The following is a 43,124-nucleotide window of genomic DNA, read 5'->3' as shown; positions in this document are numbered from 1 at the left end:
GCCGGGGGCGGCGCGCGGGGGGCGGGGGCCCGGGCCGGGGGGGGGGGGGGGGGCCAGGGCGCCCCCCCCCCCCCGGGCCCCCGCCCGGCGGCCCCCCCCCCCCCCCCCCCCCCCCCCCCCCCCCGGCCCGGTGACCGGTGGGCGGATCAGCCCGCGACGCCCCGGCGGCGGGCGGCCTGCTGGTGGACCAGTGGCGGAGCCGGGCGGGGGCGTTCCACCGGGGGGCGGCGGCTGCCCGCGGGAGTGCTGGGGGTGCGCTCGTGGCGGCCGGTCGGCGGCCGGATCGGCGGGTGCGGGGTGTTCGCACCCGGTGCGGTCGCCGTGCCGGCAGGAGTCGTGGCGCTGCTCGCGGCGACCGAGGGGCGGGCCGCCTGCGTCCCGTCGGCGGAGTCCTCCTGCTGCCGGGCGAGCGCGGCGGCAGGCATGGTCTGCCGGGCCAGGCTGCGCGAGCGGTCGCGCCGCCGTGCCCAGGAGCCGGTCAGGAAGTCCTCGGCCCAGGCCATCGCGGGTTCGAACCACGGCAGCGCCAGCAGGATCAGCAGGCCGGCCGCCCAGCCGAGCAGGACGTCGCTCACCCAGTGCGTGCCGAGGTAGACCGTCGTGGCGCCCACGCCGAGCGCCAGCAGCGCGCTGCCCACCGAGCCCCAGCGCCTGGCCCGCGGGGTCGTGGCCAGATATGCCAGGACGCCCCAGGTCACCACCGCGTTGGCGGTGTGACCCGAGGGAAATATGTCGCCGCCGGCGAACATCTCGGCCGATCCGACGGTCGTCGCGTAATGCGGGCCGAGCCGTCCGAGGCCGTATTTCACGGCCCCGACGGTGATGTTCAGCAGAAGCAGGGAGGTGCCCAGCACCAGCAGCGGGTGAAGGGTGCGGCGTCGCCACGCCCGCCAGCCCAGCCAGGCGAGCACCATCACGGCAGTGGGTCCGCGCTGGCCGAGGACCACGAAGTAGTCCAGGAACGCATGGATCTGCGGCCATTGCTTGTAGGGACGCCAGAGCATGACCTGCCAGTCGAGCGTCACCAGCTTGGATGTGGTGAGGACGCCCACGACGATGGCCACGTAGACCGCCAGCGTCGCACCGAACAGCCATACGCGTGTTCGACTCATCCGCGGCAGAGCGCGGTGGGCCGGGCGCTCCGCGGCGCGGTGGAGCCTGTCATCGGTACGCACTCAATCGACGTTACAGCGTGTGACGGCTTGGGTCGGCCGAACGGCCTGCTTTGTAATGACGATGTGATGTGGACTGCGTCTCACCACCCCTTTGGCTGACGGGGTTTCGGCGGAATACGGGAAGGTCTGAAGTTTATGTTCGGGTGTTGATACTCACACTGCCGTGTTCTTATTTATCGCTTATTTCCCTGCCCTTTCTCCGGAGTTTCCCGTCCGCTGGCCGGTACAGCGTGTCCGCGAACGCCCTCGGAGCCCGCCGGAGCCCCGCCTGGTCTCGCGTACGCTGGCGGCTCACTCGTTCGTGGAGGTAGGCCCATGACGCGGCCGGTCAGCCGGTGGACCATCCTGGTGGTGCTCTGCGTCAGCCTGCTGATCGTGGCCCTGGATGCGACCGTGCTGCACGTCGCGGTGCCGGCGCTCACCGAGGACCTGCACCCCGGCGCCCAGGACCTGCTGTGGATCGTCGACGCCTACCCGCTGATCGCCGCCTCGCTGCTGATCCTGTTCGGGACGCTGGGGGACCGGATCGGCCGCCGCCGGGTGCTGCTCACCGGCTACGCGCTCTTCGGCGCCGCCTCCGCGCTCGCCGCCTTCGCGCCGACCCCGCACGTACTGATCGCCGCCCGCGCGCTGCTCGGCGCCGGCGGCGCCATGATCATGCCCGCCACCCTGTCGATCCTGCGGCAGGTCTTCCCCGACCGGCGCGAGCGGGCGCTCGCGATCGGGATGTGGAGCGCGGTCGCCGCGGTGGGCGCCGCGGTCGGGCCGGTGCTCGGCGGCCTGATGATCGAGCACTTCTGGTGGGGTTCCGTCTTCCTGATCAACATCCCGCTGATGGCGGTGATGCTGCCGGTCGGCCGGCTGCTGCTGCCCGAGTCGCGCGGCGGCTGCGACGGGCCATGGGACGTGCTCGGCGCGGTCACCGCGGCCCTCGGCGTGCTGGGCGCGGTCTTCGGCGTCAAACGGCTGGGCGCGGGCGCGTCCCCGCTGGACACCTCGGTGTGGCTGCCGCTGGTCGCGGGCGCCGCCCTGCTGGTGCTCTTCGTGCGCCGCCAGCGCCGCCGCGAGCACCCGCTGATCGACGTGCGGATGTTCGCGCAGGCGGCCTTCACCACCTCGGTCGGCTGCATCGTGCTGGCGATGCTCGCCCTGGTGGGCCTCGAACTGGTCGCCGTCCAGTACCTCCAGCTGGTCCTCGGCCTCAGCCCCCTCGACACCGGCCTGCGGCTGCTGCCGCTGACCTTCGCCGCGATGGCGGCCGGCCTGGCCGGCTCCCGGCTCCTCCAGCGCTTCGGGCCGCGGCGGATGGTGGCGGGCGGCTTCCTGCTCACCGCGCTGGCCGTACTGTCACTGACCGCGATGGGCCAGCACGACCGCCCGCTGCTGCTCACGGCCGCCTTCGTGATGCTCGGGGCCGGCCTGGAAGCGACGCTCTTCGGCGCCTACGAGTCGATGCTCAGTGAGGCGCCTGCCCGCCAGGCGGGCGGCGCGGCAGCGATAGGCGAGACGTCCTACCAGCTCGGCGCGGGGATGGGCATCGCGCTGCTCGGCAGCGTGATGAACGCCGCGTACGACCCGCACGTCCCCGGCGTCGACTCCGCCGACAGCGCGGCCGCCGGCCAGTCGCTGGGCGGCGCCTACGACGTCGCGGACCGGCTCGGCGGCGGCAGCGGGGCAGCGCTGCGGCACGCCGCGCGGCACTCGTTCGTCTTCGGCATGCATATGACGCTGCTGGTCAGCGCGGTCCTGCTGCTCCTCGGCGCCTGTGCGGCGCTGCGGCTGCCGCGCGCGATGGAATGCGCCCCCCGCGATCCGCGGCCCGCGGTGAGCAGGGACGCCCAGCTCGCGGCGCGCTCCGAGGCGCCGGCGGCCGTACGCTCTGGACGCGCGGCAGACTGATCCGTAACGTCAGCCGGGAACCGTTGTCACCACTGCTGGTTTTTGGGCCGGAGGTCCCCTGCCATGCCGCCCGCAGCGAAAGCGTCCACGTCCGGCCTGCCGCCGTTCGACCCGTACGACCCGCTGGGTCTCGACGACCTGCTCAGCGACGAGGACCGCGCGGTGCGCGACACCGTGAGGGCCTGGGCCGCCGACCGGGTGCTGCCGCACGTGGCCGGCTGGTACGAGCGCGGCGAGCTGCCCGTCATCCGGGAGCTCGCCCGGGAACTCGGCGCGATCGGGGCCCTCGGCATGCCGCTGACCGGCTACGGCTGCGCCGGTGCCAGCGCGGTGCAGTACGGCCTGGCCTGCCTGGAGCTGGAGGCCGCCGACTCCGGCATCCGCTCGCTGGTGTCGGTGCAGGGCTCGCTCGCGATGTACGCGATCCACCGCTTCGGCTCCGATGAGCACAAGGAGCGGTGGCTGCCGCGGATGGCCGCGGGCGAGGTCATCGGCTGCTTCGGGCTCACCGAACCCGACCACGGCTCCGACCCGGCCGGGATGCGCACCCGCGCCCGCAGGGACGGCTCCGACTGGGTTCTCGACGGCCGCAAGACCTGGATCACCAACGGGTCGGTCGCCGGTGTCGCCGTGGTGTGGGCGCAGACCGAGGACGGCATCCGCGGCTTCGCCGTCCCCACCGACACGGCCGGCTTCAGCGCCCCCGAGATCCACCACAAGTGGAGCCTGCGCGCCTCGGTCACCAGCGAACTCGTCCTCGACGGCGTACGCCTGCCCGCAGACGCGGTGCTGCCCGGCGCGACCGGGCTGCGCGGGCCGCTGAGCTGCCTGAGCCACGCCCGCTACGGCATCGTGTGGGGCGCCATGGGCGCGGCCCGCGCCAGTTTCGAGGCCGCGCTCGACTACGCGGGCACCCGCGAGCAGTTCGGCCGGCCGATCGGCGGCTTCCAGCTCACCCAGGCCAAGCTCGCCGACATGGCCGTCGAACTGCACAAGGGCATCCTGCTCGCGCACCACCTCGGCCGGCGGATGGACGCCGGGCGGCTGCGCCCCGAGCAGATCAGCTTCGGCAAGCTCAACAACGTCCGCGAGGCCATCGACATCTGCCGCACCGCCAGGACCGTGCTCGGCGCCAACGGCATCTCGCTCGAATACCCCGTCATGCGGCACGCCACCAACCTCGAATCGGTGCTCACCTACGAGGGCACCGTCGAGATGCACCAGCTGGTCCTGGGCAAGGCGCTCACCGGGTTCGACGCCTTCCGCGGCTGAGGGACGCTTCCGCGGCTGGGGAACGCCTCCGGCACAAGCCGGGGCGGCGCCGGCTACATGTGCACCCGCGGCAGGATCCGGTCCAGGCGGCGCGGGAACCACCAGTTGGCCCGGCCCACCAGGAACATCGTGGACGGCACCAGGATCAGCCGCACGACCGTCGCGTCGAGCACCACGCTGACCGCGAGGCCCAGCGCCAGCATCTTGACCACGACCGTGGGCGACACGGTGAACGACAGGAAGACCGCGGTCATGATGAAGGCGGCGCTGGAGATCACCCGGCCGGTCGCGGAGAGCCCCGCACCGACCGACCTGGTGTTGTCCGCGGTGCGGTGCCAGGCCTCGGAGATCCGCGACAGCAGGAAGATCTCGTAGTCCATCGAGAGCCCGAAGACGATCGCGAACATCATCATCGGCACGTACGACTCGATCGGCACCGCCTCCGGCAGCCCGAGCGCCCCCGTCCCCCAGCCCCACTGGAAGACCGCGACCAGCACCCCGTAGGAGGCGCCGGTGGTCAGCAGGTTGAGGATCACCGCCTTGAGCGGGATGACCAGGCTGCGGAAGACCGTCATCAGCAGCACGAAGGCGGCGACCAGCACGATGCCGATGATGATCGGCAGCCGGTCCTTGACCGTGTCGCGGAAGTCGAACTGGCCGGCGGCGGTGCCGGTGAGATAGCCCTGCGCGCCGGTGCCGCGCAGCGCGTCGGGCAGCACATGGTCGGTCAGCGCGTTGAACAGCCCCCCGGTGGCGGCCGACTGCGGATCGTCGGCCGGTGTGACCGTGCCGACGAGCAGCTTGCCGTCCGGGGTCGGCTGGAGCTCGGTGGCCTGCGCGATGTCGGGGGTGTCCTGGAGCGCCTTGTCGACGTCGTCACCGACCTGGTCGGCGGGCACGGTCGCGTGTGAGACGTCGACCACCACCGTGAAGGGCGCGTTGGCACCCGGCCCGAAGCCGGGGCCCTGCCCGGCCGAGATCAGGTCGAAGGCGACCCTGCTGGTGCTGCCGGACTTCGCGGCGCCGTCGTCGACATGGCCGAGCCGCATCGAGAACAGCGGCACGGCGAGCACCACGAGCAGTGCGACCCCGCAGGACAGGAAGGCCGCCGGGTGCCGGGAGACCAGTCGTGCGTAGCGGTGCCAGCTGTCGTCCTCACCCGCGGTCTCGGCGACCGGACGGTGGCGTACTTTCACGCGGTCGATGGCGCGGCCGGTCAGCGCCAGCGCGGCGGGCACCAGGGTCAGCGACGCGCTCGCGGTGACCACCACGGCGATGGTCGCGGCCAGGCCGAGCTTGCCGATGAAGCTGAGGCCGCAGGCGTACAGGCTCAGCAGCGCCACCGCCACCGTCGTCGCGGCCACCAGCACCGCATGGCCGCTGGACGCGCAGGTGCGCGTGACGGCGTCGGCGGGGGAGCGGCCGTCGATCAGGTCCTGCCGGAAACGGGTGGTCAGGAAGAGCGCGTAGTCGATGCCCACGCCGAGCCCGATCATGGTGGCCAGCGTCGGGGCCGACGTGGAGAAGGTGACCACGCCTGCCACGATGCCGACCACCCCGATGCCCACCAGCACCCCGACCAGCGCGCACAGCAGCGGCAGCACGGCGCCCAGCACGCTGCCGAAGACCAGCAGCAGGATCACCAGGGCGGCGCCGATGCCGACGAGTTCGCTGGTCAGGTCGTTGGCCGGGGCGTTGGTGACCTGGTCGAGGCCGCCGCCGTACTCCACCTGGACGCCGTCGGACCTGGCGGGCGCGGTCGCCTTGTCGAGCTGGTCGACGTAGCCGTGGCCGAGGGACTTCAGCTGCTCGTCGAAGGAGACCGTGGTGTACGCGGTCGCGCCGTCCTTGCTGGTGACCAGGGCCGAGGCGGCGGTGGCGTGCGGCATCGCGGCAAGGCCGGAGACCGCCGAGTCCACGGACTGCTGGTGGTCGGCCACCGTACCGCTGCCGGTGTGGAAGACGACGAGGCCGTTGGGAGCGGCCGCCGCCGGGTCCGAGGCCTTGAGCAGGTCGCCACCGGTGTCCGACCGGCTGCCCGGCAGGCTGAGCTGGTCGCTGAAGGTCGCACCGACGATGTGCCGGCCGCCGAGCGCGGCCACCAGGAGCACCAGCCACAGGGCGATCACCCACGGCGAGTGCCGGGCGCAGAAGCCGCCGATGCGGGCCAGCCTGCCGGCGGGGGTCTCGGGCACGCGGGAGGCGCCGGAGGGCGGCTCCGGCACGGGCGGGACGGACGTCACGGCGCCTCCAGAAGACTGTCGGAAGTGTCCCGATTGTTCCGGAGGTGTTGGGGTGTGCCCGGTCGACAGGCCGTAAGGATGCACCGCGGCGCGCGGGCGCGGACGCGCGCACGGCAGGACTCCCACCTGACGCAGGGGGTGGTGCCATCGGCACGGGCGGGTGGCGGCAGAAGGACGTCCGCAGGTGTCGCGGTCCTTCCTGCCATTTGCCGGTCAGGGTGGGCCCTGCCGGTCGGTGCCGCCGTTCTGCGCCAGGCGTGCCGCATGCGTGAGCGCACGCCGGACCAGCTGTGACAGCAGGCGCTTGGATGCCGCCAGGCCCAGTTCTCTTTGCCAGGGGGAGACCGTGTACCAGCCCCGGCCGGGATCGGTCAGGGGCGGGTAGGGCGCTGCGCGCTCAAGGATCTCGGGTGGCGCTTCGGGAAGGCGTACCAGGAGCGCGCTCGTGCCCCGGGCGACCACCGCAGCGATGCCGTCGGCAGCCAGCACAGGCAAGCCGTAGACCGCGAGGATCGGGCAGTGGGGGGCGAGGTCCGCGAGTCTTTCGGCGAGTTCGGGGTGTGCGTGCAGCTCCCACCCCTCGTAGGCGTAGTCACCGTGCCTCTGCGGAACGCCTTGTGCCCGTAGCTGTTCGAGCAGCGCCGCGTTCTGAGGCAGGTCGGGCAACAACGTCATGCCCGGAAAGGCTACGCACCGTTCGGCAGCAGGGGCACCCAGCCCCTGGGAAGGCCCTCGGGGCCGGCCATCGGCTCCCGTGCAGGCCGACCGCCCTCATGTACGCGGCCAGGCAGGCCGCGCACATGAGGGGCTAGTTCTGGTTGAAGAAGCCGTCGCCGCCGCGGCGGCTGTCGGCGTTGAGCACCGAGTAGTCGGCCGGGGTCAGCAGGAAGACCCTGGTGGCGACCCGCTCGATGGAACCGCGCAGGCCGAAGGTGAGGCCGGCGGCGAAGTCGACCACGCGCTTGGCGTCCGCGGACTCCATGCCCGTGAGGTTGACGATCACCGGCACACCCTCACGGAAGAGCTCGCCGATGCCGCGTGCGTCCCGGAAGCCGTCCGGGGTGACGGTGGCGATCCGCCGGCCCTGCTCGTGCGCGGCTTCGGTGGCGACCCGCACCCGCGGATCCGTCACCCAGGTGTCGGCGCGCTCGGAGCCCTCGCCGTAGTCGGCGTACTCCTCGTCGTAGTAACCCTCGCCACCGTTGTCGTCGACGAGGCCCAGCCAGGCACTCGCCCGTCGAACCGATCCCATGGACGCCTCCTCTCTCACACGCGGTCAGTACCGTCCGTCCGCAAGTCCTATCGTCGTCCATGAAGTGGATGATGCGCCAAGCGGATAGCCGCCACTCAGGCGAGTTGTGACGGTACTGGCACACACGATAGTGGCGTACCGTCAGCCCGCCCGAGGTGTAGGGAAGGTGACGATCCGATGGGAACGCATTTCACGTCCGGGTGACGGGCAGGGCCGTACGGCCCTGCGCAGGCCGTCTGCCCGGTTCTGCAGGTACCCATCATGCATTCCCTGACGATGATCCGACAGGCGATAACATGACCCGTGGCCGTTTGAAGGAGTTTCGGCGTGGCCCGCGGGAATTGCGGGACGCGCGGGGTCACCGGGGGGAATGAATGTTCGGCATCATCAGGCCGTGCCGCCACCGAATGTCGGAGGGAATGGCCGCATCCTGGCTCGCCCATCTGTGCGGGCTGTGCCTCGCGCTGCGGGACGGGCACGGGCAGGTCGCGAGAATCGCCACCAATTACGACGGCCTGATCATCTCCGTCCTCGTCGAGGCCCAGACGGCCGCGACCGCGGACCGGCGCAGGACCGCGGGGCCGTGCCCGCTGCGCGGCATGCGGACCGCGCCGGTCGCCACCGGCGAGGGCGCGCGGCTGGCCGCGGCCGTGTCGCTGGTCCTCGCGTCGGCCAAGATGCGCGACCACGTCGAGGACCGGGACGGCCTCTACCGGCGGCGCCCGGTCGCCGCCACGGCCCGCGGTGTGGCCCGCCGCTGGGACCGGGCGGGCGCCAGGACCGGCGGGGACCTCGGCTTCGACACCGCGGTACTGGTCGACGCGGCCGGCAGGCAGGCCGCGATCGAGGCGGCGGCCGGCCCCGGCACCCCGCTGCTTGCCGTCACCGAGCCGACCGAGACCGCCACCGCCGCCGCCTTCGCGCACACCGCGGTCCTCGCGGGATGTCCCGCCAACAAGCCGCCGCTGGAGGAGGCGGGCAGGCTGTTCGGACGGCTCGCCCATCTGCTCGACGCGGTCGAGGACCTGGCCGCCGACACCCGCTCGGGTGCCTGGAACCCGCTCACCGCGACCGGCACCGACCTCGCGGAGGCGCGCCGGCTGTGCGACGACGCCCTGCACGGCATACGGCTGGCCCTGCGCGACACCGACTTCGCGGGCTCGGCCGCCGGACGGCTGGCCCATGTGCTGCTGGTGCACGAGCTGGGCCGGTCGGTGGAGCGGGCCTTCGGCGCCGGAGGCTGCGCGCACGGGATACAGCCGCCTGCGGCTCCGCAGGCCGCGGGGGCCCCGGTGCAGGACAGCGGCAATCCCTTCGGCGGCAATCCCTACGCGCCTGGAGCGCCGGGCCAGAGCCCTTACGCGCCGGGCGGCCCCGGATTCCCCGGCGGCTTCCCGCCCCCGGAGCCGCCGCGGCGGCGGCGCGGGCTGCTGGCCGGATGCCTGGTCTACACGGGCCTGTGCTGCACCTGCCAGTTGTGCTGCGCCGAGCACGAGGACCCGTGGAACGGGCGGCGCAGGGATCCGTGGTGCGACGGCTGTGACGGTTGCGATGGCTGCTGTGACTGCTGCAACTGCTGTGATGGATGCGACGGTTGCGATTGCTGCGACTGCGGTTGCGACTGCTGAGCCGGCTCGTCGAGCCGGCGGCGCCGCGGCGGAGTCACACCGTGCGGGGAGCCCGAGGGAGGGGCGGAAGAGCGCGAAGCGAGCGTGTGTGAAGGCCGGACGATCCGTCGAGGCGGGTCAGTGGCCGCAACACGAGGCCGACCACACCCGACCGAAGTCGATGTGGTCGCGGGTGACGAGCCGGCAGCTGCGCATGGGGACAGTGCAGCAGCCGCTCCCGTGATCCGTCAACCACGGCGAGACGCGCTGTCCACGGACTGGACACGCTTGACAGCGGTCGACAACGGCGGCTTAGCCTTCGATGAAGCCCCTTGTGGCTCAGCCGCGTTGAGGGACGCGGCGGCTGTGTGTGAAGGCACCACCCGTGCCTCTTCCGCGTGTCGACGGAGCCTTCGCATGCCTGCCCACTCGTATCCCTCCGCACCCCCGCCGCCCGCTTCCGCCGTGCCGCACCGCCCCGGCCGCACCCTGCACCTGGCCGCGGCCATCGGCGGCGGCCGCGCGGGGCACGAGGGCGCGCACCATCGGGAGCTGGCCCGGCTCGCCGAGAGCGGCGGCCTCGACTTCGTCACGCTGGAATTCGGCGCCGCGGACGGTTGCGGGCCGCTGGAGGCGGTCGCCCAGCTGGCGGCGGTGGCGCCCGCGACGGCCAGGATCGGCGTGGTGCCCGCCGTGCCCTCAGGCGGCGCGGAGCCCGCGGACGTGGCCGCGGCCGTTGCCACCCTCGACTGGGTCAGCCGCGGCCGGGCCGGCTGGACGCTCGCGGTCCCGCCCGCACCACCGGCCACGAGAGGGCGCGGGCGGCAGCCCGAGCGGCCGGCGGCCGTGTGGCGGGCCGCCGCCGACACCGCCGACGCGGTCACCCGGATGTGGCGCGGCGGGCGCGGGCCGTGGTCGGCGCGGGCCGCACCGGTCACCGCGCTCGATGCCACCGAGTCCGGTGCCAGGGCCGTCGCCGCCAGGCATGCCGACATCGCCTTCGTCCGGGCGGCCCGGCCGGAGGGCGCCGGCCGGATCAGGGCCGACCTCCACCGGCTCGCCGCAGAGGCGGGCCGCGATCCCGACCGGCTGCTGGTGCTCGCCGACCTGTCGGTCGACCTCTGCGGCGGCGAGGCCGCCAGGGAACCGGGCGCCGAGACCGCGCTGCTGCCCGACGCGTCAGGCGGGGTGCTCTTCAGGGGCGGCCCCGTCGACCTGGCCGCCCTCATAGCGGACTGGCGGCGCCAGGGCGCGGTCGACGGCTTCCACGTCCGACCGGTGGAGGCGGGGCGCGACCTGGAGCGCTTCGTGAACGGCACGGCCGCCCTGCTCCAGCACCGGGGGCTCTTCCGCTCCTTCCACCCGGGTGCGACCCTGCGCGAACACCTCGGCCTCCACCGCCCGCCGCGCCCGGCCGCCCGGGTGCTCACATGACCGCGCGCCGTCCGCCCGCGGCGGGAGTGCCCCGGGGTGCGGGTGCGGGTGCCGGTGCGGCTGTCGGTGCGGCCGTCGGGGGCATGGTCCTGGCCGGCGGACGGGCCGCCGAGGTCGGGGTGCGCTGGTGACCGGCGGCCGGGCGGCCGCCCCGGGTGCACGGCAGGTGCATCTCGCAGTCGAGCTGCCGAGGGGCGGGCCAGGGGCGCCGGCGCCGGAGTTCGAGACGTGGGCCGCGCTCGCCAGGGCCGCGGAGCGCGGCCTGTTCGACTTCGTGCTGCTCACCGCCGGGGAAGGCGGAGCCACCGCCGACCGGGGCGGGCGCTGCGGGCCTGACCCGGTCACCGTGCTGCACGCGCTGGCCGCGGTCACCACCAGGATCGGCCTCGCCGTGGCTGTCCCGCCGCCGGATGCCGGGCGCGGATCGTACGAGCTGGCCCGCGGGATCGCCGCGCTCGACCGGCTCAGCGGCGGGCGCGCGGGCGGGCCGCCCTGGCGGTTCGGCGATCCGGCGGGCCCGCAGGGGCGGCCGGTGGCCATGGGGTTCGGCGGTACGGCCGAGGTGCTGCTCGCCGGGCGGCCGCCTGCGGGGCGGCGGGCGCGGGTGCTGTCCCGTGTCGACCTGGCCGCGGACGCCGCCGCGACTCCCGCGGCCGCGCGGGAATTCGCCGACCGCCTGCACGCGGGGGTGCAGAGCGCCGCGGCCGACGGCTTCGTGCTGCGCCCCGATCCGGCGGCCGCGGGCCGCGGCCTCGACGCGTTCGTCGACCGGGTGGTGCCGCTGCTCCAGGAGCGCGGGTCGCTGCGCACCGCCTACACGGGGGAGACGCTGCGCGACCACCTGGGCCTGCCGCGGCCGGTGCGGTAGCGGTGGAGCCCGGGTCATATGCCGTTGCGCCCGGCGCACTTGAGCCCGCCGGGTCGCGTGTGTTTCCAGCTGGTTTCCGGTACTCAGGCCCTCTTGTGTGTTCCCTGTGAGGCCTGAATACTCCCATGAGTGCCCGTCAGGCTGACAGCGCGTTCGTTTATCGGTGCGCCTGACAGTACATCGACAAAATTCCCCCTCCACCCCCACAGGAGGAACGAGTGAAGTCCACCCGACGCATACAACTCCTCGCCGTCACCACCGGCATGCTCGCCGCGAGCGCGTTCGCCCTTCCGTCCGCCGGCGCCGCGTCCTCCGGCGCCGCGAAGGCGACCCCGGAAGCCGCGGTGTCGCTCGCCGCCCACCTCGGTGCCGACCGCACCGCGGGCACGTACTACGACAGCTCGACCAAGACCACCGTCGTCAACGTCACCAGCCAGGCCGCGGCCGACACCGTCCGTGCCGCGGGCGCCACACCCCGCCTGGTCACCCACAGCGCCGCCCAGCTCGCCAAGGCGGGCGACACCACCAAGGCCGCCGACATCGCCGGCACCGCCTGGTCGGTCGACCCCCGCTCCAACACCCTGGAGATCAACGCCGACAGCCGGGTGACCCCCGCCCAGCTGGCCGCGCTCACCAAGGCCACCGCGTCGTACGGCGACGCCGTCCGCATCACCCGGGTGTCCGGCACCTTCAGCAAGCTGCTGTCCGGCGGCGACCCGGTCCTCACCAACAGCTGGCGCTGCTCGGTGGGCTTCAACGTCCGCAGCGGCAGCACGTACTACTTCCTGACCGCGGGCCACTGCACCAAGGGGCTGCCCGCCTACTACACGAGCTCAGGTACGTACATCGGCCCGACGGTGGGCAGCAGCTTCCCCGGCAACGACTACGGCATCGTCCGCTACGACAGCTCCGTCGCCCATGACGGCACCGTCGGCAGCCAGGACATCACCAGCGCCGCGAACGCCTTCGTCGGCGAGTCCGTCAAGCGCCGCGGCTCCACCACGGGCATCCACAGCGGCACGGTCCAGGGCCTCAACGCCACCGTCAACTACGGTGCCGACGGGATCGTCTCCGGCCTGATCAAGACCAACGTCTGCGCCGAACCCGGCGACAGCGGCGGCTCACTCTACGACGGCGCCAAGGCCATCGGCCTGACCTCGGGCGGCAGCGGCAACTGCAGCTCCGGCGGTACGACCTACTTCCAGCCGGTCACCGAGGCGCTCAGCGCGTACGGGGTCAGCGTCTTCTGACGCACCCGCTCTCCCGTCCGCTCGCGCCCCCGCCGTGCCCCTGCGCGGCGGGGGCGTACGCGTCCGCCGTCCAGCGGCCTTCCTCGCGGTCAGTGGCTGTCCGCGACCGCTGGCACACTGGCGGAATGCTGGAAACCTCCGCACGGCTGCTGCGCCTGCTGTCGCTGCTCCAGTCCCGCCGCGACTGGACGGGCCCGGAACTGGCGGACCGGCTCGACGTCACCGCGCGCACGGTCCGCCGCGACGTCGAGCGCCTGCGGGCGCTCGGCTACCCGGTGCACGCGGCCCCCGGCACCGCGGGCGGCTACCGGCTGGGCGCAGGCGCCGCACTCCCGCCGCTGCTGCTCGACGACGAGGAGGCGGTGGCCGTCGCGCTGTGCCTGCGCACCGGGGCCGGCGGCACCGTCGAGGGCATCGAGGAGACCTCGGTCCGCGCGCTGACCAAGCTCGAACAGGTGCTGCCGTCCCGGCTGCGGCACCGCGTCCAGTCGATGCAGGCCGTCACCGTGCAGTCCCGCCGCCCCGGCCCGACCGTCAACCAGCAGGTGCTGACCGTGCTCGGCGCCGCCTGCCGGGACCGCGAGAAACTGCGCTTCGACTACCTCGACCACGGCGGTGCCGCCAGCCACCGCACGGTCGAGCCGTACCGCCTGGTGCACCACGGCCGCCGCTGGTATCTGCTCGCCCACGACACCGACCGCGACGACTGGCGCACCTTCCGGGTCGACAGGATCGAGCCCAAGTCCCCCACGGGGCCCCGCTTCACCCCGCGCGAACTGCCCGAGGACGCGGCCGCCTACGTCGCCAAGGGCGTCACCTCGCGGGCCTACCGCTACCAGGCGGTGATCGTCCTGCACACCTCCGCGGAATCGCTCGCACAGTACGACTGGTCGGGCTTCGGCACCGTCACCCCGGTCGACGGCCTCAGCTGCGAACTGCGCACCGGCTTCGAGTCGCTGGACGCGCTTGCGATGTACGTCGGCATGCTCGGCGTGGACTTCGAGATCAGGGAGCCGCCCGAACTCGCCGACCACCTGCGGACGGTGGCCGCCCGGCTGACCCGGGCGGCGGGAACCGCCGGCTGACCCGCCGGCCGGTCAGTCCAGCGGACCGCTGAACGGCCCGGCCGCGCCCGCCCCGTACACCCGGTCCGCGCGCAGGCTGATCACCAGCCGCCGGTCGGCGACCATCGCGGCACGGTATTCGTCCCAGTCCGGGTGCTCGCCCGCGATCGCCCGGTAGACGTCGATCAGCTCCTCGACCGTCGCGTCCCGCGGCTCCGCGGCCACCGGGGTCAGCTCGGCGTCGCCCTCGGCGACCAGATACGCCCGCATGTCGGGCGTGCCGACGTAGAAGCCGGCCCGCGGGTCCCGGCGCAGGTTGCGGGTCTTGGCGCGGTCGTCGGTCGCCGAGATGCGGATCGTCCGCGTGGCGTCCTCGTAGGTGAAGGCCACGTTGGACAGCTGGGGCCTGCCGTCCTTCTTCAGGGTGACGAGCACCCCGGTGCGCTGCGTGCGCAGCAGCTGGAGCAGGTTGTCGGTGGCGGAGTCCTGGCTCATGGTCGCTCCTCGGGGTCGTCCGGCCCACGGGTGTCGGCCGGCTCGCGAGTGTCCGGTTCCTGGTCGTACGGGATCGGGGCGTGCGGCTCCGCGCCCTCGGGTTCCGCGAGGGGGAACACCATCACCGTCGCGCCGATTCCGACCGTGCCGGGGGCGTGCGGGGCCCGGGCGGCGTCGTGCAACTCGCCGAAGAGCGCGGCCAGCCGGTGCCTGAAATCCGTCCACACCTCGGGCGCCACCCACAACTCCGCGTCCGAGGTCACCCCTTCGGCGCCGGGCTCCCGGCGGCCCGCGCGATCCCGCAGGTTGTGGGCCATCGCCTCGGCGATCAGCCGGACCCCCTCGTGGCGCTGGTCCGACAGCGGGGACCCGTGCACCGCCCGGTAGCGGCGCTCCCGCCCGCCGCGGTTGGCCCGCACCTCGGCCAGCTCCACCAGGCCGACCGCGTCGAGGCGGCGCAGGTGCTGGCTGGCGAGCGCGTGCGAGATGCCCAGCTCGCGGGACAGCTCGGCGGCCGACAGCGGCACGTTCCAGACCAGGGACACGATACGCAGCCGCACCGGATGGGCGAGGGCGCGCAGGAGAGGATCGGTGGCGGTCATACGCCCATTACACCGCTGCCGGCGATCCGGTGCGGAGATTGTCCAGCAGACTCCCAAGCAATAGGTTGGGAGTCATGACGGTGCGGAAGGTACTGCGGGACCGGGACGCGGCGACGTATCTGGGCGGGGTCCTGGTCTCCGGGTTCGGGGACTCGGCGATGCTGCTGGTCGCCGGTGTGTGGGTGAAGACGCTGACCGGATCGAGCAGCCTGGCCGCCGCGGTGACCTGCTGCGTCTGGGTGCCCGCCCTGGCGGGACCGCTGCTGGGCACCGTCGCCGACCGGTTCCGCCGCCGGCGGCTGCTGATCGCCGTCAACGCCGCTCTCGCCGCGCTGCTCCCGGTGCTGCTCGCGGTCCGCTCGGGACGGGACGTCTGGCTGCTCCTGCTGGTGCTCACCGCGGTCGGCGCCGCTTCCGTGCTCTGCGACGCCGCCGAGGCGGGGCTGGTCGCCAGCGCCGTGCCGGCCGGGCTGCGCGGCGACTTCAACGGCCTGCGGATGACCGTCAACGAGGCCATGAAGCTGCTCGCCCCGCTGGCCGGCGCGGGCCTCTTCCTGCGCTGGGGCGGCGGCGCCGTCGCCCTGCTCGACGCCGCCACCTTCGTGCTGGCCGCACTGGCCTTCCGCGCGCTGCGGATCCGCGAGGAGCCGCCCGCCCCTGCGGCCGGCGGCTGGCGCGAGCAGACCGCCCAGGGGGTGCGCGCCCTGCGCGGCAACCCGCCGCTGCTGCGCCTGGTGGGCGCGGGGTCCGCCGCCATGCTGCTGTCCGGGATCAGCAGCGCCGCGATCTACGAGCTGGCCGACGCCGGCCTGCACCGCCCGCCCGCCTTCGTCGGCGTGCTCTACGCGGTCCAGGGCGCGGGCTCGATCATGGCGGGAACCGTGGCCGGCGCCGTCATGCGCCGGCTCCCGGAGCACGCCTTCGCCGCCGTGGGCCTGCTGCTCTTCACCGCGGGCGCCGCCGTACGGGCCGTGCCGTCGCTGCCGGTGGTGCTCGCCGGGACCCTGGCGATCGGCGTCGGGCTGCCCTGGGTGATCGTCGCGGCCTTCACCGCCGTGCAGCAGCACACCGAGCCCGCCCTGGTCGGCCGGGTGGCCGCCGCCGCGGGCACGCTGGTCTTCGCGCCCACCGCGGTGGCCGCGGCGCTCGGCGCGGTCCTGGTCGCGCTGGTCGACTACCGGGTGCAGCTGGGCGCGGTCGCGGTGGCCGGTGCGGCGGCGGCCTGGCTCCTGCTGCTGCGCCGCCCGCGGACCCCCGGGGTGAGGCCCGCACCCGAGGCGCCCCCCGTGGCGGGGACCGTACCCGGGCCCAGGCGCGGGGCCGGCGCGGACGGCGACCGGGGCCGTACCGGCTGAAGGCCCGGGGCCGTCAGCCGTACCGGGCGGCCCGGCGACCCTGAAGGACCCGGGGCCGTCCGGGTCGCCGGGCTGCCCGGTACGTGGGTGCCGCCGCGCCCTGCCCGCCGCCTGTCGCCCGCGGGTCGCCCCCGGCTTCGAACGGGCGGCGGGCCCTGGCCGGTCGTGCCCCGGGGCGGCGGTGCCGCCGCGCGGGTCGTGATGAACCTCATCGGTCGCGGCGGGCCTCGCGCTGCCCGGCGCCAAGTCGGCTGCCGGGCCGGGGAGATGAAGCAGAACCACTGGATCCGGCCAGCGTTTTCGACGGTCCGATCGTCCGGTGCCGGCGCGTTCGACTCGCTGACCTGGGATGACCGCGCTAAGCTAATCGAACGAACGTACGAGGAACGTATCGGGCGGATGGCTGAAAAGGGGTGGAGTGGTGGAGGTGCGGCATGGCGGGCTTCGCCCATCTGCACGTCGCGTCCGGTTACTCCGAGCGGTACGGCGCCGCCCACCCCGAACAGCTCGCCCGGCGGGCGGCGGAACGCGGCATGACGGCACTGGCGCTGACCGACCGGGACACCGTCACCGGGGCGGTGCGGTTCGCGCAGGCGTGCGCGGAAGCGGAGGTGCGGCCGGTCTTCGGGATCGACCTCGCCGTGGCGCCACTCGCTCCGCCGCCCCCCGCCCAGCGGCGCAGGACCCCGGTACGCGGCGGCGCCCACGTGGTCGAGCCGCCGCTGCGGTTCGTGCTGCTCGCCCAGGACGGCCAGGGCTGGGCCCGGCTGTGCCGGATCACCAGCGCCGCCCACGCCGGCACGGCGAGCGGGGCCGCCCCCGTGCAGGTGCCGTGGGAGGCGCTGCGCGAGCACGGCGGCGCCGGCCTGACCGTGCTGCTCGGCCCGCTCTCGGAGCCGGCGCGGGCGCTGGCCGCCGGGCGGGAGGATCTCGCGGTGCGACTGCTGCGGCCGTGGTGGGAGGTCTTCGGTGACGGCTTGCGCCTCGAAGCGGTCGTCCACGGCCGGTCAGGGACCGGCCCCGGGTCGCTGCGGCTGGCCGCCCGCACCCTCGCGCTCGCCGACAGGACCCGCACCACCGCCGTCCTGACCAACGCCGTCCGCTACGCCGACCCCGACCAGCACCGCCTCGCCGACGTCCTGGACGCGGCGCGGCTGCTGCGGCCCATCGACCGGCGCCGGCTGGACGGCGGGCAGCGCTGGCTCAGGGGCGAGGCGGAGATGGCCCGGGTCGCGCAGGAGATCGCCGAATGCGCCGGCGCGGGCCCGCACAGGGCCGGCCGCCTGCTCGCCGACACCGCCGCGGCCGCGGCGGCCTGCACCCTCGACCCGGGAGCGGACCTCGGGCTCGGGGCCCGGCACTTCCCGGAACCCGAGGTCGTCGGAGCCGGCCCGCGCGGCGCCGCCGAAGTCCTGCGGGAGAAGTCCATGGCGGGTCTGGCCCGGCGCGGCCTGGACCGCGACCGGGCCGCACGCGAGCGGATGGCGGATGAGCTGGACATCATCACCCGGCTGGGTTTCGACGCGTACTTCCTCGCCGTCGGCCAGGTGGTCGCCGACATCCGCGAGCTGGGCATCCGGGTCGCGGCCCGCGGCTCGGGCGCGGGGTCGATGGTCTGCCATGCGCTGGGCATCGCCACGGCCAACCCGCTCGACCACCGGCTGCTGTTCGAACGCTTCCTGAGCGTCCGGCGCGACTCGCTGCCCGACATCGACATCGACGTGGAGTCGGCGCGCCGGCTGGAGTGCTACGACGCGATCTTCCGCCGCTTCGGCCATGAGCGGGTCGCGGTCACCGCGATGCCCGAGACGTACCGGGCCCGCAGGGCGCTGCGCGACACGGGCCTCGCCCTGGGGATCGCCCCCGACGAGGTGGACCGGATCGCCAAGAGCTTCCCGCACCTGAGGGCGTCCGACATCACCGGTGCCCTGGCCGAGCTGCCGGAACTGCGCGGGCTCGCCGCCGAGGCGTCCAGGTACGGGCCGCTGTGGGAGCTGGCGCAAGGGCTCGACTCGCTCGTCAACGGCATGGCCATGCACCCCTGCGGTGTGATCATCAGCGACGCCACCCTCCTGGACCGCCTCCCGGTGCAGCCCACCCCGCAGGGCGACTACCCGATGGCGATGGCGGCGAAGGAGGAGGTCGAGGCGCTGGGCAACATCAAGCTCGATGTGCTGGCCGTGCGGATGCAGTCCGCGATGGCGCACGCCGTCGCCGAGATCGAGCGGGCCACCGGCGACCACGTCGACCTGGACGACCCGCGGCAGGTGCCGCTGGACGACGTCTTCGCCTTCAAGCTGATCCAGGAGAGCCGGACGATCGGCATGTTCCAGCTGGAGTCACCCGGCCAGCAGGACCTGCTGTCCAGGATGCAGCCCAGGGACGTGCAGGACGTCATCGCCGACATCAGCCTCTTCCGCCCGGGACCGGTGGCCGGCGGCATGCCCGAGCGGTACATCGCCGCCCGGCACGGCGGCACACCGCACTACGCCCACCGCGATCTGGAGCCGGTGCTCTCCGACACCTACGGCGTGACGATCTGGCACGAGCAGGTCATCGAGACGCTGGACGTGATGACCGGGTGCGGGAGGGCCAGGGCGGAGGTCGGCAGGCGGCTGCTCGGCGACCGGGAGAAGCTGCCGCAGATCAGGGACTGGTTCCACCGCGCCGCCGCCGCCCGCGGCTATGACGCGCAGGTCCGCGACGAGGTGTGGGCGACGGTCGAGTCGTTCGGCGCGTACGGCTTCTGCCGGGCGCACGCGGTCGCCTTCGCCGTCCCGGCCCTCCAGTCGGCCTGGCTGAAGGCGCACCACCCGGCGTTCCTGCTGGCGGGACTGCTGGAGCACGACCCCGGCATGTGGCCCAAGCGGGTGATCGTCTCCGACGCCCGCCGGCACGGGGTGCCGGTGCTGCCGGTGGACGTCAACCTCTCCCGCACGGAGCACATCGTCGAGCGCGCGGAGAACGGCCGGTGGGGGGTGCGGCTCGCGCTGTCAGGAGTGCGCGGGATCAGCGAGGAGGAGTGCGCGCGGATCGCCGCCGGCAGCCCGTACGGATCGCTGTCCGACTTCTGGCAGCGGGCAAGGCCCAGCCGCCCGGTGGCCGAACAGCTCGCAGGAATCGGGGCGTTGGACACCCTGCACGACGGGCGGCTGACCCGGCGCGACCTGCTGCTGCAGATCGCCGAACTGCACCGGCAGTCCCGCACCAGGACCGCGGCCGCGGGGCAGCTGCCGCTCACCGCCGACGCGATCGGGGCCGCGGAGCCCGGCGGGCTGCCCGAGATGACGGGGCGGGAGGCGCTCGGCGCGGAGCTGCACACGCTCGGCATCGACGTCTCCCGGCACCTGATGGAATACCACCACCGGCTGCTGCGGGAGGTCGGCGCGACGGACGCCGCCCACCTGGCCGACCTGCGGGCAGGGCAGCAGGTCCTGGTCGCCGGGGTGCGCGCCTCCACCCAGACCCCGCCGATCGCCAGCGGCAAGCGCGTCATCTTCGTCACGCTCGAGGACGGCTCGGGGCTGGTCGACCTGGCGTTCTTCGAGGACTCCCACGAGCGTTGCGCGCACACGGTCTTCCACTCCGGGCTGCTGCTGGTCCGCGGGACGGTGCAGGTCCGCGGGACCCGGCGGACCGTCGTCGGCAGCATGGCCTGGGACCTGGAGGAGGTCGCCGCCGCGCGCCGCGACGACGGCCCGGAGGCGGCCCTGGCACTGCTCGGGGCGAACCGTCCGCAGCCCACTCCCGCCCAGCCGCGCCGCACCCTCGCCGACGGGACGGCGGGCGCCCGGCTGCATCCCTACGCCGATCTGCAGCCCGCCGGCAGCCGCTCGGCCGACCTGCGGAAACTGGGGCACCGCAGCCCGGGGAGCGCGGGATGAGCGCGCGCCACATCGCCCATCTGCACCTGCACGGCGACCTCGGCGAGGAAGCGTACGCGCAGGTGCTGGAGCTGCTGAGCGGGATCACCCCGCATGTCCAGGCCTTCCCGCCCGACGCGGTGCAGCTCGACCTGACCTCGGCGCTGCGCTACTTCGACCGGGGCCCCTACGAGGTGGTGCAGATGGCGAGGATGCGGGTCGCGGCCCACCACGGCATCGAGACCAGCGCGGGGCTGGCGGGGAACCCGATGCTGGCCGCCATGGCCGCGGCGGCCTCGCCGCCCGGGCACACCACACGCATCCCGGGCGACCGGGCGGCGGTGGCGGCCTGGCTGGGACCGCGGCCGGTGGCCGCGCTGCCCGGCGTCGGCCGGGCCACCGCCGCCGCACTCGGCACCTACGGGCTGCGCACCATCGGCCAGGTGGCGGACACTCCGGCCGTCACCCTCCAGCGGATCCTGGGTGCCGCTCCCGCGCGGCTGCTCGCCGAACGGGTCCTGGGCCACGACCCCCGCCCGGTCACCCCGCAGGCCCCCGCGGCCCGCGTGACCGCCGACCTCGTACTCGACCGCGACTGCCTCGACCCCGTACGGCACCACCGCGCCGTGCTCGGCCTTGCCGAGGAGCTCGGCCGCAGGCTGCGGAACGAGGCGCAGGTCACCGGCCGGCTCACGCTCACCCTCAGGTACGCCGACCGGAGCGCCACCACCCGGACGCGTGCGGTGCCGGAGCCCACCGCCCACTCGCCCCTGCTGACCGCCACCGCCGTGGGCATCCTGACCTCGTTCGGCCTGCAACGCGCGCGGGTGCGCGGCTACGTCCTCACTGCGGACCGCCTGCGGCCGGTCGCCGAGGCCACCCGCCAACTCAGCCTGGACTCCGCCGACACCCGCGCCCGCGCCGTCGAGGCCGCGGCCGACCGGGCCCGCCGCCGCTTCGGCCCCCATGCCGTCCACCCGGCCACGCTGGCCGTGCCCCTGCCAGGCGAGGCGGTGTCCGAGGCCGGGCCGACGAGTGAACCGTCCGTGCCCGGCCGCCTCAAGGGCGGAGCCGATCCGTCCCGGCGGCCTGGCGCAGGCCGCCGCTGAGGAGGGCGGCCAGGCCCCTGCCGCCGGGGGCTCCCTCGTCCGCCGCGGGCATGCACAGGCCGGCAGCGGCACAGTGCAGGTCTCCGGCACCGGCGCCCGGCCGGATCTCACCTGAGGCCGTCCCGGCTCGGGGCAGCGATCCGGGAGCGGGCCCGATGCCACGTCAGGAACCAGCGGGGCAGGGCTTGGAGTCCGCCCGGCGAACGCATGGGCCGCCCGCCGCGCCCCGCCCGACCGTGCACAGCTGACGCAGCGTGGGATCCAGGCCATGGATTTTTTACCCGCGCGTAACTAGCCCTCTCCTTCCTACTCGTGCGTAACTTGTCATGAGCCCGGCAAGTCAGTGATCCGGATCACAGGGCGAGCGTGCATCCCCCCATGTCCCTGACCTGCGAGGAGATCCTATGAAGCTGCCCTGGCGCCGGCTCCTGGCCGCGCTCTCACTCACCGCGGCGGCGGTGATGGTCCCGACCGCTGCCGCGTCCGCCGGCTCTGCGCCCTCCAGCGGCTGGAACGACTTCTCCTGCCGCCCCTCGGCGCAGCACCCCCGCCCGGTCGTCCTGGTGCACGGCACCCTCGCCAACGGCACCGACAACTGGCTGGTCCTCGCCCCCTATCTGGTCGATCGCGGCTACTGCGTCTACTCCTTCGACTACGGCATGCTGCCCGGTGAGAACCTGATCGGCGGCCTCGGCCCGATCGCCGACTCGGCCCAGCAGCTCTCCGACTTCACCGACCGGGTGCTCACCGCGACGCACGCCGCCAAGGCCGACCTCGTCGGCCACTCGCAGGGCGGCATGATGCCGAACTACTACCTGAAATTCCTCGGCGGCGCCGCCAAGGTGAACGCCCTGGTCGCGCTGGCGCCCGACAACCACGGGACCACCCTGGACGGCCTGACGAAGCTCCTCCCGTACTTCCCCGGAGCGGCGGACCTCCTCCAGGGCACCCTCCCGGGCCTGGCCGACCAGGTGGCCGGATCACCCTTCATCCGCACGCTCAACGCCGTCGGCGACACGGTGCCGGGAGTGCACTACACCGTGATCTCGACCATCTACGACGAGGTCGTCACCCCGTACACCACCCAGGCGCTGTCCGGGCCCGACGTGCACAACGTCCTGCTCCAGCACCTGTGCGCGGTCGACGTCTCCGAGCATGTCGCGATCGGCCTGACCGACCGCATCGCCTTCCACGAGGTGGCCAACGCGCTGGATCCGGCGCACGCCACCCCCACGAACTGCCTGTCGGCCCTCAGCTAGCCCACGGCGGGGATATCCGCGAACCGTCGGGCAGTGTGGCTGTCAGCCCGACGCTCGTGGTGACCCACATCCCGGCCGGCTCCTCCGTCGGATTGGCGACGCCGAGGGTGGAGCCGGCCGGTGCGATCGCCACGTCCCCGACGCCCAGCAGCCGTGTGCTGCCGTCGATCGTGAGCTCCACGGAACCGGACAGCACGAGGAAGACCTCCTCGCGGCTGATCGTGTGGACCTGCCCGCCGCTCCCGGCCGGCACCTCCCCGCGCCAGGCGCACAACTCCTTGCTGCCCAGCGCCGATGCGGCATAGGACACGAAGCGCACCCCGTGCAGCTCGTGGGCGACGGCCTCGTCCGCGGTGATGAATGGCATGACAACCCCCAGGAAAACGGATCCGGTCAGCTCGAAAGGCAAGAAATTTGCGCAAGAAACTTACTCAAGGAACTTGCTCAAGCTTCTTTCCTACATACTCAAGCAGCTTGCCCACTGTGTCAAGCTGCTCCCATGAAGTACTCCGATGCGATGAGCCTGACCGCCGCACTCCTCAGCGCGACGGGATCACTCGTCCAGGACATCCACACCGGCGTGGCGGCCCACGGCTTCGACGACATCCGGCCCACGCACGGATTCGTCTTCACCCGGCTCGCCCCCGACGGCGCGACGGTCACCCAGATCGCCACGCACCTCGGCTTCACCCGGCAGGCGGCCAGCCAGATCGTCGACGAACTGGAGCTCAAGGGCTACGTGGAGCGCCGCCCGCACCCCGACGACGCGCGGGCCCGCCTCGTGCTGCTCACCGAACGCGGCTGGCGCTGCACCCGCGCGGCCGAGGCCTCGGCCGCGGAGGCGGTCAGGCCGTGGGTCGAGATGCTGGGCGAGCGACGGCTGCTCGCGCTGCGCGACGAGCTGGTCAGGCTCGCCCCGGCCGGCCCGATCCGCCCCAGCTGGTGAGCGGGGCCGGCCCGCGCCGGGAGCCGGCCCCGGCCGTTGTCGGTGCCGGGTGACACGCTGGCCCCCATGACCACCGACACCGCGGGGCGGCGGTTCTGGGACGCCGCGGCCGACCGATTCGACGAGGAGCCCGACCACGGCCTGCGCGACCCGCGGGTCAGGGAGGCCTGGGCGATACGGCTGCGGTCCTGGCTGCCCGGTGCGCCCGCCGACGTACTCGACCTCGGCTGCGGCACCGGCAGCCTCGCGCTGCTCGCGGCGCTCGACGGCCACCGGGTCACCGCGGTCGACCTGTCGGAGCGGATGGTCGCGCGGGCCCGCGAGAAGCTGGCCGGCACCGGAGCGCAGGCGCTCGTCGGCGACGCCGTCCGGCCGCCGGTGCGCGACCGGCGCTTCGACGCGGTGCTGGTCCGCCACGTGCTGTGGACGCTGCCCGACCCGGCCGCGGTGCTCCGCCACTGGGCGCGGCTGCTGCGTCCAGGCGGCAGGCTCGTGCTGGTCGAGGGCCGCTGGGGCACCGTCAGCCCGGCCGGCATCCGCGCGGAGACCCTCGCCGGCCTGACCGCCGGCCTCGGCGGGTCCACCACCATCGAGCAGCTGGGATCCGACCCCGCGCTGTGGGGCCGCGAGGTCGCGGACGAGCGGTATGCCGCCGTGGTCAGGCCGGCCCCGCCGCAGCGGCACACCGAGGTCGTCGACGTCCACCTGATCCTGCTGCGCGGCCGGGACGTCCTGCTCGCCCGCCGGGCGGGCACCGGATACGCCGACGGGCTGCTGCACGCGCCGTCAGGGCACCTGGAGGACGGCGAGGACGTCAGGGCCGGGATGATCCGGGAGGCGGCCGAGGAGATCGGCGTCGACCTGGCACCGCACGAGGTGGAGGCGGCGGTGGTGATGCAGCACCGCGGCCCCGGCGGCATGCCCAGGATCGGCTGGTTCTTCACCGCCAGGCTCGCGGCGGGCGCGGAGCCGGTCAACCGCGAGCCGGACAAGTGCTCGGGCCTGGGCTGGTATCCGCTGGACGACCTGCCCGACGACATGGTCGCCTACTGCCGCGCGGGCCTGGACGCCTACCGCGCGGGAGTGCCCTTCCTGACCCACCTGCACGAGAGCGGCGACCCGATCGTCCACGACCCGGCCGGGGAGGACCGGTCCGTCCCGCTGGCAGCGCCCGTTGTGCCAGGATCCCCGCTATGACGCTGGAGATCACCATCGACGCGGAGTCGGCCGTCGCACCGTACGAGCAGTTGCGCGCCCGGATCGCGGAGGAGGCGCGCACCGGCCGGCTCCCGGTCGGCTACAAGCTGCCCACCGTGCGGGGCCTGGCCGAGCAGTCGGGGCTCGCGGCCAACACCGTGGCCAAGGCCTACCGGGCGCTCGAGGCGGACGGCGTGATCGAGACCCGCGGCCGGCACGGCACCTACGTGGCGGCGGCCGACGCCGCTGCCCGGGAGGCGGCAGCGGCCGCGGCGGCGTACGTGGAGCGCAGCCGACGGCTCGGCCTGGACCGCGGGGCCGCCCTCGCCGCCGTGCAGGAGGCGCTGCGCGCCGCGTACGGGGATTAGCCCAGGCCTCCAGGGGTGGTTACGGGACCCCTTCGGGCCGGCGCGGCACCATGGGCCTGGTCGAGCGGCCCCGGACGAGCCGCGAGCCGGCCCGCCCGCACACCGGCCCGCCCGTACACCGGCTGCCCGTTTATCGGCGTGCCCGACGCACCCGCCCCGCACGGCACCACCCGGTGCCCGGACCGGGCCCGGCGCCCCGTCAGGGACGGGCAGGACCGGGGCCTCTCACCAGCGGGGCGGGTCGGCGGCCGGCCGGCTCGGCGGCCGGGACCAGGTGGCTGGCGCACCGTCGTAGTCGATCGGCGGAAGGGCGTGACGGATGGTCCCCATCGGCGAGCCGGTCACGGTGAGCCGGTGACCGATGTCCGGGATGCGGCCGACCGGTGGGGGAGTGCCGGCCGGGAGGCCTTCGAGCAGCAGGCAGGCCGTTCGGGCGAGGCCGGCCCCGAGCTGCCGCCCGCCGCCCGAGTGGTGGCGTTCGGTCAGCGCCCGCAGGACGGCCGCCGCGAGCAGGTAGCCGGTGCCGTGGTCCAGGTACTGGCCGGGCAGCGCACCGGGCCTGCCGGCCTCGTCCGCCTGGAGCAGGGCGATACCGCTCGCGGCCTGGACCAGGCTGTCGAAGCCCCTGCGGTCCGCCCAGGGCCCGTCGAACCCCCAGGCCGACAACCGCGCCACCACCAGCCCGGGGTGACGCTCCAGCAGAGCCTGCGCCGACAGCCCGTACCGGTCGAGCGAGCCCGGCCGGTATCCGGTCACCAGCACATCGGCGCCGGCCAGAAGCTCCTCGAAGGTCCGCAAGGAGGCCCGGTCCGCGAGGTCCAGAGCGGCAGAACGCTTGCCGAAGCCGGTGTCGGCCTGCGCGTCCCACAGTTCCGGCAGCCGGGGGGAGTCGATCCGCAGCACCCGGGCGCCGAGCAGGCCGAGGGTACGGGTGGCGACAGGACCCGCGATGACCCGTGTCAGGTCGAGCACCCGCACTCCCTCGGCCGGAAGGGCGGCGGGCGGCAGCACGCGGGCCGGGCCGCCGCCCGCCGTCCGGCGCTCGATCAGCGGCCGGCCGGCGACCCACCGGCCGGCGTCGCTCGCCGCCCACTGGGCCGCGGTGCGCACCTCGACGGCGAGACCGCCTCCGGCCCGCACGGCCTGCTCCGTCTCCGCGCCCGTCCGCGCCGCCAGCGCGGCGGCCACCCGGGCCGCCGACCCGTCATCGTCCCCGCGGTCGGTGACGCCCAGCGCGGCCAGCAGCCGGGCCCGGTGGTGCGGGTAGTTGGCGTGGGTGCGCAGCCAGCCGTCGGCGGTACGCCAGAATCGCGACAGCGGGGTGAAGGTCGCGCCCGGCCGTCCGTCGACCAGCAGGTGGCGCTCGCTGGTGAAGGCGGCCGCGACCGCGTCGTCGTCCACCCGGACGGCCGGCACGGTCCGCAGGCCGTTGCGGGTGGCGAGCAGTTCTGCCGCGGCCAGCGAGCACACCGCGGTGGCCGTACGGGCCAGGGCCGTCACCGGCACGGCGGCCGGCAGCCCGCCCGGCGGACCGTAGGCCACCCGTTCCGGCAGCGCGGGCGGCCCGCCGAGCACCGCCCACACCTGCCGCGTCGCCCGGTCGCACTCCGCCGCGTGTGTCGCCTCGGCCGTCATGCCCGCATTACAGCAGGTCCGCCGCACAGGAGGCCGCACCGGGAGGCCACCCGGCCGCGACCGCCGCGACGCGGTGGCGCCCCCACCCGCCCTCGCGGCGACCGCGTGACGGCACCAGCGGCACAGCGCACGGCACCAGCGGCACAGCGCCCCGCGTCACGGCAGCCGGCGTCACAGATACAGGCCGTCGGCGGCCTGCGCCGGGACCGGCAGCGCCGAGGTCGTACCGCGGCGCAGGGCGTACAGTTCGGCGAGGGTGGCGCCGTCACGGCCGATGCCCTCCGGGGTGCCCAGCCAGTTCACGGCCTCGTCCCGGTTGAGCGGGCCGACCTCGATCCTGGCCAGGCAGCGGCCGGGGCGGACCACCGCGGGGTGCAGGCGCTCCAGGTCCTCGTTGGTGGTGATGCCCACCAGCACATTGCGGCCCTGGCCGAGCAGGCCGTCGGTGAGGTTCAGCAGCCGGGACAGCGCCTGGCCGGTCTGGTGCTTGGCCTGACCGCGGATCAGCTCGTCGCAGTCCTCGAGCAGCAGCAGCCGCCAGCGGCCGCCGGCGGTGCCGTCGTCCTCGCCGATCGCGATGTCCATCAGGTAGCCCACGTCGTTGAACAGCCGCTCAGGGTCCAGGACGCAGTCGACCTGGCACCATTCCCGCCACGAGCGTGCCAGCGTGCGCAGCGCCGAGGTCTTGCCGGTGCCGGGCGGGCCGTGCAGCAGCAGCAGTCTTCCGGTGATGTCGTCGACGCTGAGCTTCATCAGGCCGTCCATCGCCTCGGCGACCTGCGCGGTGTAATTGCCGCGCAGCTCCTCCCAGGTGGCCGCGGAGATCTGCCGGGTGGTGCGGTGCGGCCCGCGGCGCGGCGAGACGTACCAGAAACCCATGGTGACGCTCTCCGGCTCCGGCTCCGGCTCGTCCTCCGCGTCGTCCACGGCGGACTTGAGCACCTGCTCGGCGAGTTCGTCGGTGAGAGCCGCCACGGTGACGTCCGCGCCGCGATTCCAGCGCGAGACCAGGATCGTCCAGCCGTCGCCCTCGGCGAGGGTGGCGCTGCGGTCCTTGTCGCGGGCCTGGCGCAGGACGGTGGCGTCCGGCGGCAGCAGGGTGAGTCCCGACTTGACGGTGTCGAGCGAGGCGCCCCTTGCGTACGGGTGCTCACCCGAGGTGAAGCGGCCGAGGAAGAGCGCGTCCACCACGTCGGACGGCGAGTCGCTGTCGTCCAGCCGCAGATGGACGGGAAGGGCGCGGTGCGGCTCGGTCGGTCCGACGGCCGGGGCCTTTCCTGGTCCTGGGGTGGACGGCACTTGCCTCCTCGGTTCACGGGGTGTGGCGGGCATGTGTCCATGATCCGGCACGCATGCCCTTTTGGCCCAGCCTTTTTCCTCCCGTTCGTGGCGCGCCCTGCCGCGGGCCGTGCGTGTCACCGACAGGGGCAGAACAGGTGTACGGTTCCTGCCACCGTCCGGACAAGGAAGGCCTGATCACCCCAACACCCTTGGGATGAAGGTGAATCGGGCATTCGAGCCGGACGGGGGATGCGCACGTGACGCGGCGGGGCGATAGGGTTAGCCTGCCCGGGCCGGGTGCCCTCGTCAGGGTGGGGAGAGTCATGGAACAGATAGCGATGCACGGCAGGCCGAGAGTGCCTGCCATCAGTGCGGGAACGGGTGCGTCCAGTGCGCGTCTCGACCGGCACCTGGCGATACTGGCCGGGCCGGCCCTGCCGCAGCGCGAGACCGAGGAGGCGACCGTGCTGATGCGGGAGCTCACCTCGCGCAACACCGCCCACACCACGGCGAACCGCGGTGCCAGGGTCTCGCTCTTCGCCCCGCTGCGCCGGCTGCGCAGGTCGCTCTTCGGCAATCGCCGCTGAACGGTTTCCGCAACCAGCGCCGCTCTCCCGTTGGTGCTCCGGTGCGCCCGCGCCCACACTGCCGCCCCCGCCGTGCCCGCCTCTCCCCGCCGGCCGGCCCCGCGGCCGTGAGGGCCCGCGCCCCGCAGCCCTCACACCAGCGCGAACTGCCCGTCAGGTCCCTCTTCACGATGGTCGAGTACGGACGCCGGCCTGCGCCTGGCCGCAGGCACCGGCAGGACCCCGGCGTTCCGCAGCGCCGTCGCGGTGAGCGTACGGCCCGGCCGCTCGGACAACGCGCCGGCCAGGGACGCCCGTTCGGCGTCCAGTTCTGCATGCAGCGTCAGAACGCTGATCAGTTCCAGCAGATCCGAGGTGCAGGCGCGGGTCCAGCGCGGCGGGCGCATCGCCTCGAGTGAAGCCGGTGCCCCCGGTGCCGTACGCCGCCCCCACCACGCTTCCAGCACCCGCGTCCCGCCGGATGTCCGGTCCCATGCGGCCGGGGAGACCGGGGAGATCCGGCCGGTGCCGATCCGCAACTCGCGCTCGTCCCGGTCGTACTCCAGATCGGCCGGGCCCGGTGCGGCGGGCAGCGGGGCCCTGACGTACGGCCGGCTGCCGCCGGGCAGCCGCGGCGCCCCGGGCTCGCGTCCCGCCGCCGGGTCGGCGAGCCTCTCACCGCGGGTGTGCAGCCACAGCAGCCTGCCGCCCAGCGCGAGCCCCGCCCGCCAGTCGCCCGGGTGCGTGGGGAAGGGCACCTCGCAGCCGGCGGGTGTGGCCCGCGCCGCGGCGGCCGTCCAGGCCAGCACGTCCCGCGCCGTGACCTCCACGGCCAGCAGCCCCGACAGCAGTCCGACGAGACCTGGCGCGAGGTTGGGATCCCTGCCACCGGGCTGCCGGAAGAGCGGGCGGATCAGGCCCGCGCGGCCGGCGGGCGGCCGGCCGTCGGGCAGCAGCGCGCAGAAGGACACGGGGGGTTCGGCCGCCTCCGGGGACAACGCATGCTGCACCGCGAAGATCTGCCGGTCGTCGAGCACCCGCCACAACTCGGGCCGCGCGGCGTCGATCAGCCGGTGGTCCGGTATCAGCCACTGCCGGTCATGGACTGCGTGCTGGATCATGACCGGTTCCGGGCAGGGGCCGTCCTCACCCGCGAGCGCGGTGGTCGGTGTGCGGTGGCCCGGCAGCTGGGCCACCCTGCTGTGCAGACCGCGGGCCCGGGTGGGTTGCAGCAGCGCCGCGCGCTCCGCCTCGCCGCGCGCTGCCGTGAAAAGCGCCCAGCGGTCCCGCAGCGTGGCGGCATCAGGCGCCATGGGCCAGCCGCGGCCGATCCGCAGCGGGCGCACGGACCACGGCATCACATCGTGCAGCAGGGGCGCGTCGTCGCTCACCGCAGGCATGCTACCGACGGGCTTCAGCGCGCCTCCATCGTCACGGTGAACGAGAACCGGTCACCCCGGTAGTGGATCCGCACCACGTCCACCACCCGCCCCGACTCGTCGTACGTGACGCCGGTGTAGTGCAGGATCGGGCTGAGCAGCGGCACCCGGAGCAGCCGGGCGGTCTCCGGGGCGGCCAGCCGCGCCTCCACGGTGTCGGTGATGCGGCTGATCCGCACCCCCAGCACGTCCCGCAGCACCTTGGTCATCGGCCAGCGCTCCAGGTCGGCCAGGTCGATCGCGGCGGCGATCTCCGGGCGGACGAAATTCTCCGCCCAGTTGGTGGGCTCGCCGTCGTCGTCGCAGCGCAGCCGCTGGTAGGCGGCCGCCTCGTCCAGGCCGGGGAAGTGCTCCGCCACCTCAGGGGGCAGCGGCGCGGGGCCGTGCCGGAGAACCGCCGTACGGCCGCCGGACTGCTGGGCCACGATCGCGTCGACCGAGCCGAGCAGCTTGACCGGGGCCCCGCGCAGCGCCGCCCGCTCTATGAAGGTGCCGCGCCTGCGGTGCCGGGATATCAGGCCCTCCTCCTCGAGCTCCTTCAGCGCCTGGCGCATGGTAAGGACGCTCACGCCGTAGTGCCCGGCGAGGTCGTCCTCGGTCGGCAGCCGCAGCGGGTCGTCGGGACGGCGGCCGAGTATCGAGGCGCGCAGCGACTGGGACACCTGATACCACAGCGGCAGCTTGCGGTTCAGGACCAGCGAGTCGGGAGCGAAGGAGGTCACGGTCGGAAGTTTCTCGCGAGCCCCTCCCACACCGCGTCGTAGCCCTGCTGCCGGTGGCCGGCCGCCAGGGCGAACCCGGTGGGCACGACCGGCCAGCGGGTCTCGAACATGAACGCCAGCCCGTCGTCGACCCGCTGAGGCGCCAGCTCGGCGGTGCTGGCCCGGTCGAACGTGGTCCGGTCCGGGCCGTGCGCCGACATCATGTTGTGCAGCGAGGCGCCGCCGGGCACGAAGCCCTCGGCCTTGGCGTCGTAGGCGCCCTCGATCAGGCCCATGAACTCCGACATGACATTGCGGTGGAAGTACGGCGGCCGGAAGGTGTCCTCGCCGACCAGCCAGCGCGGCGCGAAGACCACGAAGTCCGCGCCTGCGAGTCCCGGGGTGTCGGAGGGCGAGGTCAGCACGGTGAAGATCGACGGGTCGGGATGGTCGTAGCTGATCGAGCCCAGCACGTTGAAGCGGCGCAGGTCGTACAGATACGGCACATGGCTGCCGTGCCAGGCGACCACGTCGAGCGGCGAGTGGTCGTAGCGCGCCGACCACAGATTGCCGCCGAACTTGTTGACGACGTCGGTCTCCTCGTCCCCGTCCTCGTAGGCGGCGACCGGGGCGAGGAAATCCCGCGCGTTCGCCAGGCCGTTGGCGCCGATCGGCCCCAGCTCCGGCAGCTGGAAGGGCCGGCCGTAGTTCTCGCAGACGTAGCCGCGGGCGGTGCCGTCGGGCACGTCCACCCGGAAGCGGACGCCGCGCGGGATCAGCGCGACCTGGCCGGGCTCCGCACGCAGCAGCCCCAACTCGGTGCGCAGCAGCAGCACGCCCTGCTGCGGCACGATCAGGAACTCCCCGTCGGAGGAGGAGAACACCTTCCGCTCCATGGGGCGGTTGGCGGCATACCAGTGGATGCCGATGCCCTCGCGGCGCAGCACGTCGCCATTGCCGCCAGCGGTGACCAGGCCCTGCACGAAGTCGGTCGGCTCCTCCGGCATGGGCAGCGGGCCCCAGCGCAGCCGGTTGGGATCGGGCTCCATGTCCTGGAAGGGACCGCTGCGCAGCGATCCGTTGGGCACCCGGTGGAAGGGGGGGTGCGCGGCGGAGGGCCGGATCCGGTAGAGCCAGCTGCGCCGGTTGTGCGCGCGGGGCTCGGTGAAGGCGGTGCCGCTCAGCTGCTCGGAGTACAGCCCGAACGGGGCGCGCTGCGGCGCATTCCGCCCGACCGGGAGCGCGCCCGGCACGGCCTCGCTGCTGTGCTCGTTCCCGAAGCCCGGCGAGTAGTCGAGGTCCTTGCCGTCCTGGCCGATGTCCATGCCGCGCTCCCCACGTCGTCGTCCTGATTCCTATGCTGAACCATAGGAATCAGGACGGCAACCCCCTCCTCAGGCCTGTGGACAACTCTCGGCCGCGGTGGCGATCCGCCTGCTCAGCGCCCGTTTCGGCGCCGCGGCGACCACCGCGGGCCGGCGGTCGGAGGCGGCCCGTGGACGAATCTCAGGACTCCCGCACGGGATTGCGGGCCATGGCCGTGCCCACCAGGGCGGCGACCGCGGCCAGCACACCGCAGACCAGGAAGACGTCCCGGTAGGCCTGCGCGCCGCCGATCCCGTGCGCGGCGATCACCGACGCGGTGGCCGCGACGCCCAGGGCGCCGCCCAACTGCCTCGCGGTGGTGGTCATCCCGACCCCCGAGGCGAACTGCTGCGGCGGCAGCGACCTGGCGGCGGCGGTGGCCAGCGCGGTCAGCGCGGCGCCGAAGGCGGCGCCGCCGACCAGGCCCATCGGCAGCCACAGCGTCAGGAAGGCGGTGTCCGTGCCCAGCGCGAGATACGACCACACGCTCACCGCGGCGAAGGCGGCCATGGACACCCCGACCACGGCGGGCAACTGCTCGGGCCTGGCCCGCTTGCCCACCGCGACGGCGGCGATCGCCGAGGTCAGGGCGCCTGGGGTGACGGCGAAACCGGCCTTCAGCACCGAGTAGTGCCAGACGGTGGTCAGGAAGAGGGGGCTGCCCAGCAGCCAGCCGAAGAGGGACGCGCCGGTGAAGGCGGCCGCGGCCGAGGCGGTCGCGAAGGTGCGGTTGCGGAAGAGGCCGGTCTCGACGGCGGGCGCCGCATGGTGCGCGGAGCGGACCAGCGCGAGCGCGACCAGGGCCGCACCGCCCAGCACGCCTGCCATCGTGGCCGGGTCGGTCCAGCCCCAGTCGCTGCCCTTGGTGAGCCCGAGCACCAGCACGGCGATGCCCGCGGTGACGGCGAGCGTGCCCAGCGGGTCGGGCAGGCGCCGTGCGGCGCCGGTGCGCTCGGGCAGTCCGCGTATCCCGGCGAGCACCAGGGCGGCGCCGACCGGCACGTTGATGAGGAAGACGGCCCGCCAGCCGAAGGCGTCGACCAGCACTCCGCCGAGTGCGGGACCCGCCGCGGTCGCCAGCGAGCCGGCCGCTCCCCAGGCGCCTATCGCCGCGGGCAGCCGCTGCGGCGGGGTGGTGGCGAGCAGCAGGCCGAGCGCGGCCGGGATCATGCCGGCCGCCGTCGCGCCCTGGAGGGCGCGGGCCGCGATCAGCCACGGCAGGCCGGGCGCGCACGCGCACAGGGCGGAGGCGACGGTGAAGCCGGCGAGCGAGGACAGGAAGAGCCGCTTGCGGCCGAAGGCGTCGGCGATCCGCCCCGCGGAGGTCAGCAGTGCGGCGAAGAGCACCGCGTAGCTGCTGACCACCCAGGACAGGTCGGAGACCCGGTCGGCGGGGAAGCTCCTCGCCAGGTCGGGGAAGGCGACGTTGACGACGGTGGTGTCGAGGAACGCGATGAAGGTCGCGCCCGCGCTGAGCAGCAGGACCACGCCGGGGCGCGGGTCGTCGCGGTGCGGGGACGCCGGTCCTGCCGCGGGTGGCGCGGCGGAGGCGGAGGTGGGTGAGGACATGGGCCGTCCTTGCCTTGGCAGCAGGAGCATACTGACGGTATGGAACATACATACCGAAGGTATGTGAGTGTCAAGCGTCACTGTTGGCTAGGGTGGGCAGCGGATCGACGGGAACGGGGGCAGGACGGCGCCGACGCGAAAAGCGGGTGCCGGTGGGACAGGAGGGTGGCCGTGGCGACAGCCGGTACCGCGACGGACAGCGGAGCGAGCGGGCCGCGCGCACGCCCGACACAGCGCGAGCGGTCCGACGCGACCGTCGAGGACCTGCTGACCGCCGCGCGGGCGCTCTTCGCGAACGCCGGCTACGCCGCCACCTCGCTCGACGCCGTCTGCGAGCGGGCAGGTGTCACCAAGGGCGCGCTCTACCACCACTTCACCGGCAAGAAGCAGCTCTTCCGCGCCGTCTACACCCGGGAACAGGAACGCCTCTCCGCCCGGATCTCGGCCGCCTACGCGGCAGGCCCCGCCGACGCGTGGGAAGCGGTCTTCGAGGGAGCCAGGGCCTACCTGGAGGCCTCGCTCGACCCCGAGGTGCAGCGGATCACGCTCTTCGACGCGCCCGGTGCGCTCGGCTGGGAGGCGATGCGGGACCTGGGCGTCAACTGCCGCGAGCTGACCCGGAAGGGCGTCACGCGGGCGATCAGGGAGGGCGCCGTCTCCGAACGCCCCGCGGACCCGCTGACCTCGATGCTCTACGGCGGTCTGAGCGAGAGCGCCATGGCGATCGTGCGAACCGCGGACCCGCAGGCGGCGCTGCGGGAGGCGCTCACCGACCTGCGCAGGCTCTTCGACGCGCTGGCCGCGGGGAGCTGACCGCTGATGGCGGGCGCCGGGAGCGCGCCGGGCACCGACGGCGGGCTGCTGCGCCGCGCGCCCGTACAGCAGCGCAGCACCGAGCGGCTCGAACGGATCCTCGACGCCTGCGCGCGACTGCTGGACGAGGCCGGCTACGAACGGCTCAGCACCAGGGCGGTCGCCGCCCGCGCCGGGGTGCCGATCGGCTCGGTCTACCGCTTCTTCGCCGACAAGCGCGCGATGGCCGACGCCCTCGCCCACCGGAATCTGGACGACTTCCTCGGCAGGACCGCCGCACGGCTGGCCGAGCCGGACACCGGCGGCGGCTGGCGCGCGGCCGTCGAGGTGCTGGTCGACGAGTACACCGCGATGAAGCGCACCGCGCCCGGTTTCGCCCTGCTGGACTTCGGCGTGCCGGGCGAGACCAACCACGACCTCGCCGAGCGGCTGCCCGCGCTGCTCGGCGACCGGCTCACCACCGACCCCGCCGACCCGCGGCTGCGGCTGGCCCTGCTGGTCGCGGTCGAGGCCGCGGACGCCGCGCTCCGGCTGGCCTTCCGCAGCGACCCGGCGGGCGACCCCCGCGTCATCGCCGAGACCAAGCAACTGGTCCTTGCCTATCTGGCGACCGTCCTCGACTGAGGCGGGGGGCCTCTGCGGTCCTGAGCCGCCGCCGCTCCCACCGGCCGTGGCGGGCCGTACCCGGGCCGCGCGGCCGACGCCGGTCCCGGCCGGAACCGCGGGGCCGGCCATCGTCGGCGGCGCAGACCGGTGCCGTTGTCAGTACCGGTCGGTAGTGTCGGGGGCGAACGTGCGCCAGTGCCGCCGCCGTCCATGGGAGCCACCGATGACCCGTACCGCCCTGCGCATCTGCCCGCTGTGCGAGGCCACCTGCGGCCTCGTCCTGACCATCGACGAGGGACGCGTCACGCACGCCAGGGGCGACAGCGACGACGTCTTCAGCGCCGGCTTCGTCTGCCCCAAGGGCGCCTCCTTCGGCGCGCTCGACACCGACCCCGACCGGCTCACCCGGCCGCTGGTGCGCAGGGACGGGCGGCTCGCCGAGGCGAGTTGGGCCGAGGCGTTCGAGGCCGTCGCGGCGGGCATCGGCGCGGTCGGCGGCAAGGCGGGCGGCGAGGCGGTCGGCCTGGTCCTCGGCAATCCCAACGTCCACACGATGGCAGGGGCGCTGTATCCGGCGCAGCTGGCCAGGGCGCTGCGCACCCGGAGCGTCTTCACCGCGAGCACCCTCGACCAGATGCCCAAGCACGTCAGCTGCGGCCATCTCTTCGGCGACCCCGACGCCATCGCGGTGCCCGACCTGGACCGCACCGAGCACCTGCTGCTGATCGGCGCCAACCCGCTGGTCTCCAACGGCAGTCTGGCCACGGCGGCCGACTTCCCCGGCAAGCTCAAGGAACTGCGGCGGCGCGGCGGGCGGCTCGTGGTCATCGACCCCAACAGGACCAGGACGGCCGCGGCCGCGGACCGCCATGTGGCGCCCCGGCCGGGCACGGACGCAGCGCTGCTTTTCGCCATGGTCCAGGTGCTGTTCGCCGAAGGGCTCGCCGACCCGGGCGCCCTGGCCCCGCACCTCAGCGGCGTGGAGGAGGTCCGATCCCTCGCCGCGGACTTCACCCCCGAGTCCGTCGCCGGGTACTGCGATGTGCCCGCCGAGGACATCCGCACCTTGGCCAGGGAGCTGGCCGCAGCCCAGCGGGCCGTGGTGTACGGGCGGCTGGGCAGCACCGCCGTCGAGTTCGGCACCCTGGCGAGCTGGCTGGTGGACGTGCTCAACGCGCTGACCGGGAATCTGGACCGGCCGGGCGGCGCGATGTTCCCGCTCTCGGCCACCGCGAGGGCGCCCCGGCCGCCACGCGCGGGCAAGGGCTTCGGCACCGGGCGCTGGCACAGCAGGGTGTCGGGCCACCCCGAGGTGAAGGGCGAACTGCCCATGGCCGCCCTTGCCGAGGAGATCGACACGCCGGGGGAGGGCCGGCTGCGCGCGCTGGTCGTGGTGGCTGCCAATCCGGTGCTGTCCGCGCCCGACGGCCTGCGCATGGACCGCGCTCTGGCCGGTCTCGACTTCATGGTCAGCGTCGACCCGTATCTCAACGAGACGTCACGGCACGCCCACGTCGTCCTCCCGCCGCCCCCGCCGGCGCGCAGCGCGCACTACGACTTCGCCTTCAGCACCCTCGCGGTGCGCAACACCGTCCGCTACAGCCCGCCCGCGGTGCCGCTCGCCGCAGGCGACCTCGCCGAGCCGGAGATCCTGGCCCGGCTGATCCTCGCCGTCCTCGGCCAGGGCGGACCCGGCGCTGACCCCGAAGCGGTCGACGGCCAGGCGGTGATGCGCAGGCTGGGCGCGGAGACCGCCGACCCCGACTCGCCTGTGTACGGCAGGGACGCCGCGGAGGTGGCGGCGCTGCTCGGCGGGCGCACCGGCTACGAGCGGCGCCTCGACCTGATGCTGCGGCTCGGTCCTTACGGCGACGGCTTCGGCGCGGATCCGGAAGGGCTCAGCCTGGCCCGGCTGCTCGACCACCCGCACGGCATCGACCTCGGGCCGCTGCGCCCCCGGCTGCCCTCGGTGCTGCGCACCCCCTCCGGCACCGTGGAGCTGGCGGCGGCGCCGATCGCCGCGGACGTGCCCCGGCTGCGGGCGGCGGTGGAAGGCGGCGGCGAGGGCGGCCCGCTGGTGCTCATCGGGCGCCGTCACCTGCGCTCCAACAACAGCTGGATGCACAACGTGCCGGCCCTGACCGGCGGCAGCAACCGCTGCACGGCGCAACTGCACCCGCAGGACGCGGCCCGGCTCGGTCTCGGCGACGGCGAGCTGGCCCGGATCAAGGGCGACGGCGGTGAGATCATCGTCCCGGTGGAGATCACCGACACCTTGCGGCGCGGCGTGGTGTGCCTGCCGCACGGCTGGGGCCACGACCGCGACGGGACCCGGCTGACCGCAGCCGCGCGCGAGCCCGGTGCCAATGTCAACCAGTTGCTCGACGGCAGCCGGCTCGACCCGCTGTCCGGCACCGCGGTGCTCAACGGCTTCCCGATACAGGTGGAGGCGGCCGGCTGACCGGCCCGCCGCCCGAGCCCGGCGCCACGGGTGACCGAGGGCACGCGACGGGCCCTGGCCACGTAAAACTATCGGCGCTAGTTTGAGGTCGGACGCAGTGGCGACTCGGAGGGCGGCAGGTGGACGGCATGGCTGACGGCGGCGGCACGGACAGGGCGGGCGGGACGGGCGCGGCGGGCGGCTCGCAGGAGCAGGGCCGGGCGGGCGGCGCCTCGCGGGTTCACCCGGGACGGGACGCGGTCTTCATCGGCGGCGCCTGGCGGCCCGCCGCGGGCGACGGCACGATCGACGTGGTCGACCCGGCCACCGAGCAGGTCATCGGTCGGGTCCCGGCCGGAACCGCCGCCGATGTGGACGAGGCGGTGCGCGCCGCCCGCACCGCGCTGCCCGGCTGGGCGGCCACCCCGCCCGCGCAGCGGGCCGCGGTGATCGGCGCTGCCCGCGACCTGCTCGCCGCCCGCCGGGAGGAGATCGCCGCCACCGTCTCGGCCGAACTGGGCGCGCCGATGGCTTTCGCCACCGCCGTGCACGCCGACCTGCCCACCGCCGTGATGGCCTCCTACGCCGAACTGGCCGCGGCGCACCCCTTCGAGGAGCGGGTCGGCAATTCCCGGGTGCTCCAGGAGCCGGTCGGCGTGGTGGGCGCGATCACGCCGTGGAACTACCCGCTGCACCAGATCGTCGCCAAGGTCGCCCCCGCGCTCGCCGCCGGCTGCACCGTGGTGCTCAAGCCCGCGGAGGACACCCCGCTGGTGGCGCAGCTCTTCGCCGACATCCTTGCCGCGGCGGGACTGCCCGCGGGGGCCTTCAACCTGGTCACCGGGCTCGGCCCGGTCGCGGGCCAGGCGCTCGCCGAGCACCCGGGCGTGGACCTGGTGTCCTTCACCGGCTCCACCGCGGTCGGGCGCGGGATCGGCGCGACGGCCGGCGCCGCGGTCAAGCGCGTCGCCCTCGAACTCGGCGGAAAGTCGGCGAACGTCATCCTCCCGGGCGCCGACCTGGCCCGCGCCGTCAACGTCGGCCTGGCCAACGTCTTCGCCAACTCGGGCCAGACGTGCAGCGCCTGGACCCGGATGCTGGTCGACTCGGCGCGCTACGACGAGGCCGTCGAACTCGCCGCATCCGCCGCCGCGAAGTACGTGCCGGGCGACCGGCTCGGCCCCGTCGTCAACGCCAGGCAGCGCGACCGGGTGCGCGGCTACATCAGGAGCGGGGTCGACGAGGGCGCCAGGATCGTGGCCGGCGGCCCCGACGCCCCCGACGGACTGGAGACCGGCTACTACGTCAGGCCCACCGTCTTCGCCGACGTCGAGCCCGGTATGGCGATCGCCCAGGAGGAGATCTTCGGCCCCGTCGTCGTGATGATCCGCTATCAGGACGAGGAGGACGCGCTGCGTATCGCCAACGGCACGGTCTACGGGCTCGCCGGTGCGGTCTGGGGCGCCGACGAGGAGGCGGCCGTGGCCTTCGCCCGCCGGATGGACACCGGCCAGGTGGACATCAACGGCGGCCGGTTCAACCCGCGGGCGCCCTTCGGCGGCTACAAGCAGTCAGGGGTCGGCCGCGAGCTGGGCACCCACGGGCTGGCCGAATACCTCCAGACCAAGTCGCTGCAGTTCTGACCCGTGGCGGGGCGGGCGCGGTGCCGCACCCGTCACCGGCCGGCCCCGCGCAGGGGACGACATACCGACAAGACGCCACACCGACACATCGCCGAACCGATCAGGGAGACCCCGTGGTCCGCGCAGCCGTCCTGCCAGCCGTCAACGCCCCGCTGGTCGTCACCGAGATCGACCTGCCGGAACCGGGCCCAGGCCAGGTGCGGGTGAAGCTGGCCGCCGCGGGCGTCTGCCACTCCGACCTCTCGCTGTCGAACGGCACGCTGCGCCAGCAGGTCCCGGCCGTGCTCGGCCACGAGGGCGCGGGCACCGTCGTCTCGGTCGGCGAAGGCGTCGACCATGTGGCGCCGGGCGACAAGGTGGTGCTCAACTGGGCGCCCGCCTGCGGCACCTGCCACTTCTGCGGGCTCGGCGAGGTGTGGCTGTGCGCCGGCTCCGGTGCAGCCGCCGCCTCGCCCTATGCCGCACTCGCCGCCGACGGGAGCGCGCTGTACCCGGGGCTCGGCACCGCCGTCTTCGCTGAGGAGACCGTCGTCTCCGCCCGTGCCGCCCTCCCGCTGCCCGAGGGCATTCCGCTCGACGCCGCCGCCCTGCTGGGCTGCGCGGTGCTCACCGGCTACGGAGCGGTGCACCACGCCGCGGCCGTACGCCCGGGGGAGTCGGTGGCCGTCCACGGCATCGGCGGGGTCGGCCTCGCGGTGCTCCAGTCCGCGCGGATCGCGGGCGCGGAGCGGATCGTCGCCGTCGACGTGGCGCCGGGCAAGGAGGATCTGGCCAGGGCCGCGGGGGCCACCGACTTCGTCGTCGCGGGCGAGCACACGGCCAGGCAGATCCGCGGCCTGACCGGCGGGCACGGTGCCGACGTCGCCATCGAGTGCGTGGGCCGGGCCGACACCATACGCACCGCCTGGTCCTCCACCCGGCGCGGCGGCCGTACGACGGTCGTCGGCATCGGCGGCCAGGACCAGAAAGTCACCTTCACCGCGCTGGAACTCTTCTACTTCGGCCGGACGTTGTCAGGGTGTGTGTACGGCAACTGCGACCCGGCGAAGGATCTCCCCGTCCTCGCCGGGCACGTACGGGAGGGCCGTCTCGACCTGTCCGGCATGGTCACCGACCACATCGGGCTGGACGGCATCCCGGCCGCGTTCGAGGCAATGACCGCGGGCCGCGGCGGAAGGGCGCTCGTCATCTTCTGAGCGCCCGCCCGCCGCCCGCCGCGGCAGCCCACCCCACCCGGGGTGCGCGCTGTCGCCGCCGGCCACCGTGCGCCCGCGCGCGGCCCGGTCCGCACCGGCCGTCGGCAGCCAGGGCGTTCCGGTCGCCGCGAGCCGCCCTACGCCGCCCCGCCCACCATCGACAGCCAGGCCTCGTGCGCTCCCCCGAAGGGCCCGCGGGCCCCGGCGACCGCGTCCATCAGCCAGCCGGCCGACTCCTCGGCGGCGGTGACGACGTCGGCCGGGTAGCCGTAACGCACCTGGTGCTCGGCGAATTCGTCCTCGTCCACCAGGATCGGCGCCGGGTCGTCGCGCTTGAGCAGCACATCGAGGTCGAGGTCGACCATGGTGACCTCGTCGGGGGACGGCCAGCGCGGCGGGGTGGTGATGTCGCAGTAGATCCGGGTGCTGCGCGGCGCCGCGTTGAAGGCCGCGGTCCACCACGCCACGCGCGGGAAGAGCAGCACGTGCGCCTCCGCGATGGCCACCTCGGGGTCGTTGCCCTTGCGCATCACGCCGCCCGCTGGGAGCCCGAGCCAGGTCCCGTGTTCGTCCTCGCCGAGGCGGTGCATGCGCAGATTCCAGTGCAGGCTGCCGTCGTATTTGCGGTAGTTGACCTGGACGAGCCGCTGCGCGCCCGCCAGAGCTGAATCCGGAGTCGACATGGCGCCATCCTCCCAGGTGCGGCCGACCGCCCGTCAGCCTTCGCCGGGCAGCCTTCCCGTGCTGTCCGCGGCCGGCTTCCCGGCGCCGGCGGACCCGTCGGGGTACTGGAGCGCGAGCCCGTCGAGCAGCGCTTGCAGGCCGGTCTCGAAGGCGCCCTCGTCGACCCGCTCGCGGTGGCCGGCCAGCAGGTGGGCCTGGCCGAGGTGGGGGTAGTCGGCGGGGTCGTAGGCGTCCGCGTCCCCGACGAAGCCGCCCGCGAAGGAGCCGAGCGCGGAGCCGGTGACGAAGTACCGCATCAGGGCGCCGATCCGGGTGGCCTGGGCCGGCGGCCAGCCCGCGTCCACCATGCCGCCGAAGACGGCGTCGGCCATCCGCAGGCCCGCGGGGCGCAAGCCGGGTCCCGTGGCGAGGAAGGGCACGATGTTGGGGTGCTCGGTCAGGGCGGCGCGGTAGGAGCGGCCCCAGTCGAGCAGGGCCTGACGCCAGTCGGCGCCGTCGCGGAACATCGACAGGTCGACCTGGTCGATCACGGTGTCGGCGACCGCGTCGAGGATCGCCTCCTTGGTGGCGAAGTGGTTGTAGAGCGAGGGTCCGCTGACTCCGAGCTCAGCTGCCAGCCGCCGGGTGGACAGCGCCGCGAGCCCCTCGGTGTCGACGAGCGCGAGGGCCGCCGTCACGATGCGGTCTCGGCTGAGCAGGGGCTTGCTGGGGCGGGCCATGCGGCACATAGTAGGGGCTGCGGGGAGAAAACTAGCGGTGGTAGTTTCGATGCGGTACGAGCTGGTGGCGCGTCGGGAGCGGGCCGCACGCAGCGGACGGCGCCGGGACCGAGGCGCACGGAACGGATGAGGGTGCGGATATGGCAGTGACTTTCGGGCTGTCCGCGGAGCAGTCCGACATCAAGGCCCTGGCCAGGGACTTCACCGACCGCGAGGTCGCCCCGCACGTGGCCGATTGGGATCGCGCCGAGGCCGTGGACCGCGCGATCGTGAAGAAGCTCGGCGCGGTCGGCTTCCTCGGTCTGACCATCGACGAGGACTACGGCGGCTCGGGCGGCGACCACCTGGCCTACTGCCTGGTCACCGAGGAGCTGGGCCGCGCCGACTCGTCGGTGCGCGGGATCGTGTCGGTCTCGCTCGGCCTGGTCGCCAAGTCGGTCGCCCACTGGGGCACCGAGCGGCAGAAGCGGGCCTGGCTGCCCCGGCTGACCTCGGGCGAGGCGATCGGCTGCTTCGGCCTGACCGAGCCGGGTACGGGCTCCGACGCGGGAAGCCTGACCACCCGTGCGGTGCGGGAGGGGGACTCGTACGTCATCACCGGCGGCAAGACCTTCATCACCAACGGGACCTGGGCCGACGTCGTACTGCTCTTCGCCCGCACCGGCGCCGCCGAGGACGGGCACCGGGGCGTCAGCGCCTTCCTGGTGCCGGCCGACACGCCGGGCATCACCCGCCGCGCCATCCACGGCAAGCTCGGCCTGCGCGGCCAGCCGACGGCCGAGATCGCGCTGGACGGGGCAAGGGTGCCCGCCGACGCCATGCTCGGGCCGGAGGGCAAGGGCTTCTCGGTGGCGATGTCGGCGCTGGCCAAGGGGCGGATGTCGGTCGCCGCGGGCTGTGTCGGCATCGCGCAGGCCTGCCTGGACGCGGCGGTCGGCTACGCCGGGCAGCGCGAGCAGTTCGGGGTGCCGATCGCCCGGCACCAGCTGGTGCAGGAGATGCTCGCCGACATCGCGGTGGACGTGGCCGCGGCCCGCCTGCTGACCTGGCAGGTCGCCGACCTGATCGACCGCGGGCTGCCCTTCGCGAGCGAGTCGTCGGTCGCCAAGCTGCACGCCAGCGAGGCCGCAGTGCGCTGCGCCAACAACGCGCTCCAGGTCTTCGGCGGCTACGGCTACATCGACGAGTACCCGGTCGGCAAGCTGCTGC

At 74.2% G+C, this 43,124-nt stretch carries 36 protein-coding genes (1 of these 36 only partly in view); 21 read left to right on the top strand and 15 right to left on the bottom strand.

The genetic code is table 11. From position 1 onward, the window contains the following. Positions 1 to 146: 146 nt before the first annotated feature. Positions 147 to 1,112, bottom strand: a complete 966-nt coding sequence (locus tag ACGFMP_RS12455; RefSeq protein ID WP_393672081.1) for a phosphatase PAP2 family protein — start codon at positions 1,110 to 1,112, stop codon at positions 147 to 149. Between the two features lie 378 nt (positions 1,113 to 1,490). Between ACGFMP_RS12455 and ACGFMP_RS12450 the strand changes: the two genes are divergently transcribed. Together ACGFMP_RS12450 and ACGFMP_RS12445 are read left to right on the top strand one after the other, a co-directional pair. Next, on the top strand, positions 1,491 to 3,074 hold the full coding sequence (locus ACGFMP_RS12450; RefSeq protein WP_393672080.1) for an MFS transporter: 1,584 nt from the start codon (positions 1,491 to 1,493) through the stop codon (positions 3,072 to 3,074). 63 nt (positions 3,075 to 3,137) lie between these two features. Next, complete coding sequence (locus ACGFMP_RS12445; RefSeq protein ID WP_393672079.1) at positions 3,138 to 4,346, top strand: acyl-CoA dehydrogenase family protein; 1,209 nt, start codon at positions 3,138 to 3,140, stop codon at positions 4,344 to 4,346. A gap of 53 nt (positions 4,347 to 4,399) precedes the next feature. On the opposite strand, the gene ACGFMP_RS12440 is transcribed toward ACGFMP_RS12445, so the two are convergent. The 3 genes from ACGFMP_RS12440 to ACGFMP_RS12430 form a co-directional block, all read right to left on the bottom strand. Further along, the gene (locus ACGFMP_RS12440) at positions 4,400 to 6,589 is read right to left on the bottom strand and encodes an MMPL family transporter (RefSeq protein WP_393672078.1); all 2,190 of its coding nucleotides are present in this window, start codon (positions 6,587 to 6,589) and stop codon (positions 4,400 to 4,402) included. A gap of 213 nt (positions 6,590 to 6,802) precedes the next feature. Then, complete coding sequence (locus tag ACGFMP_RS12435) at positions 6,803 to 7,264, bottom strand: hypothetical protein (protein WP_393672077.1); 462 nt, start codon at positions 7,262 to 7,264, stop codon at positions 6,803 to 6,805. Between the two features lie 133 nt (positions 7,265 to 7,397). Then, positions 7,398 to 7,841, bottom strand: coding sequence for a cell division protein SepF (locus tag ACGFMP_RS12430; RefSeq protein WP_393672076.1), 444 nt, complete (start codon positions 7,839 to 7,841; stop codon positions 7,398 to 7,400). Between the two features lie 374 nt (positions 7,842 to 8,215). On the opposite strand from ACGFMP_RS12430, the gene ACGFMP_RS12425 reads away from it, so the two are divergent. The 5 genes from ACGFMP_RS12425 (at position 8,216) to ACGFMP_RS12405 (ending at position 14,085) form a co-directional block, all read left to right on the top strand. Beyond that, positions 8,216 to 9,469, top strand: a complete 1,254-nt coding sequence (locus ACGFMP_RS12425) for a DUF5685 family protein (protein ID WP_393672075.1) — start codon at positions 8,216 to 8,218, stop codon at positions 9,467 to 9,469. 396 nt (positions 9,470 to 9,865) lie between these two features. After that, positions 9,866 to 10,882 carry an LLM class flavin-dependent oxidoreductase gene (locus ACGFMP_RS12420; RefSeq protein WP_393672074.1) on the top strand — a complete coding sequence of 339 codons (1,017 nt, stop codon included), beginning with the start codon at positions 9,866 to 9,868 and terminating at the stop codon, positions 10,880 to 10,882. 166 nt (positions 10,883 to 11,048) lie between these two features. Continuing rightward, positions 11,049 to 11,750, top strand: coding sequence for an LLM class flavin-dependent oxidoreductase (locus ACGFMP_RS12415; RefSeq protein ID WP_393672073.1), 702 nt, complete (start codon positions 11,049 to 11,051; stop codon positions 11,748 to 11,750). Between the two features lie 218 nt (positions 11,751 to 11,968). Next, positions 11,969 to 13,000: a S1 family peptidase gene (locus ACGFMP_RS12410; protein ID WP_393672072.1), complete on the top strand. Its 1,032-nt coding sequence runs from the start codon at positions 11,969 to 11,971 to the stop codon at positions 12,998 to 13,000. Positions 13,001 to 13,125: 125 nt separating this feature from the next. After that, complete coding sequence (locus ACGFMP_RS12405) at positions 13,126 to 14,085, top strand: helix-turn-helix transcriptional regulator (RefSeq protein WP_393672071.1); 960 nt, start codon at positions 13,126 to 13,128, stop codon at positions 14,083 to 14,085. Between the two features lie 12 nt (positions 14,086 to 14,097). Here ACGFMP_RS12405 and ACGFMP_RS12400 read toward each other — a convergent pair whose 3' ends face one another. Both ACGFMP_RS12400 and ACGFMP_RS12395 read right to left on the bottom strand, forming a co-directional pair. Continuing rightward, on the bottom strand, positions 14,098 to 14,559 hold the full coding sequence (locus tag ACGFMP_RS12400; RefSeq protein WP_393672070.1) for a PPOX class F420-dependent oxidoreductase: 462 nt from the start codon (positions 14,557 to 14,559) through the stop codon (positions 14,098 to 14,100). Beyond that, positions 14,556 to 15,161 (bottom strand): ArsR/SmtB family transcription factor, encoded by a 606-nt coding sequence (locus ACGFMP_RS12395; protein ID WP_393672069.1) that lies wholly within the window; start codon positions 15,159 to 15,161, stop codon positions 14,556 to 14,558. The genes ACGFMP_RS12400 and ACGFMP_RS12395 overlap by 4 nt, the downstream gene beginning before the upstream one ends. A 74-nt stretch (positions 15,162 to 15,235) precedes the next feature. Here ACGFMP_RS12395 and ACGFMP_RS12390 point away from each other — a divergent pair, with 74 nt between their 5' ends. The 4 genes from ACGFMP_RS12390 (at position 15,236) to ACGFMP_RS12375 (ending at position 22,747) form a co-directional block, all read left to right on the top strand. Beyond that, positions 15,236 to 16,516 (top strand): MFS transporter, encoded by a 1,281-nt coding sequence (locus ACGFMP_RS12390; RefSeq protein ID WP_393672067.1) that lies wholly within the window; start codon positions 15,236 to 15,238, stop codon positions 16,514 to 16,516. A 434-nt stretch (positions 16,517 to 16,950) separates the two neighbouring features. Further along, positions 16,951 to 20,400, top strand: coding sequence for a DNA polymerase III subunit alpha (locus tag ACGFMP_RS12385; RefSeq protein ID WP_393672066.1), 3,450 nt, complete (start codon positions 16,951 to 16,953; stop codon positions 20,398 to 20,400). After that, entirely contained in the window at positions 20,397 to 21,488 is a 1,092-nt protein-coding gene (locus ACGFMP_RS12380; protein WP_393672064.1) for an ImpB/MucB/SamB family protein, read from the top strand. Before ACGFMP_RS12385 ends, ACGFMP_RS12380 begins: the two co-directional genes overlap by 4 nt. A gap of 404 nt (positions 21,489 to 21,892) precedes the next feature. Next, entirely contained in the window at positions 21,893 to 22,747 is an 855-nt protein-coding gene (locus tag ACGFMP_RS12375; protein ID WP_393672062.1) for an esterase/lipase family protein, read from the top strand. Here the strand turns inward: ACGFMP_RS12375 and ACGFMP_RS12370 are convergent. Further along, positions 22,740 to 23,114 (bottom strand): cupin domain-containing protein, encoded by a 375-nt coding sequence (locus ACGFMP_RS12370; protein WP_393672060.1) that lies wholly within the window; start codon positions 23,112 to 23,114, stop codon positions 22,740 to 22,742. The genes ACGFMP_RS12375 and ACGFMP_RS12370 overlap by 8 nt on opposite strands. Positions 23,115 to 23,246: 132 nt before the next feature. Here ACGFMP_RS12370 and ACGFMP_RS12365 point away from each other — a divergent pair, with 132 nt between their 5' ends. The 3 genes from ACGFMP_RS12365 to ACGFMP_RS12355 all read left to right on the top strand — a co-directional run bounded on the left by ACGFMP_RS12365 (position 23,247) and on the right by ACGFMP_RS12355 (position 25,258). Continuing rightward, a complete protein-coding gene (locus tag ACGFMP_RS12365) occupies positions 23,247 to 23,693 on the top strand; it encodes a MarR family winged helix-turn-helix transcriptional regulator (protein WP_393672058.1) in 447 nt (148 codons plus the stop codon). 66 nt (positions 23,694 to 23,759) lie between these two features. After that, a complete protein-coding gene (locus tag ACGFMP_RS12360; RefSeq protein ID WP_393672057.1) occupies positions 23,760 to 24,890 on the top strand; it encodes a methyltransferase domain-containing protein in 1,131 nt (376 codons plus the stop codon). Beyond that, entirely contained in the window at positions 24,887 to 25,258 is a 372-nt protein-coding gene (locus ACGFMP_RS12355) for a GntR family transcriptional regulator (protein ID WP_393672056.1), read from the top strand. The genes ACGFMP_RS12360 and ACGFMP_RS12355 overlap by 4 nt, the downstream gene beginning before the upstream one ends. A gap of 225 nt (positions 25,259 to 25,483) precedes the next feature. Here the strand turns inward: ACGFMP_RS12355 and ACGFMP_RS12350 are convergent, their stop codons facing one another. Both ACGFMP_RS12350 and ACGFMP_RS12345 read right to left on the bottom strand, forming a co-directional pair. Beyond that, positions 25,484 to 26,893 (bottom strand): CoA transferase, encoded by a 1,410-nt coding sequence (locus tag ACGFMP_RS12350; protein WP_393672055.1) that lies wholly within the window; start codon positions 26,891 to 26,893, stop codon positions 25,484 to 25,486. Between the two features lie 171 nt (positions 26,894 to 27,064). Next, positions 27,065 to 28,225, bottom strand: a complete 1,161-nt coding sequence (locus ACGFMP_RS12345) for a DUF5925 domain-containing protein (RefSeq protein ID WP_393672054.1) — start codon at positions 28,223 to 28,225, stop codon at positions 27,065 to 27,067. A gap of 272 nt (positions 28,226 to 28,497) precedes the next feature. Here ACGFMP_RS12345 and ACGFMP_RS12340 point away from each other — a divergent pair, with 272 nt between their 5' ends. Then, complete coding sequence (locus ACGFMP_RS12340; protein ID WP_073501449.1) at positions 28,498 to 28,761, top strand: hypothetical protein; 264 nt, start codon at positions 28,498 to 28,500, stop codon at positions 28,759 to 28,761. Positions 28,762 to 28,892: 131 nt separating this feature from the next. Here the strand turns inward: ACGFMP_RS12340 and ACGFMP_RS12335 are convergent, their stop codons facing one another. The 4 genes from ACGFMP_RS12335 to ACGFMP_RS12320 all read right to left on the bottom strand — a co-directional run bounded on the left by ACGFMP_RS12335 (position 28,893) and on the right by ACGFMP_RS12320 (position 33,814). Next, on the bottom strand, positions 28,893 to 30,140 hold the full coding sequence (locus ACGFMP_RS12335; RefSeq protein ID WP_393672053.1) for a type ISP restriction/modification enzyme: 1,248 nt from the start codon (positions 30,138 to 30,140) through the stop codon (positions 28,893 to 28,895). Positions 30,141 to 30,154: 14 nt separating this feature from the next. Then, complete coding sequence (locus ACGFMP_RS12330; protein WP_393672052.1) at positions 30,155 to 30,901, bottom strand: GntR family transcriptional regulator; 747 nt, start codon at positions 30,899 to 30,901, stop codon at positions 30,155 to 30,157. Next, positions 30,898 to 32,205, bottom strand: coding sequence for a homogentisate 1,2-dioxygenase (gene hmgA / locus ACGFMP_RS12325; RefSeq protein WP_393672051.1), 1,308 nt, complete (start codon positions 32,203 to 32,205; stop codon positions 30,898 to 30,900). Before hmgA ends, ACGFMP_RS12330 begins: the two co-directional genes overlap by 4 nt. A gap of 181 nt (positions 32,206 to 32,386) precedes the next feature. Beyond that, entirely contained in the window at positions 32,387 to 33,814 is a 1,428-nt protein-coding gene (locus ACGFMP_RS12320; RefSeq protein ID WP_393672050.1) for a DHA2 family efflux MFS transporter permease subunit, read from the bottom strand. A gap of 171 nt (positions 33,815 to 33,985) precedes the next feature. Here ACGFMP_RS12320 and ACGFMP_RS12315 point away from each other — a divergent pair, with 171 nt between their 5' ends. From ACGFMP_RS12315 to ACGFMP_RS12295, 5 genes are all read left to right on the top strand, one after another. Next, the gene (locus ACGFMP_RS12315) at positions 33,986 to 34,627 is read left to right on the top strand and encodes a TetR/AcrR family transcriptional regulator (RefSeq protein WP_393672048.1); all 642 of its coding nucleotides are present in this window, start codon (positions 33,986 to 33,988) and stop codon (positions 34,625 to 34,627) included. Between the two features lie 6 nt (positions 34,628 to 34,633). Beyond that, positions 34,634 to 35,251: a TetR/AcrR family transcriptional regulator gene (locus ACGFMP_RS12310; RefSeq protein ID WP_393672046.1), complete on the top strand. Its 618-nt coding sequence runs from the start codon at positions 34,634 to 34,636 to the stop codon at positions 35,249 to 35,251. Positions 35,252 to 35,456: 205 nt separating this feature from the next. After that, positions 35,457 to 37,694 carry a molybdopterin-dependent oxidoreductase gene (locus ACGFMP_RS12305; RefSeq protein ID WP_393672045.1) on the top strand — a complete coding sequence of 746 codons (2,238 nt, stop codon included), beginning with the start codon at positions 35,457 to 35,459 and terminating at the stop codon, positions 37,692 to 37,694. A gap of 128 nt (positions 37,695 to 37,822) precedes the next feature. Then, positions 37,823 to 39,316 (top strand): aldehyde dehydrogenase family protein, encoded by a 1,494-nt coding sequence (locus tag ACGFMP_RS12300; RefSeq protein WP_393672044.1) that lies wholly within the window; start codon positions 37,823 to 37,825, stop codon positions 39,314 to 39,316. 113 nt (positions 39,317 to 39,429) lie between these two features. Continuing rightward, positions 39,430 to 40,512, top strand: coding sequence for a Zn-dependent alcohol dehydrogenase (locus ACGFMP_RS12295; protein ID WP_393672043.1), 1,083 nt, complete (start codon positions 39,430 to 39,432; stop codon positions 40,510 to 40,512). 137 nt (positions 40,513 to 40,649) lie between these two features. On the opposite strand, the gene ACGFMP_RS12290 is transcribed toward ACGFMP_RS12295, so the two are convergent. Next, positions 40,650 to 41,195, bottom strand: a complete 546-nt coding sequence (locus ACGFMP_RS12290) for a DUF402 domain-containing protein (RefSeq protein ID WP_393672041.1) — start codon at positions 41,193 to 41,195, stop codon at positions 40,650 to 40,652. A 33-nt stretch (positions 41,196 to 41,228) separates the two neighbouring features. Then, complete coding sequence (locus ACGFMP_RS12285) at positions 41,229 to 41,915, bottom strand: TetR/AcrR family transcriptional regulator (RefSeq protein ID WP_393672039.1); 687 nt, start codon at positions 41,913 to 41,915, stop codon at positions 41,229 to 41,231. 146 nt (positions 41,916 to 42,061) lie between these two features. Between ACGFMP_RS12285 and ACGFMP_RS12280 the strand changes: the two genes are divergently transcribed. Further along, on the top strand, positions 42,062 to 43,124 hold the 5' portion of the coding sequence (locus tag ACGFMP_RS12280; protein WP_393672162.1) for an acyl-CoA dehydrogenase family protein. 92 nt of this gene lie beyond the right edge of the window; only the first 1,063 of its 1,155 coding nucleotides appear in the window; the start codon lies at positions 42,062 to 42,064; its stop codon lies beyond the right edge, outside the window.

The organism is Streptomyces sp. NPDC049040 (genome assembly GCF_043197715.1).
Lineage (GTDB): Bacteria > Actinomycetota > Actinomycetes > Streptomycetales > Streptomycetaceae > Actinacidiphila.
This window is presented reverse-complemented; position numbering and strand designations above follow the sequence as displayed.

What these genes read in the sequence shown, in the direction of transcription:
- ACGFMP_RS12455 (WP_393672081.1), bottom strand. Translation starts at nt 1,112, where the DNA reads ATGAGTCGAACACGCGTATGGCTGTTCGGTGCGACGCTGGCGGTCTAC.
- ACGFMP_RS12450 (WP_393672080.1), top strand. Translation starts at nt 1,491, where the DNA reads ATGACGCGGCCGGTCAGCCGGTGGACCATCCTGGTGGTGCTCTGCGTC.
- ACGFMP_RS12445 (WP_393672079.1), top strand. Translation starts at nt 3,138, where the DNA reads ATGCCGCCCGCAGCGAAAGCGTCCACGTCCGGCCTGCCGCCGTTCGAC.
- ACGFMP_RS12435 (WP_393672077.1), bottom strand. Translation starts at nt 7,264, where the DNA reads ATGACGTTGTTGCCCGACCTGCCTCAGAACGCGGCGCTGCTCGAACAG.
- ACGFMP_RS12430 (WP_393672076.1), bottom strand. Translation starts at nt 7,841, where the DNA reads ATGGGATCGGTTCGACGGGCGAGTGCCTGGCTGGGCCTCGTCGACGAC.
- ACGFMP_RS12425 (WP_393672075.1), top strand. Translation starts at nt 8,216, where the DNA reads ATGTTCGGCATCATCAGGCCGTGCCGCCACCGAATGTCGGAGGGAATG.
- ACGFMP_RS12420 (WP_393672074.1), top strand. Translation starts at nt 9,866, where the DNA reads ATGCCTGCCCACTCGTATCCCTCCGCACCCCCGCCGCCCGCTTCCGCC.
- ACGFMP_RS12405 (WP_393672071.1), top strand. Translation starts at nt 13,126, where the DNA reads ATGCTGGAAACCTCCGCACGGCTGCTGCGCCTGCTGTCGCTGCTCCAG.
- ACGFMP_RS12400 (WP_393672070.1), bottom strand. Translation starts at nt 14,559, where the DNA reads ATGAGCCAGGACTCCGCCACCGACAACCTGCTCCAGCTGCTGCGCACG.
- ACGFMP_RS12395 (WP_393672069.1), bottom strand. Translation starts at nt 15,161, where the DNA reads ATGACCGCCACCGATCCTCTCCTGCGCGCCCTCGCCCATCCGGTGCGG.
- ACGFMP_RS12390 (WP_393672067.1), top strand. Translation starts at nt 15,236, where the DNA reads ATGACGGTGCGGAAGGTACTGCGGGACCGGGACGCGGCGACGTATCTG.
- ACGFMP_RS12385 (WP_393672066.1), top strand. Translation starts at nt 16,951, where the DNA reads ATGGCGGGCTTCGCCCATCTGCACGTCGCGTCCGGTTACTCCGAGCGG.
- ACGFMP_RS12380 (WP_393672064.1), top strand. Translation starts at nt 20,397, where the DNA reads ATGAGCGCGCGCCACATCGCCCATCTGCACCTGCACGGCGACCTCGGC.
- ACGFMP_RS12375 (WP_393672062.1), top strand. Translation starts at nt 21,893, where the DNA reads ATGAAGCTGCCCTGGCGCCGGCTCCTGGCCGCGCTCTCACTCACCGCG.
- ACGFMP_RS12370 (WP_393672060.1), bottom strand. Translation starts at nt 23,114, where the DNA reads ATGCCATTCATCACCGCGGACGAGGCCGTCGCCCACGAGCTGCACGGG.
- ACGFMP_RS12365 (WP_393672058.1), top strand. Translation starts at nt 23,247, where the DNA reads ATGAAGTACTCCGATGCGATGAGCCTGACCGCCGCACTCCTCAGCGCG.
- ACGFMP_RS12360 (WP_393672057.1), top strand. Translation starts at nt 23,760, where the DNA reads ATGACCACCGACACCGCGGGGCGGCGGTTCTGGGACGCCGCGGCCGAC.
- ACGFMP_RS12355 (WP_393672056.1), top strand. Translation starts at nt 24,887, where the DNA reads ATGACGCTGGAGATCACCATCGACGCGGAGTCGGCCGTCGCACCGTAC.
- ACGFMP_RS12350 (WP_393672055.1), bottom strand. Translation starts at nt 26,893, where the DNA reads ATGACGGCCGAGGCGACACACGCGGCGGAGTGCGACCGGGCGACGCGG.
- ACGFMP_RS12345 (WP_393672054.1), bottom strand. Translation starts at nt 28,225, where the DNA reads ATGCCCGCCACACCCCGTGAACCGAGGAGGCAAGTGCCGTCCACCCCA.
- ACGFMP_RS12340 (WP_073501449.1), top strand. Translation starts at nt 28,498, where the DNA reads ATGGAACAGATAGCGATGCACGGCAGGCCGAGAGTGCCTGCCATCAGT.
- ACGFMP_RS12335 (WP_393672053.1), bottom strand. Translation starts at nt 30,140, where the DNA reads ATGCCTGCGGTGAGCGACGACGCGCCCCTGCTGCACGATGTGATGCCG.
- hmgA (WP_393672051.1), bottom strand. Translation starts at nt 32,205, where the DNA reads ATGGACATCGGCCAGGACGGCAAGGACCTCGACTACTCGCCGGGCTTC.
- ACGFMP_RS12320 (WP_393672050.1), bottom strand. Translation starts at nt 33,814, where the DNA reads ATGTCCTCACCCACCTCCGCCTCCGCCGCGCCACCCGCGGCAGGACCG.
- ACGFMP_RS12310 (WP_393672046.1), top strand. Translation starts at nt 34,634, where the DNA reads ATGGCGGGCGCCGGGAGCGCGCCGGGCACCGACGGCGGGCTGCTGCGC.
- ACGFMP_RS12305 (WP_393672045.1), top strand. Translation starts at nt 35,457, where the DNA reads ATGACCCGTACCGCCCTGCGCATCTGCCCGCTGTGCGAGGCCACCTGC.
- ACGFMP_RS12300 (WP_393672044.1), top strand. Translation starts at nt 37,823, where the DNA reads ATGGCTGACGGCGGCGGCACGGACAGGGCGGGCGGGACGGGCGCGGCG.
- ACGFMP_RS12290 (WP_393672041.1), bottom strand. Translation starts at nt 41,195, where the DNA reads ATGTCGACTCCGGATTCAGCTCTGGCGGGCGCGCAGCGGCTCGTCCAG.
- ACGFMP_RS12285 (WP_393672039.1), bottom strand. Translation starts at nt 41,915, where the DNA reads ATGGCCCGCCCCAGCAAGCCCCTGCTCAGCCGAGACCGCATCGTGACG.